Origin of the sequence: Pseudomonas syringae pv. coryli str. NCPPB 4273, assembly GCF_000972175.1 — a bacterium.
Taxonomy (GTDB): domain Bacteria; phylum Pseudomonadota; class Gammaproteobacteria; order Pseudomonadales; family Pseudomonadaceae; genus Aquipseudomonas; species Aquipseudomonas syringae.
This window is the reverse complement of the sequence record NZ_AWQP01000025.1, coordinates 115,344-158,162: the sequence shown is the minus strand read 5'-3', so window position 1 is coordinate 158,162 and position 42,819 is coordinate 115,344. Positions and strand designations below refer to the sequence as shown.

The 42,819-nt window shown below is 59.8% G+C and carries 49 protein-coding genes, 1 tRNA gene and 1 riboswitch (1 of these 51 cut by a window edge); of the genes, 33 read left to right on the top strand and 17 right to left on the bottom strand.

Features of this window, described 5'->3' with window-relative positions; genetic code table 11:
- Positions 1 to 432 precede the first annotated feature (432 nt).
- Both P406_RS13325 and P406_RS13320 read left to right on the top strand, forming a co-directional pair.
- Positions 433 to 1,431 (top strand): methyltransferase, encoded by a 999-nt coding sequence (locus tag P406_RS13325; RefSeq protein ID WP_003408670.1) that lies wholly within the window; start codon positions 433 to 435, stop codon positions 1,429 to 1,431.
- A gap of 38 nt (positions 1,432 to 1,469) precedes the next feature.
- A riboswitch (yybP-ykoY riboswitch) is annotated at positions 1,470 to 1,608 on the top strand.
- 69 nt (positions 1,609 to 1,677) lie between these two features.
- Positions 1,678 to 2,262: a TMEM165/GDT1 family protein gene (locus P406_RS13320; protein WP_003415077.1), complete on the top strand. Its 585-nt coding sequence runs from the start codon at positions 1,678 to 1,680 to the stop codon at positions 2,260 to 2,262.
- 54 nt (positions 2,263 to 2,316) lie between these two features.
- Here P406_RS13320 and P406_RS13315 read toward each other — a convergent pair whose 3' ends face one another.
- The 4 genes from P406_RS13315 to P406_RS13300 all read right to left on the bottom strand — a co-directional run bounded on the left by P406_RS13315 (position 2,317) and on the right by P406_RS13300 (position 4,419).
- Positions 2,317 to 3,135, bottom strand: a complete 819-nt coding sequence (locus tag P406_RS13315) for a M48 family metallopeptidase (RefSeq protein WP_046236431.1) — start codon at positions 3,133 to 3,135, stop codon at positions 2,317 to 2,319.
- Between the two features lie 183 nt (positions 3,136 to 3,318).
- Positions 3,319 to 3,948, bottom strand: a complete 630-nt coding sequence (locus tag P406_RS13310; RefSeq protein WP_046236430.1) for an SOS response-associated peptidase — start codon at positions 3,946 to 3,948, stop codon at positions 3,319 to 3,321.
- A 28-nt stretch (positions 3,949 to 3,976) separates the two neighbouring features.
- Positions 3,977 to 4,237 (bottom strand): putative signal transducing protein, encoded by a 261-nt coding sequence (locus tag P406_RS13305; protein ID WP_003346143.1) that lies wholly within the window; start codon positions 4,235 to 4,237, stop codon positions 3,977 to 3,979.
- On the bottom strand, positions 4,237 to 4,419 hold the full coding sequence (locus P406_RS13300; protein WP_003318204.1) for a CPXCG motif-containing cysteine-rich protein: 183 nt from the start codon (positions 4,417 to 4,419) through the stop codon (positions 4,237 to 4,239). Before P406_RS13300 ends, P406_RS13305 begins: the two co-directional genes overlap by 1 nt.
- A 103-nt stretch (positions 4,420 to 4,522) precedes the next feature.
- Between P406_RS13300 and P406_RS13295 the strand changes: the two genes are divergently transcribed.
- A complete protein-coding gene (locus P406_RS13295) occupies positions 4,523 to 5,689 on the top strand; it encodes a 1-acyl-sn-glycerol-3-phosphate acyltransferase (RefSeq protein ID WP_082100796.1) in 1,167 nt (388 codons plus the stop codon).
- A 296-nt stretch (positions 5,690 to 5,985) separates the two neighbouring features.
- Positions 5,986 to 6,192, top strand: coding sequence for a hypothetical protein (locus P406_RS13290; protein ID WP_003346138.1), 207 nt, complete (start codon positions 5,986 to 5,988; stop codon positions 6,190 to 6,192).
- 75 nt (positions 6,193 to 6,267) lie between these two features.
- Here P406_RS13290 and P406_RS13285 read toward each other — a convergent pair whose 3' ends face one another.
- Positions 6,268 to 6,849, bottom strand: a complete 582-nt coding sequence (locus tag P406_RS13285; protein WP_003408667.1) for a YajG family lipoprotein — start codon at positions 6,847 to 6,849, stop codon at positions 6,268 to 6,270.
- Positions 6,850 to 7,077: 228 nt separating this feature from the next.
- Between P406_RS13285 and P406_RS13280 the strand changes: the two genes are divergently transcribed.
- The 3 genes from P406_RS13280 (at position 7,078) to mqo (ending at position 9,541) form a co-directional block, all read left to right on the top strand.
- Positions 7,078 to 7,311, top strand: coding sequence for a hypothetical protein (locus tag P406_RS13280; protein ID WP_032697991.1), 234 nt, complete (start codon positions 7,078 to 7,080; stop codon positions 7,309 to 7,311).
- Between the two features lie 182 nt (positions 7,312 to 7,493).
- A complete protein-coding gene (locus P406_RS28905; protein ID WP_154284861.1) occupies positions 7,494 to 7,670 on the top strand; it encodes a hypothetical protein in 177 nt (58 codons plus the stop codon).
- A gap of 362 nt (positions 7,671 to 8,032) precedes the next feature.
- Complete coding sequence (mqo, locus tag P406_RS13275) at positions 8,033 to 9,541, top strand: malate dehydrogenase (quinone) (RefSeq protein WP_046236428.1); 1,509 nt, start codon at positions 8,033 to 8,035, stop codon at positions 9,539 to 9,541.
- 85 nt (positions 9,542 to 9,626) lie between these two features.
- Here mqo and P406_RS13270 read toward each other — a convergent pair whose 3' ends face one another.
- Entirely contained in the window at positions 9,627 to 10,523 is an 897-nt protein-coding gene (locus P406_RS13270) for a homocysteine S-methyltransferase family protein (protein ID WP_046236427.1), read from the bottom strand.
- Between the two features lie 110 nt (positions 10,524 to 10,633).
- Here P406_RS13270 and P406_RS13265 point away from each other — a divergent pair, with 110 nt between their 5' ends.
- Both P406_RS13265 and P406_RS13260 read left to right on the top strand, forming a co-directional pair.
- On the top strand, positions 10,634 to 11,455 hold the full coding sequence (locus P406_RS13265; protein WP_003408664.1) for an ABC transporter substrate-binding protein: 822 nt from the start codon (positions 10,634 to 10,636) through the stop codon (positions 11,453 to 11,455).
- Positions 11,452 to 12,285, top strand: a complete 834-nt coding sequence (locus P406_RS13260) for an amino acid ABC transporter permease (protein WP_046236426.1) — start codon at positions 11,452 to 11,454, stop codon at positions 12,283 to 12,285. The genes P406_RS13265 and P406_RS13260 overlap by 4 nt, the downstream gene beginning before the upstream one ends.
- A gap of 299 nt (positions 12,286 to 12,584) precedes the next feature.
- Here P406_RS13260 and P406_RS13255 read toward each other — a convergent pair whose 3' ends face one another.
- The 3 genes from P406_RS13255 to P406_RS13245 form a co-directional block, all read right to left on the bottom strand.
- The gene (locus tag P406_RS13255) at positions 12,585 to 12,872 is read right to left on the bottom strand and encodes a PA4642 family protein (protein WP_004419120.1); all 288 of its coding nucleotides are present in this window, start codon (positions 12,870 to 12,872) and stop codon (positions 12,585 to 12,587) included.
- 66 nt (positions 12,873 to 12,938) lie between these two features.
- A complete protein-coding gene (locus P406_RS13250; protein ID WP_046236425.1) occupies positions 12,939 to 13,442 on the bottom strand; it encodes a hypothetical protein in 504 nt (167 codons plus the stop codon).
- A 66-nt stretch (positions 13,443 to 13,508) separates the two neighbouring features.
- Positions 13,509 to 14,066, bottom strand: coding sequence for a hypoxanthine-guanine phosphoribosyltransferase (locus P406_RS13245; protein ID WP_003421702.1), 558 nt, complete (start codon positions 14,064 to 14,066; stop codon positions 13,509 to 13,511).
- Between the two features lie 207 nt (positions 14,067 to 14,273).
- Here P406_RS13245 and upp point away from each other — a divergent pair, with 207 nt between their 5' ends.
- Together upp and P406_RS13235 are read left to right on the top strand one after the other, a co-directional pair.
- The gene (gene upp, locus P406_RS13240; protein ID WP_003408662.1) at positions 14,274 to 14,912 is read left to right on the top strand and encodes a uracil phosphoribosyltransferase; all 639 of its coding nucleotides are present in this window, start codon (positions 14,274 to 14,276) and stop codon (positions 14,910 to 14,912) included.
- A gap of 4 nt (positions 14,913 to 14,916) precedes the next feature.
- Entirely contained in the window at positions 14,917 to 16,194 is a 1,278-nt protein-coding gene (locus P406_RS13235; RefSeq protein WP_029571743.1) for a uracil-xanthine permease family protein, read from the top strand.
- Positions 16,195 to 16,270: 76 nt separating this feature from the next.
- Here P406_RS13235 and hemH read toward each other — a convergent pair whose 3' ends face one another.
- Both hemH and P406_RS13225 read right to left on the bottom strand, forming a co-directional pair.
- The gene (gene hemH, locus P406_RS13230; protein WP_003408660.1) at positions 16,271 to 17,293 is read right to left on the bottom strand and encodes a ferrochelatase; all 1,023 of its coding nucleotides are present in this window, start codon (positions 17,291 to 17,293) and stop codon (positions 16,271 to 16,273) included.
- Between the two features lie 27 nt (positions 17,294 to 17,320).
- Entirely contained in the window at positions 17,321 to 18,223 is a 903-nt protein-coding gene (locus P406_RS13225) for a TIGR01777 family oxidoreductase (protein WP_003408659.1), read from the bottom strand.
- Positions 18,224 to 18,512: 289 nt separating this feature from the next.
- Between P406_RS13225 and P406_RS13220 the strand changes: the two genes are divergently transcribed.
- From P406_RS13220 to P406_RS13165, 12 genes are all read left to right on the top strand, one after another.
- On the top strand, positions 18,513 to 19,499 hold the full coding sequence (locus P406_RS13220) for an NAD(P)/FAD-dependent oxidoreductase (RefSeq protein WP_046236424.1): 987 nt from the start codon (positions 18,513 to 18,515) through the stop codon (positions 19,497 to 19,499).
- The gene (locus P406_RS13215; protein ID WP_003318221.1) at positions 19,496 to 19,711 is read left to right on the top strand and encodes a TIGR02450 family Trp-rich protein; all 216 of its coding nucleotides are present in this window, start codon (positions 19,496 to 19,498) and stop codon (positions 19,709 to 19,711) included. The genes P406_RS13220 and P406_RS13215 overlap by 4 nt, the downstream gene beginning before the upstream one ends.
- Positions 19,712 to 19,828: 117 nt before the next feature.
- On the top strand, positions 19,829 to 20,791 hold the full coding sequence (locus P406_RS13210) for a YbgA family protein (protein WP_046236423.1): 963 nt from the start codon (positions 19,829 to 19,831) through the stop codon (positions 20,789 to 20,791).
- Between the two features lie 3 nt (positions 20,792 to 20,794).
- Positions 20,795 to 21,697 carry a MerR family transcriptional regulator gene (locus P406_RS13205; RefSeq protein ID WP_003408656.1) on the top strand — a complete coding sequence of 301 codons (903 nt, stop codon included), beginning with the start codon at positions 20,795 to 20,797 and terminating at the stop codon, positions 21,695 to 21,697.
- Between the two features lie 9 nt (positions 21,698 to 21,706).
- Positions 21,707 to 23,155 carry a deoxyribodipyrimidine photo-lyase gene (phrB, locus tag P406_RS13200; protein WP_046236422.1) on the top strand — a complete coding sequence of 483 codons (1,449 nt, stop codon included), beginning with the start codon at positions 21,707 to 21,709 and terminating at the stop codon, positions 23,153 to 23,155.
- On the top strand, positions 23,148 to 23,570 hold the full coding sequence (locus tag P406_RS13195) for a nuclear transport factor 2 family protein (protein ID WP_046236421.1): 423 nt from the start codon (positions 23,148 to 23,150) through the stop codon (positions 23,568 to 23,570). Before phrB ends, P406_RS13195 begins: the two co-directional genes overlap by 8 nt.
- Positions 23,567 to 24,355: an SDR family NAD(P)-dependent oxidoreductase gene (locus tag P406_RS13190; protein ID WP_016567262.1), complete on the top strand. Its 789-nt coding sequence runs from the start codon at positions 23,567 to 23,569 to the stop codon at positions 24,353 to 24,355. The genes P406_RS13195 and P406_RS13190 overlap by 4 nt, the downstream gene beginning before the upstream one ends.
- Positions 24,352 to 25,599: an NAD(P)/FAD-dependent oxidoreductase gene (locus P406_RS13185; RefSeq protein WP_046236420.1), complete on the top strand. Its 1,248-nt coding sequence runs from the start codon at positions 24,352 to 24,354 to the stop codon at positions 25,597 to 25,599. The genes P406_RS13190 and P406_RS13185 overlap by 4 nt, the downstream gene beginning before the upstream one ends.
- Positions 25,596 to 26,396, top strand: a complete 801-nt coding sequence (locus tag P406_RS13180) for a DUF1365 domain-containing protein (protein ID WP_003415048.1) — start codon at positions 25,596 to 25,598, stop codon at positions 26,394 to 26,396. Before P406_RS13185 ends, P406_RS13180 begins: the two co-directional genes overlap by 4 nt.
- Entirely contained in the window at positions 26,383 to 27,651 is a 1,269-nt protein-coding gene (locus tag P406_RS13175) for an SAM-dependent methyltransferase (RefSeq protein ID WP_046236419.1), read from the top strand. The genes P406_RS13180 and P406_RS13175 overlap by 14 nt, the downstream gene beginning before the upstream one ends.
- The gene (locus P406_RS13170; RefSeq protein WP_003318232.1) at positions 27,644 to 28,153 is read left to right on the top strand and encodes a DUF2878 domain-containing protein; all 510 of its coding nucleotides are present in this window, start codon (positions 27,644 to 27,646) and stop codon (positions 28,151 to 28,153) included. Before P406_RS13175 ends, P406_RS13170 begins: the two co-directional genes overlap by 8 nt.
- Positions 28,108 to 28,467 (top strand): YkgJ family cysteine cluster protein, encoded by a 360-nt coding sequence (locus P406_RS13165; protein WP_044311962.1) that lies wholly within the window; start codon positions 28,108 to 28,110, stop codon positions 28,465 to 28,467. The genes P406_RS13170 and P406_RS13165 overlap by 46 nt, the downstream gene beginning before the upstream one ends.
- Before the next feature lie 301 nt (positions 28,468 to 28,768).
- On the opposite strand, the gene P406_RS13160 is transcribed toward P406_RS13165, so the two are convergent.
- The 6 genes from P406_RS13160 to hemA form a co-directional block, all read right to left on the bottom strand.
- Positions 28,769 to 29,287, bottom strand: coding sequence for an acyloxyacyl hydrolase (locus tag P406_RS13160; RefSeq protein ID WP_002552154.1), 519 nt, complete (start codon positions 29,285 to 29,287; stop codon positions 28,769 to 28,771).
- A gap of 118 nt (positions 29,288 to 29,405) precedes the next feature.
- Entirely contained in the window at positions 29,406 to 30,221 is an 816-nt protein-coding gene (gene murI, locus P406_RS13155) for a glutamate racemase (protein WP_046236418.1), read from the bottom strand.
- On the bottom strand, positions 30,214 to 30,984 hold the full coding sequence (locus P406_RS13150) for a molybdopterin-synthase adenylyltransferase MoeB (protein ID WP_162234440.1): 771 nt from the start codon (positions 30,982 to 30,984) through the stop codon (positions 30,214 to 30,216). The genes murI and P406_RS13150 overlap by 8 nt, the downstream gene beginning before the upstream one ends.
- A complete protein-coding gene (gene prmC / locus P406_RS13145; RefSeq protein ID WP_046236416.1) occupies positions 30,978 to 31,811 on the bottom strand; it encodes a peptide chain release factor N(5)-glutamine methyltransferase in 834 nt (277 codons plus the stop codon). Before prmC ends, P406_RS13150 begins: the two co-directional genes overlap by 7 nt.
- Complete coding sequence (gene prfA / locus P406_RS13140; protein ID WP_003408642.1) at positions 31,812 to 32,894, bottom strand: peptide chain release factor 1; 1,083 nt, start codon at positions 32,892 to 32,894, stop codon at positions 31,812 to 31,814.
- Complete coding sequence (gene hemA, locus P406_RS13135) at positions 32,891 to 34,168, bottom strand: glutamyl-tRNA reductase (RefSeq protein ID WP_003317121.1); 1,278 nt, start codon at positions 34,166 to 34,168, stop codon at positions 32,891 to 32,893. The genes prfA and hemA overlap by 4 nt, the downstream gene beginning before the upstream one ends.
- A gap of 226 nt (positions 34,169 to 34,394) precedes the next feature.
- Here hemA and P406_RS13130 point away from each other — a divergent pair, with 226 nt between their 5' ends.
- The 10 genes from P406_RS13130 to P406_RS13085 form a co-directional block, all read left to right on the top strand.
- Positions 34,395 to 36,122, top strand: a complete 1,728-nt coding sequence (locus tag P406_RS13130; RefSeq protein WP_074907579.1) for a tetratricopeptide repeat protein — start codon at positions 34,395 to 34,397, stop codon at positions 36,120 to 36,122.
- A 4-nt stretch (positions 36,123 to 36,126) separates the two neighbouring features.
- Positions 36,127 to 36,744, top strand: a complete 618-nt coding sequence (gene lolB / locus P406_RS13125) for a lipoprotein insertase outer membrane protein LolB (protein ID WP_003408639.1) — start codon at positions 36,127 to 36,129, stop codon at positions 36,742 to 36,744.
- 2 nt (positions 36,745 to 36,746) lie between these two features.
- On the top strand, positions 36,747 to 37,595 hold the full coding sequence (gene ispE / locus P406_RS13120) for a 4-(cytidine 5'-diphospho)-2-C-methyl-D-erythritol kinase (protein ID WP_046236415.1): 849 nt from the start codon (positions 36,747 to 36,749) through the stop codon (positions 37,593 to 37,595).
- Between the two features lie 37 nt (positions 37,596 to 37,632).
- Positions 37,633 to 37,707, top strand: a tRNA-Gln gene (locus tag P406_RS13115).
- Positions 37,708 to 37,752: 45 nt separating this feature from the next.
- On the top strand, positions 37,753 to 38,694 hold the full coding sequence (locus tag P406_RS13110; RefSeq protein ID WP_003317125.1) for a ribose-phosphate pyrophosphokinase: 942 nt from the start codon (positions 37,753 to 37,755) through the stop codon (positions 38,692 to 38,694).
- 124 nt (positions 38,695 to 38,818) lie between these two features.
- A complete protein-coding gene (locus P406_RS13105; RefSeq protein ID WP_003317126.1) occupies positions 38,819 to 39,433 on the top strand; it encodes a 50S ribosomal protein L25/general stress protein Ctc in 615 nt (204 codons plus the stop codon).
- Positions 39,434 to 39,597: 164 nt separating this feature from the next.
- The gene (gene pth / locus P406_RS13100) at positions 39,598 to 40,182 is read left to right on the top strand and encodes an aminoacyl-tRNA hydrolase (protein WP_003317127.1); all 585 of its coding nucleotides are present in this window, start codon (positions 39,598 to 39,600) and stop codon (positions 40,180 to 40,182) included.
- A gap of 21 nt (positions 40,183 to 40,203) precedes the next feature.
- A complete protein-coding gene (gene ychF, locus P406_RS13095; protein ID WP_003421685.1) occupies positions 40,204 to 41,304 on the top strand; it encodes a redox-regulated ATPase YchF in 1,101 nt (366 codons plus the stop codon).
- Between the two features lie 228 nt (positions 41,305 to 41,532).
- Positions 41,533 to 42,297: a serine O-acetyltransferase EpsC gene (gene epsC / locus P406_RS13090; RefSeq protein ID WP_046236414.1), complete on the top strand. Its 765-nt coding sequence runs from the start codon at positions 41,533 to 41,535 to the stop codon at positions 42,295 to 42,297.
- Between the two features lie 14 nt (positions 42,298 to 42,311).
- Positions 42,312 to 42,819 carry the 5' portion of a VOC family protein gene (locus tag P406_RS13085; protein ID WP_046236413.1) on the top strand. 383 nt of this gene lie beyond the right edge of the window, so 508 of the gene's 891 nt are visible here — the first part of the coding sequence; the start codon lies at positions 42,312 to 42,314; its stop codon lies beyond the right edge, outside the window.

Below are 42,819 nucleotides of genomic sequence, written 5' to 3'. Positions count from 1 at the left end.
GACGCTCTGCGTCCTCTTGACGACGCAGAGCGTCGAGAACTGCATTCCCACGCGGAGCGTGAGGAACGATAACCACAACTATCGTGCGGCGCTCCGTGCCCTCTTCCGACGCAGAGCGTCGAGAACTGCATTCCCACGCGGAGCGTGAGGAACGATCATCGCAACTATCGTGCGGCGCTCCGCGTCCTCTGGCGACGCAGAGCGTCGAGAACTGCATTCCCACGCAGAGCGTGAGGAACGATCATCGCAACTATCGTGCGGCGCTCTGCGTCCTCTGGCGACGCAGAGCGTCGAGTACTGCATTCCCACGCTGGGGTGAGGAACGATCATCGCAACTATCGTGCGGCGCTCCGCGTCGCATGCCGTTCCGGACGCTCCGCGTCCTCCTGGCCCATATCCTGATAGACTGCGCGCTTTTTCAGGAGCCATTCCATGGACCCGCGCAGTGAAGTGTTACTCCGTCAGGCCGAGCTGTTTCAGGGCTCGCTGTTGTTGGTCGGGCTGCCCGCCGATGACCTGCTCGGAAAACTGCCGGATGCCCGTGGATGGTGCTGGCACGCCGGTGATCAGGCGGCTCTGGACACACGTTTTGAAGGGCGCGTGGATTTCGGTGTCGAAGCGCCACAGACTGACTTCGAAGCCGCTGTGCTGTTCCTGCCCAAGGCGCGTGACCTGACCGACTACCTGCTCAATGCACTGGCCTCGCGACTGGCCGGACGCGAGCTGTTTCTGGTCGGCGAGAAACGTGGCGGCATCGAAGCGGCTGCCAAGCAACTGAGCCCTTTCGGCCGCGCGCGCAAGCTGGACAGCGCCCGCCACTGCCAGCTGTGGCAAGTCACCGTCGAGCACGCACCGCAAGCCGTCAGCCTGGAAAGCCTCGCCAGGCCCTACCAGATCGAATTGCAGGACGGCCCGCTCACCGTCGTCAGCCTGCCCGGCGTGTTCAGCCATGGCCGCCTCGACCGTGGTTCAGCCCTGTTGCTGGAAAACATCGACAAGCTGCCCAGCGGCAACCTGCTCGACTTCGGTTGCGGCGCCGGAGTGCTGGGCGCGGCGATCAAGCGTCGTTACCCGCACAACGAAGTCATCATGCTCGATGTCGATGCCTTCGCCACCGCCAGTTCACGCCTGACCCTGGCCGCCAATGGCCTGCAAGCCCAGGTGCTGACCGGTGACGGCATCGACGCAGCACCGATGGGTTTGAACACCATTCTGAGCAATCCGCCGTTCCATGTCGGCGTTCATACCGATTACATGGCAACGGAAAACTTGCTGAGAAAAGCACGCCAACATCTCAAATCAGGCGGCGAACTGCGCCTGGTGGCGAATAACTTCCTGCGTTATCAGCCGCTGATCGAAGAGCACGTCGGCCAGTGCGAAGTCAGAGCGCAGGGCAACGGTTTCAAAATCTACAGCGCCAAACGCCCCTGAAATAAGCACTTGCCGAAACGTTTTCGCGGAGGCAGAATCCGCTCCGTCCTAGGGGAGTAGTCTCCCACGAGCGCCATGCTCGTCCGGCACGTATCAACATACTTGGTCCTCAGACCATGGTACGTGCGACCCGGAATCCGCTCAGACGGATCGGTGGTTTGACAAGACCTATGACACGAACACCTTACCCGGGGCGGGGAGGTCGTACGTGTCATAGCCGTGTCGGCCCGCCCCTTAGGAAACCTGATGCTGGAATCATTCTTAGTCCCTACCGCAGTGGTCGCGCTCGCCGAAATCGGTGACAAGACGCAGTTGCTCGCGCTCATTCTCGCTGCGCGCTTTCGCAAGCCATGGCCGATCATCGCCGGCATCGTCGCCGCAACGCTGGCCAACCATGCGGCAGCCGGCGCTGTAGGTGCCTGGTTCAGCAGTTATCTGTCAGACGCAGTGCTGCACTGGATCCTCGCCGCCAGCTTTACCGCCACGGCGCTGTGGACACTGGTTCCGGACAAGATGGACGACGACGAAGCCAGCACGGCACGCAAGTTCGGCCCGTTCATGACCACGCTGATCACGTTCTTCATCGCTGAAATCGGTGACAAGACGCAGATCGCCACGGTGATGCTGGCGGCGCAGTATTCCTACCTGTGGCTGGTCATTCTGGGCACCACGGTGGGCATGCTGCTGGCCAATGTGCCGGTGGTGCTGGCGGGCAATTTCGCCGCCGAGAAGCTGCCGCTGACCCTGATCCGCCGACTGGCTGCCTGCGCGTTCTTCGTGCTGGCGCTGGTGGCTGTTTACAAGGCAATGCAAGTCAGCGGCTGGGTGTGATGCTGACCCGTAGCGTTGCGAAAACCCTCGCAACGCTACGGGCGACTCATCCACTCAGGATTTAGCGGCTTTCTGGTACAGCGGCATGACTTTCGGTATCGCAGCCTGCAACGAAGCGATGCGACTTTCCGAGGCCGGGTGAGTGCTCATGAACTCAGGCTGCGAACCACCGGAGTTCTGGGTCATCTTCTGCCACAGGGTGATCGCCGCATTCGGGTTGTAACCGGCGCGTGCGGCCAGTTCCAGACCGAGCAGATCGGCTTCGTTCTCGTTACTGCGGCTGTTGGGCAGCGTCAGGCTGTAGTTGACCACGGTATCTGCCAACGCCAGGCTGTCCTGTCCCAATCCCAGCAAGGCACCTGCGCCCTGCTTGGCCATTGAAACACCGTATGCCTTGGACATCGCTTCACGCCCGTGCTCGCGCAAGGCATGGGCGATCTCGTGGCCCATGACCGCCGCGATTTCATCGTCGGTCAGTTTGAGGGTATCGATCAGGCCGCTGTAGACAATGATCTTGCCACCAGGACCACAGTTGGCGTTCAGCTCGTCGCTCTTGATCAGGTTGACTTCCCACTGCCACTGCGCCGAATCAGCCCGCAATTTGGGCGCCTGGGCAATCAGTCGATTGGCGATTGCATGAACCCGCTTGGCATTGGCGCTGGTGGTGTCGAGCACCCCTTTGCTGGTCGCTTCGCCAACGGTCTGCTGGTAGGACTGGGCGTACATTTTGTTGACTTCATCCGTGGAGAGCATGCTGAACATGTACTGTTTGCGCTCCACACCGACCGAGTCGCCACTCGTGGTATTGACTGCCTGACACCCGCCGAGCAGCAACGCAGCGCTCAAGGCACAGAAGGCAAATGAAGGACGCATGGTGTATCTCCTTGTGTATGAAACGGTCAGTCCCGGGGCAGACCTCTGCGCCAGATACCGGCCAACTGGCATCTTGGTCTTTGACAGGGGTGGATGGTTCCCGCAGGTATGTCCAGTTTGTATCAGATGTGCTTCAACGCGGATATCGGATTTGTCCGATTCGGTGTTTTTTGCCTTGCCCGACTACCTTAGCGGCGTAAGGCACTCGGGGGCATTCAGCTTCGGATCATTGACCAGATTGGCCAAAGGCCGCTCACGCAACGCCGTCTGTGGGGCAGCCAGCAACGCTTGCAGGGTCGGCAGCGGCGTGTCGGCGGCCAGCCAGTCTTTCTGGCCCTTGGCGTCCAGAATCAACGGCCGACGCTGGGTCGCAGCCGCCTGGGTGACCACCGCGACGCTCAGGTACGTATGCCCCTGCACCGGATAGGCTTCCCAGATCGCGGCGAAAAACAGTGCGGCGCCCTCCCCCGGCGTCAGCCAGAAAGGACGCTTGCGCACCGTGCCACGCCATTCGTAGAAGCCGTTGGCGGGGAGCAGACAACGGCGATGGGTGAAGGCATCGCGAAACATCGGCTGCTCGGCTACGGTTTCGGCGCGGGCGTGGGCAGGCGTTTTCGACAGGTCGGTGAGCCAGGCCGGCGTGAGGCCCCAGCGCGCGCGCACCAGTTCGATACCGTCAGCATTTTCGGCGGCACGCATGATCAACACCCAGTCGGCTGGCGAAATATTCCATTGCGCCTGCTGATCGGCAGGAAAACCGGGCAAGGCGGCAAAGGCAGGGGTCCAGCGAAACAGGGCGTAGCGTCCACACATGGGGGCTAATCAGACTCTTTTAAGGTGCTCAGCACACCAGTACATCGGGGAAGTCGTCCGGCTCATCGCCAGACAGGGGCGAAGCGCTATTGTACGCAGTGATCAACGCTCGTGCGCGGGCGACCTGCGCATCTTCGACCTTGAGAGCCAGAAGCCCCAGCCCCGGCAGCTCGCCCATCGCCCCGAGCAGATCGCGACCGGCCAGATGCGCGTTGACACCTTCACTGGCGAGCATCGCCAGCAGCAACTCGGCCTCCATCAGGTTCTCGGGCTCGTAGATCTTCTGCATCACTCGTTCTCGCTGCGAACGTCCAGATTCCAGTCTTCGCCGTCGGTCTGCAGGTCGAAAACGATCGGGCGGCAACAGACCGGACAGTCTTCAATGTACTGTTGATCGCCGCCGGAAAGGTCCAGTACGGCTTCGACAGGTTCGCCGCAATAAGGGCAGTCGTAACTCTGTAATTCCTGCATCACGGTCTCCGGGATCAGTTATGCGTATAATTGACCCATTCTTCAGAAGGCAGTTTTAACAAATCCGTCTTCTTTTTACCCTATTCGATTCAAACAAGAGAGCATGATGGGCGAATTTGATGCCATCCGACCTTACAACGATGCAGAAGTCCCCGCCGTCTTGGCACGTCTGCTGAGCGACAAAGCCTTTCTCGCCATTCTGACCCGATTCCGCTTTCCACGCCTGGCGGGCGCATTCGGCTGGCTGCTGCAGCCCACCCTGGCGCGCAAGCTGCGCCGCGAATTTGCCGGTATCGACTCGGTCGCCACGCTGCAGGACAAGGTTGAATATTACGTCGACCACACCATCGAACGCGCCACGGACGGGGTCACCTACACCGGCGTCGAACAGCTGAAGTCCGGTTGTGCCTACCTGTTTCTGGCCAACCATCGCGATATCGTCATGGACCCGGCGTTCGTCAACTACGCCGTGTACCACGCAGGCCTGCCCACCCCGCGCATCGCGATTGGCGACAACCTGCTGCAAAAGCCATTCGTCAGCGACCTGATGCGCCTCAACAAGAGCTTCATCGTGCACCGCTCGATCATCGGGCGGCGCGAGAAAATGGCGGCTTATCAATTGCTGTCGGCGTACATCAATCACTCGATCACCCAGGACTGCCAGTCGATCTGGATCGCTCAGGCCGAAGGCCGCGCCAAGGACGGTGACGACCGTACCGAGTCGGCGATCCTCAAGATGTTCCACATGAGCCGCAAGGATGAGCCGTTTGGCGACGTGATTCGTTCGCTGAACCTGATCCCGGTGTCGATCAGCTATGAGTATGATCCGTGCGACAGCGCCAAGGCCCGCGAGCTGTACATTCGTGCGACAACCGGCGTCTACACCAAGACGCCGGGCGAAGACGACGTGAGCATTGCCCTGGGGATCACCGGCTATAAAGGCCGTGTGCATGTGAACTTCGCACCGCCGATCACCGAGCATTTCGAGGACACCAAGCAACTGGCCATAGAAATGGATCGGCAGATTCTCGGCGGCTATCGGCTGTTCCCGGTGCATTACCTGGCGTACGCGCAATGGAACGATGCCGATCCGGCGCTTGAAGTGCCGAAGGCCGAAGCGCTGTTCCCGGCGGATGAACTCGAGCGCGCCAGGGAAGAGTGGGAAACCCGCCTGGCAGGCACGCCGATCGAGCACCGCCCTTACATGATTCAGCAATACGCGACCCCGGTACGCAACCAGTACCGCGTCAAGGCAGGGCTGGCGCTTTAAGACCTGGAACGTCTATCGTGCCCATGCTGAGTATGGGTACGCCGCTCCGGGCGCTCTTCGCCCGGTCTTGAGCGCTTCAGCGCCATGACGCAGAGCGTCACCCAGGGCTTTCCCACGCGGGAGCGTGAGGAAAGACAGGTATACGGGAGAGCACGTGTAATGCCCAGGCTGCGCGTGGTCATGCGCCCTCGAAACATCCTGCACGACAATTCTGTGCCGCTGTCACCCCAGCGTCATACTTCGCCTGCATTGTGTGGCTCCTCGAGAAACGGACTTCCCTCTCTTTGGAGCTTGTCATGCTGCATGCAAAAAATCAGGATCGCCTTTATCTCATCGCCCCAAGCGATGAGCAGCAGGAGTTGATCGATGGCCTGGCCTTCAATGTTCAGGACCGCCACTGGCTGGTCTACTGCGCACTGGGCGGGCATGTTCATCATGATCTGCCGGATCTGGATCAGGATACGGGCTTGAGTTTCCTCGACTTCTACCAGCAAGCAGCCTGATACCAAACCCGGAACAGCAAAAAGCCCGGCCCCTTCAACAGGGGCCGGGCTTTTTTTATCGCGATGGTTAGAGGCTTACTGCGACAGGGTCGAACCGATGGTCGGGTCCTGGAAGACGCGGGTCAGTGCGTCGCTCAACACGTCGCTCACCAGCTTGGTGTTGGTTTCCTGATTCGGCGCCATACCGAAACGCTGGTCCAGCGATGCGGCGTAACGACCACTGTAGGTACGGCCGTTATTGCGCACGTCAGCGCGGAACGTCGAGCTGATGGTGGCTTCAGTCACGTACAGACCTTCCTTCGGCGACTGGTACTTCAGGTCTGCCAGGGTCACGGTCAACTGCGGAGCGCTGCCGCCCTGGGTCGGCGTAAAGCCCAGCAGGCGCACGGCGGCTTCAGCCTGAGCCTGAAGCTTGGGAACGATGTCGGCACCGGTGACGCTGATCGAACTGGTTTCCGGGTACATGCCACCGCGCGTGCCCAGTGTCGGGCCAGGACGGCCGTCGACGACACGAACCACCACAGGCTGCCCACGCCCTACCGCCGCCAGCTGCGCATTGAGCTTGGGCGTGGGGCTGAGTTGTTGTGGGCTGTGGGCACAGCCCACCAGGGTCAAACTGCTTACAGCAAGCAAACCGAACAAAATGCGACGCAGCATGCTCATTTCTCCATGGGCCAGACACTGAATGTGCCGCAGTATAGCGGCCTGTCACAGCCGCTAACCAGAGGCCACTGACCGTTAAGCCTCGGACATTCGCCACGCATCGGGGTTCACGCCGCAACGCAGGGCGAGATTCATGCAGCACGGTGTAATCAGGGCGTCACATCCACACGGCAGACTCGCCTCCATCGCCCAGACGCTCATTAAAGTCACAGGAGCTGCGCCATGAATCTGTTCCGGTCTCTGTTCACTGCACGTCCCCAGCATCGCCACTACGCGCGTATCGATCAGGCAGGCGTCTGCCGTGCGTTCAAACACTGCGCACAACGTCCGGCCGGCGTGGAATGGGTCGAAGTGACCGAGCAACGGCTCAGTTGGTTGAATCAGCCACTGCCCGCCAGCGCACGCATGACGCAGCGTAGCGAACGCTCAACGCGCGGCCAGTTGCTCACCGCCTGACCGGGGAGCGAATAAAAGTCATTTAAAGCGATCAATTCCTGCCATTTCATCGCTATAATCTCCCCCCGATTATAAGGACGTCTCCTGATCGGGCCTCGCAGCACTGCTAATCGCCGTATTAGCGCCTTCGTAATGCCCACAGAGAGCCGCCCACACAGGTCATTTGCGCACGAGTGTGCTCGATGAAAGGTGAAGAATGCTCGAATCCTATCGAACCTTTCTTGCCGGTCAGCGCCTCACTCTTTATGCGCCTGACCTGCCAGCGCTGTCATCGCAGCCATTTCGAGGTTTGGTTCGCGTTCCCAAAAGGACGTGAAAAACGGGTTTCACTACTTCACAAGAGTGTGGCGAGCAAATGAATAGGTACGCGTTTGTAAATGCACCATCAGCGTCTGAACCGGCTCTCTTGAACAGGACTGACCGCGACTGTGCCTCCATGACCGGAGCCTGACGCCATCGACAGGCGCCCGTTGCACAAGGGGCTCCCTGACGATGGTCGAATGGCCTCGCAGGCCTGGAAATGCGTTCATGAAGTATTGATGAACCATGACCGGGCCTGACCGGGACCTGCGCTTTGGATGCGAAAAATTGCGAAGAATCGGTCAGGCGATCCTGGCCAGGCAAACGAGGGTAGACGCTTGATTCAGCCCACGAACACCTGGCAAACAGCCTCAGGATCGTATGCCGTCAATTTGGTGCTGCAGATTTTGGAGACGCGTTAATGGCGCATAACGAAGCAGTCGATGTAGTACTGGTCGGAGCGGGCATCATGAGTGCCACTCTGGCGGTATTGCTAAAAGAGCTCGACCCCGGCATCACGCTGGAAGTCGTTGAGCTGATGGATTCCGGTGCTGCGGAGAGTTCCAACCCGTGGAACAACGCCGGCACCGGCCACGCCGGTCTGTGCGAGCTGAACTACACGCCGCCTGCGGCTGATGGCTCCATCGACATCAAGAAAGCGGTGCACATCAACACCCAGTTCGAAGTCTCGAAACAGTTCTGGGCCTACCTGGCGCGCAAGGGCACCTTTGGTTCAGCTCGCTCATTCATCAACCCGGTTCCGCACCTGAGCTTCGTACAGGGCGAAAAAGGCGTCTCGTTCCTCAAGACCCGTTTTGAAGCCATGAGCAAGCATCACGCCTTCTCTTCGATGGAATACACCGAGGACAAGGCAACGCTGGCCGAGTGGATGCCATTGATGATGCCTGGTCGGCCTGCGGACGAAAAAATTGCTGCAACGCGGATGATGAACGGCACCGACGTCAACTTTGGTGCGCTGACCAACCAACTGCTCGGCCACCTGACCAGCGCCCCAGGGACGCAGATCAAGTACCGCAGCCGGGTGACCAATCTGACCCGCAACGGCGCCGGCTGGACCGTCAGCGTCAAGGACGTGAATAGCGGCGGCACGCGTGAGATAGATGCCAAATTCGTGTTCCTCGGTGCCGGTGGCGCAGCGTTGCCGCTGTTGCAGTTGTCGGGCATCGAAGAAAGCAAAGGCTTTGGCGGCTTCCCGGTCAGCGGCCAGTGGCTGCGTTGCGACAACCCGGAAGTGGTCAAGCATCACCAGGCCAAGGTGTACAGTCAGGCCGCCGTGGGTTCGCCGCCGATGTCGGTGCCACACCTGGACACCCGCGTGGTCGATGGCAAGAAATCCCTGCTGTTCGGACCTTATGCCGGTTTCACCACCAAGTTCCTGAAACACGGCTCGTACCTCGACCTGCCGCTGTCGGTCCGCGTGGCCAACATCAAACCGATGCTGGCGGTGGCGCGCGACAACATGGACCTGACCAAGTACCTGGTCAGCGAAGTGATGCAATCGATGGAGCAACGCCTGGAATCGCTGCGCCGCTTCTATCCGGAAGCGAAAGCCGAAGACTGGCGCCTCGAAATCGCCGGTCAGCGCGTGCAGATCATCAAGAAAGACGCGAAAAAAGGCGGCGTCCTGCAATTCGGCACCGAGCTGGTGTCTGCACAGGATGGCTCGCTGGCCGCACTGCTCGGCGCTTCGCCCGGCGCTTCGGTGACTGTGTCGATCATGCTTGAACTGATCGAGCGCTGCTTCCCGGAGAAAACCCGCACGGAATGGGCGACCAAGCTCGAAGAGATTTTCCCGGCCCGGGAGAAGATCCTCGAAACCGATGCGCCGCTCTACGAGCGTATCAGCGCGCAGAACGACGAGGCGCTGGAACTGGTCGAGAAAAGCAGCCAGGAACACAGCTTCGCCTGACCCGACTGCTGCTGTGCTGTCACAAAAAGCCCCGTGAGCCTTTACCAGCCACGGGGCTTTTTATTGCGTTTATTGCAGGTGCCGGTCAGAGGCTTCTGGACAGTACGGCAATGTGCTCCGGGCCAATCCCGCAGCAGCCGCCAATGTGCGTGGCGCCGCGCTTGACCCAGTCTGCCGCCCACTGCTGATAGCCCTGCGGGTCAAGGTCTTCGCGCAGCTCGTCCAGGCCGTCGTTGGCGGTGGCGTCCTTGGGTTGCGGCGGGAAGGCGTTGGCGTACGCGCCGATGGCAATGTCGACGTTCAGCGACGTGAACACCTCACGGGCCGCATCGATTGCGCCACCGATCACCTCTGGCTGGCTGCAGTTGAACAGCAGCGTGGCGACGCCCATTGCTGCGGCAGCCCTGGCTGCATCGGCGACCGGCTCGCCTGAGCGCAGACGCGGGACCTCGTCAGTGTCCTCATCCTGCAGGGTGAACGACAGCCAGAACGGTTTACCGTCATTGGGCAGCCCGGCGCGGATGGTCTGCGCTTCGAGAATGCAGCTCTGGGTTTCGGCCAGCCACAGGTCGACATACGGCGACAGCCCGGCAACCAGTGGTTTCAGAACATCAGTCGCCTGCTCCGGCTTGTACAGATCAGGGCGATAGGAACCGAACAGCGGCGGAATGGAGCCGGCCACCCGGGCGCGTCCGCCAGACGCATCGGCCGACTCGCGCGCCAGTTGCCCGGCCAGTGCTGCCAATGCCTGACCTTCGCGGGCAAAACGCTCTTCGCCAATATGAAACGGTACGACGGCGTAGCTGTTACTGGTAATGACCTGAGCACCACTTTCGATATAAGCGGCGTGTACCGCACTCACCGCTTCCGGTGCTTCACTCAATGCCAGCGCCGACCATTCAGGCTGGCGAAACGGGGCTCCGCGACGCTGCAGCTCACGGCCCATGCCTCCATCGAGAATTACAGTTGTGCCTTGCTTCATATGTGATCTGCTTATATGTATATGAAAAAAACTCATTATGAGTCAGTCTTGTATAACGTATTTAATACGGCCCTTTCATCAAACTACAAACACTTTTTCAGGGGATATCTGTGAACTATCGCGCTCTGCTGGGCATCGGCCTGGTCACTCTGGCAGCCTCCACGCAAGTTCTGGCCGGCGCCACGCTGGATCGCGTGCAGAAAAACAAAGAGCTGGTCAACGTTCTCATGGAAAGTTACCCGCCCTTCTCTTTCCTGAATGACAAGAATGAACTGGACGGCTTCGATGTCGACGTCGCCAAGGCCGTGGCGCAGAAACTGGGCGTCAAGCTGCGCCTCGAAACACCGTCCTGGGACGTGATCGCCGCGGGCCACTGGAGTGGTCGTTATGACATCTGCGTCTGCTCGATGACACCGAGCAAGGCCCGCGCCGAAGTGTTCAACTTCCCGGTCGAGTATTACGCCTCGCCTGCGGTGATCGTGGTCAACGCCACGGATGATCGTATCCATTCGGCCAAGGACCTGAGCGGCAAGAAGGTCGGTCTGACCAGCGCCTCCAGCTATGAAAGCTACCTGAACAAGAATCTGGTCATCGATGGCGCCGAAGACAAGCCACTGCAGTACCCGTTCGAAGACGTGCAGATCGCTCCGTACGACAACGACAACGTGGCCTTTCAAGACCTCGGGCTGGGTGCTGGCAAGCGGCTGGACGCGATTCTCACCAATCTGGTGACCGCAAAACCACGCCTGGATCAGGACAAGCGCTTCAAACTGGCGGGCGAGTCGCTGTATGAAGAACCCAACTCCGTGGCCATCGAAAAAGACGATCCGGAATGGGATGCCAAGGTTCGCCAAGTCTTTGCCGAACTGAAGAGCGATGGCACCCTGAGCAAGCTGTCGCAAAAGTGGATCGGTGCTGACATCAGCAAATGACTTCCTTTCAGCCCCAGCGCCCACCCGAGCAGGCCGAACAGAGCCTGCTCAAGCGAGTTTTCGGCTTCCGCACACGGCTTTACCTGACCTGGCTGGTCATGTTCGTCCTGTTCGCCGGTTTCTTCCTGAGCTTCGATCTGAAGCTGTCGATCATCCTCGACAAATTACCGAACCTGATCGGGCTGCATCTGGCACCCAACGGCTTTCTGCAGGGCGCGGCGCTGACATTATTCGTGTCGGTGTGCTCGATCGTGGTCTCGGTGGCGCTCGGCTTTGTCACGGCGCTCGCGCGGCTTTCCAGCAGCGCGGTGGCGTTCGGCATCGCCAGCTTCTACGCCTCGTTCTTTCGCGGCACGCCATTGTTGATTCAGATCCTGCTGATCTATCTCGGTCTGCCACAACTTGGCATCGTGCCCGGAGCCATCACGGCGGGAGTGATCGCGCTGTCGCTCAACTACGGGGCGTACCTGAGCGAGATTTTCCGTGCGGGCATCATCGGCGTCTCTGCCGGGCAACGTGAAGCCGCACTGGCATTGGCGCTGCGCCCGGCGCAGATCTTCTGGCGCGTTACCCTGCCCCAGGCCATGCGCACGATCATTCCGCCGACCACCAACCAGTTCATCTCCATGCTCAAGGACTCTTCACTGATTTCAGTGATGGGCGTCTGGGAAGTGATGTTTCTGTCCCAGTCTTACGGCCGCTCCAGCTATCGATACATCGAAATGCTGACCACCGCAGCGGTGCTGTACTGGATCATGTCGATCGGGCTGGAGTTGTTGCAGTCACGACTGGAGCGGCATTACGGCAAGGCGTATCAGGCGCGCAAATAACTGCAGCGTTCGTCCTCACGCTTTGCGCTCAGTGTTATACGCAAGTCTGTTTTTGATTCTGGCCGAAGGCCGTGGGAGCGAACTTGTTCGCGAAGGGGGTCGTATAATCGCCGAAAATGCATCGACTAAAACACCGTCTTCGCGAACAAGTTCGCTCCCACGCCCTCTGGGCAGAAGCTCGGAAGCCCGTTATTCCGGGCGCTCTAGGACGTGTGTATAACGACTGAGAGCTCCGCGTGGGAATGCAGTTCCGGACGCTCTGCGTCCAGCCCTGGCAATACGGAGCCTTGGCACGATAGTCAACCGCGGGCTTTTTCGATCAGTTCGATGTACTCATCAGCATTGCGCTGATCCTTGATCAGGGCGATGAAGTCGTTGCCGTGCTCGTCCTTGCCATCGAAGTCATGGCCCGCTTCCTTGAAGAACACCAGAAAGCGTTCGAAATCGTTGATGCGCAGCCCACGGTAGGCCTTGATCAGCTTGTGCAGCGACGGCGAGGTAGCATCATACGGCTCGAAGTTGAGGAACAGTTTGATCTGCTCATCGCCGATCTCATCGCCAATCAACTGCTTCTTATCTTTACGCATTACAGGCTCCAGCAGGTCGCAGACACTTTCACGGGCGGGCAGTTTACCCTCCGGCGAGCGCCGCGCTCAACGCGCACGTGCAGAGGTGGTGTGCAGATCAGCCCAGATGTGCCCGTTGGCATAACTGAGGAACTGACAATAGACCTTCTCGTTGCGCAGCAAGTCCACCAGCACGCGGTACTGGGACAGCGGGTAATAAAGCGTCAACGTGCTCGACGGCTCATCATAGGTCGGCTTTTTAAGGCTTTTGCTATCACCGCCGTCGAAGTGCACGAGCACCTGGGAGATGGACGCACCCTTGTTCAGCGACTTGCCCTTGAGGCGCAGCGACAAGGGCGAAGTGACCGGAATCGGCTGCTGACTCGACTGCCGCTGGTTACCGGCAACGATGGTGTATTCGGTGACACGCATCAACTGTTGCTGCTCGGGCACACCTTCACGCAGGCTCAGGTCGTCAGGCGGCAGGTATTGATCGTGCATGGGGCTGGCCGATACCGGCGCAGCAGGTGCGGCAACTGCCACACCAGACAACAGCACCAACGCCACGGCGCCGGGAATCAGTAGCTTCATTGAGGGTTTCCATATAATTGCCAATCGACGACCGCCTCTGTTCGCAGAAGCGGTCGTCAGAATGCCTTACATCCCTTTGACCGCATAGATACCGGCAGCATTACGCCAGTAACCTTTGTAATCCATACCGAAGCCGAAGATATAACGATCGATGCACGGCAGACCGACATAGTCGGCTTTCAGGTCCGGACGAGCCTTGCGGTCGTGGTCCTTGTCGATCAGCACGGCAGTGTGCACAGCGCGGGCACCGGCGTGTTTGCAGAAGTCGATGATGGCGCCCAGGGTGTGACCTTCATCGAGGATGTCGTCGATGATCAGCACGTCACGGTCCATGAACGAGACTTCCGGCTTGGCTTTCCAGAACAGATCGCCGCCGGTGGTTTCGTTGCGATAACGCGTTGCGTGCAGGTAGGACGCTTCCAGCGGGAAGTTCAGGTGGGTGAGCAGCTTGCCGGAGAAAATCAGGCCGCCATTCATGACACAGAACACAACCGGATTGCGCTCGGCCAGTTCGGCGTTGATCTGCGCGCCGACGCGGGCAATGGCCGCATCCACTTCGGACTCGGTGTACAAGCAGTCAGCTTCGCGCATGACTTGACGGATATGCTCGAGATCAGCGGACATGACGCTCTCCAGGTAAGGCAGTTTGAGAAAAGCGGGCAAAGGTACGCATCCGTTCAAGCCAGAGCAAGTGATTCTGGACTAACGTTGCGAGTGTCTTGCAAAAGCCGCGAACGTCGAAGCTTCGAGACGATACTGCACGCGCTTTAAGACAGTAACAGCTGAATAGATTAACCTAGACCGATTTTTGCCCCGCTGGAGCCTTTCCCCATGCCCATTCGTGAGATCCGTCACCCACTGATCCGCCACAAGCTCGGCCTTATGCGCCGTGCCGACATCAGCACCAAGAACTTCCGTGAGCTGGCTCAGGAAGTCGGCGCGCTGCTGACCTATGAAGCCACGGCCGACCTGACCCTGGAAAGTTACGACATTCAAGGCTGGGCCGGTACGGTGTCAGTCGAGAAGATCGCGGGCAAGAAAATCACCGTCGTGCCGATTCTGCGTGCCGGTATCGGCATGCTGGACGGCGTGCTCAGCCTGATCCCGGGTGCCAAGGTCAGCGCAGTCGGCGTGGCCCGCAACGAAGAAACCCTGCAGGCGCACACCTACCTGGAAAAACTGGTCCCGGAAATCGACGAGCGTCTGGCGATGATCATCGACCCGATGCTGGCCACCGGCAGCTCGATGGTCGCCACCATCGATCTGCTGAAGAAGGCTGGCTGCAAGGAAATCCGCGCCATGGTTCTGGTCGCTGCGCCCGAAGGCATCGCGGCCGTAGAGAAGGCGCACCCGGACGTGATGATCTACACCGCTTCCGTCGACGAGCGCCTGAACGAACACGGCTACATCATTCCGGGCCTGGGCGATGCCGGTGACAAGATTTTCGGCACCAAGCAGAAGGACGCGTAACCCGATGACGCAGCAGGAGTTCAACGATCCACTGTGGCGCACGATTCTATCCGGCGCGCAAATGCTCTTCGTGGCCTTTGGCGCGCTGGTCCTGATGCCGCTGATCACCGGGCTCGATCCGAACGTGGCACTGTTCACCGCAGGCCTGGGCACGCTGCTGTTCCAGATCGTCACCGGGCGTCAGGTGCCGGTCTTTCTGGCCTCGAGCTTTGCCTTCATCACCCCGATCATCCTCGCCAAGGGCCAGTTCGGCCTGGCCGCGACCATGGGCGGCGTCATGGCGGCAGGCTTCGTCTACACGTTTCTAGGTCTGGCCGTGAAGATCAAGGGCACCGGTTTCATCGACCGCCTGCTGCCTCCGGTGGTGATCGGGCCGGTCATCATCTCGATCGGTCTGGCCATGGCGCCGATTGCAGCCAACATGGCGATGGGCAAGTCTGGCGATGGCGCGCAGTTGATTCCTTATCAGACCGCCATGCTGATTTCGATGCCGGCCTTGCTGACCACGCTGATCGTGGCGGTGTTCGGCAAAGGCATTTTCCGTCTGGTGCCGATCATCTCCGGCGTGCTGGTGGGCTTCGCGCTGTCGTTCTACTTTGGTGTGGTCGATACCAAAAAAATCGCTGACGCCGCCTGGCTGGCCTTGCCGCACTTCACTGCACCGGAATTCAACTGGCAGGCGATTCTGTTCATTGTCCCGGTCGCTCTGGCCCCTGCCATCGAGCACATCGGCGGAGTAATTGCAGTCGGCAGCGTGACCGGACGCGACTACCTGAAAAAGCCGGGCCTGCATCGCACGCTGTTCGGCGACGGCATCGCCACCACTGCTGCCGGTCTGTTCGGCGGCCCGCCCAATACCACCTACGCCGAAGTGACGGGCGCGGTGATGCTGACCAAGAATTACAACCCGCAGATCATGATCTGGGCATCGTTCTTTGCCATCACGCTGGCGTTCATTGGCAAGTTCGGGGCGCTGCTGCAGAGCATTCCGGTGCCGGTAATGGGCGGCATTCTGTGCCTGCTGTTCGGTTCGATTGCAGCGGTGGGCATGAACACCCTGATCCGCCACAAGATCGACCTGGCCGAAGCGCGCAACCTGGTGATCGTCTCGGTCACTCTGGTGTTCGGGATCGGCGGCGTATTGATCGGCACCGGCAACGGCCCGAACGATTTCGGCCTGAAAGGCATTGCCCTCTGCGCCGTGACCGCCATCGCTCTGAACCTGATCCTGCCGGGCAATGACAGCTGGAAGAACAAGCAACTGGATGATCAGTTGCCTTGACGCGCCCTTGTGGGAGTGAGCCTGTGTCCGACATGACATTCCGGACGCTCTGCGTCCGCCTTTGATGTTCGGCGCATCACAACATCAACGGCGCACGCTCGCACAGTCGGTTCAGCTCTTTCGCCCAGTTGGGATCATCGTTCAGGCAAGGGATCAGGATCAGCTCCTCTCCCCCGGCTTCCTTGAACTGCTCGGCACCGCGGTCACCGATTTCTTCCAGCGTCTCGATGCAATCAGCCACGAACGCCGGGCACATGACCAGTAGCTTCCTGACACCTTTCGCCGCCAGTTCATCCAGATGCGCTTCGGTGTAGGGTTCGATCCACTTGGCGCGTCCCAGACGTGACTGGAACGACACCGACCATTTGCCGTCAGGAATGCCCATACGCTTGGCGAACGCCGCCGCCGACTGTATGCACTGCGCGCGATAGCAGGTCGCGAGCACTTCGGCGGGTGCGGTCATGCAGCAGTCGTCCTTCAGGCAATGCTTGCCGGTCGGGTCGAGCTTGTGCAGGTGCCGCTCAGGCAGACCGTGAAAGCTCAGCAGCAAATGGTCATAAGATTGCTCCAGATGCGGCCGCACGCTTTCCACCAGCGCACTCAGGTATTCGGGCTGATCGTAGAACGGCTGCAGAACCGAGAACTGCATCTTCAACGATTTGGCGCGCACCACGCGTTTGGCTTCTTCGATGACCGTGGTCACCGTGCTATCAGCGAACTGCGGGTACAGCGGCGCCAGGGTGACCTTCTTGAAGCCCTGCTCTGCCAGCCGCGTCAGCACCGTTTCAATGGACGGCTCGCCATAACGCATGGCCAGCTCGACAGGTCCGTGCGACCACTCCTTTTTCATCGCTTGCTGCAGGCGCTTGCTCAGCACCACCAGGGGCGAACCTTCATCCCACCAGATGGACGCATAGGCGTGCGCGGACTGCTCGGGCCGCTTGATCAGAATCAGCGAGACCAACAGCCTGCGCACCGGCCATGGCAGGTCGATCACATAAGGGTCCATCAGGAACTGGTTCAGATAGCTGCGCACGTCTGCCACTTGAGTAGAAGCAGGCGAACCCAGATTGACCAGCAACAAAGCGTGATCGGTCATGCAACATCCTATTCATTTCAACAGCGTTCAGTGGCGACCCAGCAAATCCTGCAGGGCAATGTCGAGTTCGGTGTACTTGAATGTAAAACCAGCTTCCTGCAAACGCTCCGGCCGCGCACGCTGACCACCGAGCAGCAATACCGACAGCTCACCCAGCAATACCTTCAGGGCCAGCGCAGGCATGGGCATGAAGGCCGGTCGGTGCAGAATGCCGGCCAGGGACTTGGCAAACTGACGATTACGCACCGGTGAAGGCGCACAAACATTATAAGGACCCTTTGCTTCATTCAGATTCAACAGAAAATCAATTGCGGCGATTTGATCATGGATGTGAACCCACGGCATCCACTGCCTGCCATTGCCGATCGGCCCGCCCATGCCGAATTTGAAAGGGGGCAACAGACGCTGCAGAAAACCGGCACGATCGGACAGCACCAGCCCTGTGCGTATCAACACCACGCGCACACCCAGCGCCTCGGCGCGTTGCGCGGTTTCTTCCCAGGCGTTGCACAGCTGGCTGGCAAAGTCTTCCTTGGCAGGCAGCGAGGTTTCGTCGATTTCGCGCTCGCCACTGTCGCCGTACCAGCCGACTGCAGAACCGGAAATCATCAGCGCAGGCTTTTGCTCGCGAGTGCCTAGCCATTTCAGCAGTTGCTCGGTCAGGCCGACGCGACTTTCCCACAGCAACAGACGGCGCTTGCGGGTCCAGGGACGATCCGCAATGGGCGCGCCTGCCAGATTGATGATTGCATCCACCGGCTGCGTACCCAGCTCATCAAGGCTGGCAATGCCACGTACCGAGGGGCCGCACAGCTCGGCGACGTCGGCGGGTTTTCGGCTCCATACCGTCAATTCATGGCCTTGAGCAGACCAGGATCGGCAGAGCGCTCGTCCTATCAAACCAGTACCACCGGTCAGCAATATGTGCATGGCAGATAACCTCGCGTGGCGTAGGTGACAATTGGGTAGTCTTATTTTTACCAGTGACGCTGTCCGTGACGTCGGTCCGGAAAACGAAACTGTCAGCTGAACCATAGGCCACAGCAGAATGAAACGCAGCCTCCGAGGCCTTTGCCCGAGCCGCTGAACCGTTCGACCTTGCCAGTGGCAATGTGACTCAATCGCTAAATGCCAAAACCACTGCAAGTTATACCAAACAAGAAGATTGTACAGGTTTTAACTACGGCGTAGTCTGTACAGACAAGGTAACGAGGCCCCTATGACTGTCCCTATCGCAATCATCGGTACCGGTATCGCCGGACTCTCCGCAGCCCAGGCGCTGACATCCGCCGGGCATCAAGTGCACCTTTTCGACAAGAGCCGCGGCAGCGGCGGTCGTATGTCCAGCAAGCGCAGCGACGCAGGTTCGCTGGACATGGGCGCACAGTATTTCACCGCCCGTGACCGGCGCTTTGCCACCGCAGTCAAGCAGTGGCAAACCCAGGGCCACGTCGCCGAGTGGACGCCCTCGCTCTACAACTTTCATGACGGCAGGCTCAGCCCCTCACCGGACGAGCAGGTGCGCTGGGTCGGCACCCCTGGCATGAGCGCCATTACCCGGGCAATGCGCGGCGATCTGCCGGTGTCGTTCTCGTGCCGCATCACTGAAGTGTTTCGCGGCGAACAACACTGGAACCTGCTGGATGCCGACGGCGAAAGCCACGGCCCTTTCAGCCATGTGATCATCGCCACTCCTGCGCCTCAGGCCACTGCCCTGCTGGCTGCTGCGCCGAAACTGGCCAGCGTCGTGGCTGGCGTGAAGATGGACCCGACCTGGGCCGTGGCGCTGGCCTTCGAAACCCCGTTGCAGACGCCCATGCAGGGTTGTTTTGTGCAGGACAGCCCGCTGGACTGGCTGGCCCGTAACCGAAGCAAACCCGGGCGCGACGCCACGCTCGATACCTGGGTACTGCACGCCACCAGCCAGTGGAGCCAGCAGAATATCGACGCCTCCAGAGAACAGATCACCGAACAGTTGCACGGCGCGTTCGCGGAGTTGATCGACTGCACCATGCCGGCGCCGGTATTCAGCCTCGCGCATCGCTGGCTGTATGCACGACCTGCCGGCTCTCACGAATGGGGCGCCCTGTCGGACGCCGATCTGGGCATTTACGTGTGCGGCGACTGGTGCCTGTCCGGGCGTGTGGAAGGTGCCTGGCTAAGTGGCCAGGAAGCCGCGCGCCGACTGCTGGAGCATGTGCAATGAATCAGATCAACCCGCGCAAGCTGCTGCTGTCGAAATGGACAGCCGCCACCCCGCTCAACCGGGAAAAGCACTTCTTGGTCACCGAACTGTTCAAGGACGAAGAAGGCACTGTGCTGGAAGTCGAGCTGCAGGCCGTGCTGACCCAGCGCAGCGAGCGACTGCCGTGGCAAGTGCTGCAACAGGCGGATACGTGGCGGATGGGCTGGAAGTAGCTGGAATCAGCCCTTACCGCCCTCTACAAAGAATTTGACTTGTACAGTTACACCCCTATGATGAAGACAAGTTGTACAGCACGAACTATCTGTACAAGTCTTCTGTAGAGGTGACTGATGGCGGCGTCCGTAATCGAAAAACCCAAACTCGGCATCAGTGCCTGCCTGATGGGTGCAGAGGTTCGCTTCAATGGCGGACACAAGGAATCTCATCTGTGTACACAGGCGCTGAGCAAGTATTTCGATTTCGTCCAGGCGTGTCCTGAAGTCGCTATCGGCATGGGCATCCCCCGCGAGCCGATCAGGCTGGTAGGCGACGCAGAAAACCCAAAGGCGCTCGGCACGGTCAATCGTGACCTGGACGTCACCGAGGCACTGGCAGATTACGGCATACAGATGGCCGCTGAGCTGGGTGATATCTGCGGCTACATCTTCATGCAGAAATCCCCGTCCTGCGGCCTGGAGCGCGTCAAGGTCTACCGCGAAAACGGCGCCCCGGTCGATGGCGGTGGTCGCGGCATCTATGCGCAGGCCTTTTGCGAACGTCACCCCGATCTGCCCGTCGAGGAAGACGGGCGGCTCAACGATGCCGTGCTGCGCGAAAATTTCGTCACCCGCGTGTTTGCCTACGCGGCCTGGCAACAGCTGCTGAAAGGAGGCGTCACCCGGCGCGCTCTGACCGAATTCCACTCGCGTTACAAATACCAGCTGATGGCCAATGACCCAGTGCAATACAAGGCACTGGGCAAGCTGCTCGGCAGCATGGGCCGCACCGACCCGAATGAAATCGCGCCGATGTACTTCAGCCAACTGATGGCGGCCTTGAAAAAGTGCGCCACGCGCAGCACTCACACCAACGTCCTGCAACACCTGTGTGGTTATTTGAAACAAACCATTACCAGTGAGGACAAGCAGGAAATCCAGCAGGTCATCGCCCAGTATCACCAGGGCATCGTGCCGTTGATCGTGCCGCTGACGCTGCTCAAGCATCATTTTCGTCAACATCCGGACCCGTATGTGGCGCTGCAGGTGTACATGCAGCCCCACCCGGAAAACCTCAGCCTGCGCAATGCGATTTGACTCATGAATGAAACAGATACAGAGGTGCCGGGCGACTGGCTGCCGATCCGCGAGGTCGCACGGCAGACAGGCGTCAACGCCGTCACCCTGCGTGCCTGGGAGCGTCGTTACGGACTGATCGTCCCGCACCGCACCGCCAAAGGTCATCGGCTGTATTCGGACGAGCATGTGCAGCGCGTCATGAAGATTCTGACCTGGCTCAACCGTGGCGTGTCCGTCAGTCAGGTCAAGGGCCTGATCGATGACAATCGCCAGGACGCCCTGCCGCCGACCAACGACTGGGACGCATTGCGTCAGACCCTGCTGGTCGCGATCGGCGAGCTGGCCGAACGCCGGGTCGATGATGTGTTCAATCAGGCGATGTCGCTGTACCCGCCGCGCACGCTGTGTGAACAGTTGCTGCTGCCGCTGCTGGCCGAACTGGAACGGCGCTGGCAAGGCAAGTTCGGCGCACAACTGGAGCGCACGTTTTTCTACTCCTGGCTGCGCAGCAAGTTCGGCGCGCGCATCTACCACAACAACCGTCAGCTCAATGGCAGCCCGTTGCTGCTGGTCAATCAGTCCGATCTGCCGCTGGAGCCGCATCTGTGGCTCGCGGCCTGGCTGGTGAGCAGCGCCGACTGTCCGGTCGAAGTGTTTGACTGGCCGTTGCCGGTCGGCGAGCTGGCGCTGGCAGCCGAATACCTCAAGCCACGCGGCATCTTGCTGTACTCCAGCAAGTCGCTGAACGTGACCCATTTGCCCCGATTGCTGGCCAATATCACCTGCCCTGTCGTGCTGGGCGGACCAACGGTGCAGATCCATAATGCCGAGTTGCTCGTACAGGCCAAGGAGATATCTGGACTGACCCTTGCTCACGACGTACTCAGCGCTCAGATCGAGCTGGGCAAGCTCGGACTTATCTAAGGACTTCTCATGCAACTGATCTGGCTGCGCAGTGACCTGCGCGCTCAAGACAACACTGCCCTGACCGCCGCCATGGAGCGCGGTCCGACGCTGGCGGTCTACCTGCTCAGTCCTGCGCAGTGGCGCAGCCATGACGATGCCGACTGCAAGGTCGACTTCTGGCTGCGCAATCTGGTCGAGCTCGAGAAGGTGCTGGGCGCGTTGAATGTTCCCTTGCTGATCCGCGAGGCGGACACCTGGGACCAGGCGCCTGAAGTGCTGGCAAAGCTGTGCACACAGTTCAAGGTCGAGGGCCTGCACGTCAATCAGGAATACGGCATCAACGAGACCCGCCGTGACCAGGCGGTGCACAAGACGATGGAAAAAGCCGGTGTGCACTTCAGCAGCTACCTCGATCAGCTGTTATTCAAGCCCGGCAGCATCCTGACCAAGACCGGCAATTATTTTCAGGTATTCACCCAGTTCAAGAAGGTCTGCTATACCCGACTGCACGAGGCCATGCCGCACCCGGTGCGCACCCCGAAAGCGCAGCCGGCACAGTCGATAAAAAGCGATGCGGTTCCCGATCAGGTCAAGGGCTTTGCCACGCCCTCGAAAGCGTTGCGTGACCTGTGGCCGGCCGGTGAGGCGGAAGCCAGACGACGTATGGACGCCTTCGCCGACGAGCAGATCAGCTACTACAAGACCGAACGCGACTTTCCGGCCAAGCCCGGCACCAGCCAGCTGTCGGCCTACCTGGCGGCCGGGGTGATTTCACCGCGCCAGTGCCTGCACGCGGCCCTGGCCAGCAATCAGGGCGAGTTCGAGACCGGCGACGTGGGCACCGTGACCTGGATCAACGAGCTATTATGGCGAGAGTTCTATAAACACACGCTGGTCGGCTACCCGCGCGTCTCGCGTCATCGCGCCTTTCGCCCGGAAACCGAGGCGTTGAAGTGGCGCGATGCCCCTGAAGAACTGCGCGCCTGGCAAGAGGCACGGACCGGGCTGCCGATCATTGACGCAGCGATGCGCCAGTTGCTGGAAACCGGATGGATGCACAATCGGCTAAGGATGGTCGTTGCGATGTTTCTCACCAAAAACCTGCTGATCGACTGGCGTGAGGGCGAGCGCTTTTTCATGCGCCACCTGATCGACGGTGACCTGGCGTCGAACAATGGCGGCTGGCAGTGGAGTTCATCCACCGGCACCGACTCGGCGCCCTACTTCCGTATTTTCAATCCGCTGTCGCAGTCGGAACGCTTCGACCCCGAAGGCGTGTTCATCAAGCGCTGGCTGCCGGAACTGGCGGATATGAATAAAAAGCAGATTCACGACCCGTCATTGATCGGTGACCTGTTTGGCGCTGCCGACTACCCGAAACCCATCGTCGACCTGAGCAAGAGCCGCGCCCGCGCCCTGGCAGCGTTCAAGGCGCTCCCGGCTCGACAGCCGGCCGCAGGAGTCGAACATGGCTGATTTCCTGCATCGCTTCGCCGAAGGTTTTGCCGCACTGAACAAGGACAACCTTGATCAGGTTGCCGAGCTGTACAGCGAAGACGTGTCGTTCAGCGATCCGATGCACGATATCCACGGCCTTGCCGCCATGCGCCGCTACTTCGGCGAGCTATACGCCAACGTCGAGGACCTGCGTTTCGACTTCCACGCCTTCGACGAAGTGCGCCCCGGCGAGGGCTATCTGGTCTGGACCATGAGTTATTCGCATCCGCGTCTGGCCGCCGGCCGGACAATTCAGGTAGAAGGCTGTTCGCACCTGAAGTGGCGCGAAAAGGTTTATCGACACCGGGACTACTTCGATGCCGGTGCATTGCTCTACGAACATCTGCCCATCATGGGTCGAGTCATCCATTGGTTGAAGAAGAGGTTGGGATGAGCACTCCTGTTGCACGACGCATCTGGTTGACCGGGGCAAGCAGCGGCATTGGCCTGGCCTTGGCCAAAGAACTGCTCAACGCCGGTCACCGGCTCGCGCTGACCGCCCGCACGCTTGAGCCATTGCAGAACCTTGCGAACGTTTATCCCACGCAGGTGCTGCTGGTGACCGGTGACATCACCGACCCCGAGCAAGTCAAGGCGATTGCCGACGACATCGCCCAGCAATGGGGAGCCCTGGACACCGCCATCTTCAACGCCGGCACCTGCGAATACATCGATGCCCGGCAGTTTGAAGCGGCCATGGTCGAACGCGTGGTGCGTACCAACCTGCTGGCCAGCAGTTACTGCATCGAGCACGCGTTGCCGCTGCTGCGCAAAGGTCATCAGCCGCATCTGGTCGGCGTGGCCAGTGCGGTGACCTACCTGGCCCTGCCCCGCGCCGAAGCCTACGGCGCATCGAAGGCCGGCCTGCGTTATCTGCTCGAAGCGCTGCGCCTGGACCTGGCCAGCGAAAACATCGACGTGACGGTGGTCAGCCCCGGATTCGTCGACACGCCGCTGACGCAGAAAAACGATTTCCCCATGCCGATGCGCTGGCCTGTCGAAAAGGCAGCCAAGCACATCGCCAGCAAACTCGGGCGCAACAAACGCCCACTGGATATCGCCTTTCCGGCGCTGTTCATCTTCAGCATGAGCTTACTGGCCCTGCTTCCGGCACGCGCCCGACTCGCCCTCGGTAAACGCATGGCGCGCAGCGAATCGTCGAATAAGGACGCGCAATGAAGATCGCAGTCATTGGCAGCGGGATTTCTGGCCTGACCAGTGCCTACCTGCTCAACCGCGCGCATGAGGTGACCGTGTTCGAGTCTTCGGACTGGATCGGCGGGCACACTCACACGGTGGACGTGCAGGTCGAGGGCCGCGCCTACGCCATTGACACCGGTTTCATTGTCTTCAACGACTGGACCTACCCCAATTTCATTCGCCTGCTAGGCCAGCTGGGTGTCGGCTTCCAGCCTGCGGAAATGAGCTTTTCGGTGCATGATCCGCGCACTGGCGTGGAATATAACGGCAACAACCTCAACAGCCTGTTCGCCCAGCGCAGCAATCTGCTGTCGCCGCGGTTCTGGGGCATGCTGCGCGATATCCTGCGTTTCAATCGCCAATCGGTCGATGATCTGGAAAACCAGCGCATCGCGGCGGACACCACGCTGGGTGAATACTTGAAGACCGGCGGTTATGGCCAGCGCTTCATCGATCATTACATCGTGCCCATGGGCGCGGCGATCTGGTCGATGTCGCTGGCCGACATGCTCGGCTTCCCGTTGCAGTTCTTTGTGCGCTTTTTCAAGAATCACGGTCTGCTGTCGGTCACCCACCGCCCGCAATGGTGCGTGATTCAGGGCGGCTCCCGCAGTTATGTGGAACCGCTGACAGCCTCGTTCCGCGAGCGCATTCGTCTGTCGTGCCCGGTCACACGTGTCGAACGTGACAGCGAAGGTGTGACGCTGCACAGCGCCATGGGCAGCGAACGCTTCGACAAGGTGGTGTTTGCCTGCCACAGCGATCAGGCCCTGGCATTGCTGGCGCAGCCATCGAGTGCCGAGCAGTCGATTCTCGGCGCGCTGCGCTATGCCGAAAACGATGTGGTGCTGCACACCGACACGCGACTGCTGCCCAAGCGCAAACTGGCCTGGGCGAGCTGGAACTATCGCCTGGGCGGCGGCGAACAGCAGTCGGCCGCCGTCACCTATGACATGAACATTCTGCAAGGGATCGAGAGCGACACGACGTTCTGCGTCAGCCTCAACCAGACTGCGGCCATCGACCCGGCCAAAATCCTCGGCCGCTACCGCTACGCCCATCCGCAATACAGCCTCGGTGCGATCGCTGCACAGGCGCGCTGGGAGGAAATCAATGGTGTGGATAACACCTGGTACTGCGGCGCCTACTGGGCCAATGGCTTTCACGAAGACGGCGTGGTCAGCGCCCTGCGTGTCGCCCAGGCCTTTGGTGAAACGCTGTGAACAGCGCCCTCTACAGTGGCTGGATCAGCCACCGGCGGTTTGCACCGCGCGCCCATGAGTTCACCTATCGGATAGGCCTGCTCTATCTGGATCTGGATGAACAGGACAGCGTGCTGGGGCTCTCCCCACTGGCAGGCCGGGGGCGTTTTGCGCCGTTCTCGTTTCGTGAGCGCGATTATCTGCCAGAGCTGACCGGGCAAGGGCTGACGCTCATCGAGGCGGTCCGCGAGCGGGTCGGCAAAGCGTTGGGCCGCATCCCGTCGGGTCGCGTCTGCCTGCTGACCCAGGCACGCAGTTGGGGCCTGTCGTTCAACCCGGTGAGTTTTTTCTACTGCCATGAGGCCGACGGCACACTGGCCGGCATTCTGTGTGAAGTCACCAATACCCCGTGGGGCGAGCGCTACAGCTACGTGCTGCCCGCCACGGGTGAAGGCCATCAGCATTTTGCCGTGGCCAAGGCCTTTCATGTTTCACCGTTCCTGCCACGTGATCTCGAATACCGCATGAGCTTCAGCCAGCCCGCCGAACGGATCGGTGTGCACATGGCTGACTGGCAAGGCGAGTTGAAGATGTTTGACGCCACGCTCAATCTGACCCGCCAGAATCTGAACCGCAAGACGCTGCATCGCTATCTGATCGCTTATCCATGGATGACCGCGAAAACCTGTCTGGCCATTTATTGGCAGGCCATGCGCCTGTTGGTCAAACGCATACCCATCTTTTCCCATCAGGCCGCTGACGGCGAGTACCGTGCTGCCGCCGCGCAATCCAAGGACTCACTCCATGAAAAGCAGTAGCAGTAGTTTTTCTGCCAATCTGGGCACCAATGGTTTGACTGCCAACCTCCTGCGCCGAGGTGTGCTGCGGCAACTCGCAGGACTGCGCAACGGCCAGTTGGTGATTGTCGAACGGGGTGAGCGCCATGTGTTCGGCAAGAACGGCGCGCTGATTCAGGCTGAAATCCATATTCTGGACTCGGCAGCCTGGGGCATGGTCGCCAGCAACGGTTCCATCGGTGCGGGCGAGGCCTTCATTCATGGCTACTGGACGACTCCAGACCTGACGGCGGTGGTCCGGGTGTTTGTCAGCAATCTGGATGTGCTGGATGCGATGGAGGGCGGAATGGCGCGCCTGACCCGCCCGCTGATTCATGCGCTGCACTGGCTCAACCGCAACACGCGCGAAGGCTCGCAGAAAAACATCGCGGCCCACTACGACCTGGGCAACACGTTGTTCGAGCAGTTTCTCGACCCGACGATGATGTACTCATCTGCGCAGTTCCTCAGCGAAGACGACACGCTGGAACAGGCGCAGTTGAACAAACTCGAGCGCATCTGCCAGAAACTTGCCTTGAAACCCACCGATCACCTGCTGGAAATCGGCACCGGCTGGGGCAGCATGGCTATTTACGCGGCGCAGCACTACGGCTGCCAGGTGACCACCACGACCCTGTCCAAAGAACAGTTCGCCTACACCGAGCGACGGTTGATCGAACTGGGCCTGCAGGATCGCGTGACGCTGCTGCTGACCGACTACCGTGACCTGACCGGTGAGTACGACAAGCTGGTGTCCATCGAGATGATCGAAGCGGTCGGCCATCGCTTCCTGCCCACCTACTTCAAGCAATGCGCGAACCTGCTGAAAAGCAACGGCATGATGCTGCTGCAGGCGATCACCATCCGCGAGCAGCGTTACGCACAGGCCAAAAGCAATGTGGACTTCATCCAGCGTTACATTTTCCCCGGTGGCGCCCTGCCCTCGGTGGCGAAGATGCTCGACATCGTCGGCAGCGATACCGACATGAACCTGCTGCACATGGAAGATTTCGGCTTGCACTACGCGCGCACCCTACGCCTGTGGCACGACAACTTCAAAGACGCTCACGGCAAACTCGCCGAACTGGGTTACGACGAGCATTTCCTGCGCCTGTGGGAGTTTTACCTGTGTTACTGCGAAGGCGGCTTCCTGGAGCGGACCATTGGCACCGCACAACTGCTGCTCGCCAAGCCCGAAGCGCTGCGCGAACCCTTGCTTGGCCGCTTCAATGCTTAAATCCATCGCCAATGCGCTGTTGTTTCAGATCGGCTGGTTCGCCTGTGTACTGGGCGGCAACAGTTTCTGGCTGCTGATCGCTGTCGGCGTTCTGGCGGTGCATTTTCTGTGGATCAGCTCATGGGCAGCCGAAGGCCGGCTGATTCTGACCGTGACCTTGATCGGTATCGTGCTGGACAGTGCCTTGATGACACTCGGCGTTTTTGATTTCGGCACGGGCGGCTATCTCTTGCCGCTGTGGCTGGCGCTGTTGTGGGCGGTGCTGGGCACCACGCTCAATCATTGCCTGGCCTGGACAGCGAAGCCGCTATGGCGCGCAGTCGTGCTGGGCGCTATTGGCGGCCCGATGTCGTACTATGCCGGCTCGCAACTGGCACAGGTCCATCTTCCCCTCGGAGTGTGGCCAGGCATGCTGGTGCTGGGGCTGGTCTGGGCGGGTGTATTTCCCCTGCTGCAATGGCTGGCAGCCCGCGCCGCCAGACACTCGGGAGAACCGCTCTGAACGCTACACTCATTCCGCTCGCAGAGATCCACGGCGAAGAACCGGCAGTCACGTGTTCGACCTGCGCAGCCTGTTGCTGCCAACTGGAAGTGATGCTGATCACCGACACGGGCGTGCCTGAGCGTTACATCGATACCGATGAGTGGGGTGGCGAGGTCATGCTGCGTCTGGATGACGGCTGGTGCGCTGCACTGGATCGCAACACGATGATGTGCACGATCTACGAGAAACGTCCGTTGATCTGTCGTGAATTCGAAGCGGGTGCGGAAGACTGCCTGAACGAACGCAAAGGGATTGAGACGGCTTATCTTTGATTCATCACTATCGTCCCCACGCGCTGTGCTAAGCGTTAACACAAATCTGTTCTTGATTCTGGCCGAAGGCCGTAGGAGCGGACCGGGCGACGCTTCGCTTGTTCGCGAAGGCGTCAGTTCAGACGAAGTATTTTCGGTGAATATACCGGCCCTTTCGCGAACAAGTTCGCTCCTACGCCCTGCGGGCAGAAGCCTGAAAGCGCCGTCACCCGGGCTCTTCTGCGGGGGGGGGATGGTCCGGAGCGGAGCGTCACGAAATGCATGCCAACGCGGGGCGCTGGCATGAGAGGCAGCTGTTTTATCAGAACGGCATCTTGTAGTGCAGTGCGTAGCTTTCTATACCGTCGTTCGGCTCTTTGATGCCGGCGTTGGAGTAGTGGGTCGCACGGATACCGACTTCATGCCCGCCCGCGAAGCGCAGACCAAAACCGATACGGTCTTCGAAGTTGAAGGCAGAGCCGAACTTGCGGTCTTCAACCTGGGTGTTGGAGAACACCGAGACGCCGATACCGGCTTCTACGTATGGCTTGACGTTGCCGTTGCCGAATTCGTAGACCAGAACCGGGGAGAACGACAGGCTGTGGTTATCCTTGTAGTCCTTGCCATCCCAGTAGGTGTAAGCGCCATCCCAGTAGCCGGTCAAACGACCGATGTCGCTTTGCAGCCAGGTTTTATCCCAATCAAACTGCACGCCCAGACGATAAGTCATGGTCGACTCGCCGGTCTGACCGACCGAAAACTCAACACCATCAGCCTGCGCGATTGAAGCTTGCCCTGCCAAAGCGGCCGCAATCACGGCCAGGCAAAAGAGTCTCTTCATGAGAAACGTCCTAAATATATTAAATTGTACGAAAAGTGTTGGAATTCATCAGCCGCTTTTATAGAAGCCGCGGAGGCGACGTAAGTTCACCCCAAAAGCGCCTTTTTTCACGTTTTTTTTACAAACGGAAGCTTCTCACATCGCCGACGTTTTGCGACAAAAAAGGTAGGATTTTTCTGAAATTGTCCGGTATGTCACTAGACCAATACACAGTGTCTCGGGCGACACCACTGGCAAGCAGGCCGGACCGCGCCAAAAGACGCTGCAGCTGCCGCGCCACTGCGGCTCCGGTATCGATCAGAGTGACCGACTCCGGGAGCATTTCGCGCAGCAATGGCTTGAGGAACGGATAGTGCGTGCAGCCCAGAATGATCGTGTCACAGCGTGCTGCCAGTAATGGCTCGACATAGTGCTGCAGCAACTGACGGATTTGCGGACTGACCAGGTCGCCGGTTTCGATCAGCTCGACCAGCCCGGGGCACGGCTGGGTCACGACCCGTACATCGTTGGCAAAACGGTCCAGCAAGGCCGCAAAGCGGGCGCTCTGTAGCGTTCCGGTGGTCGCCAGCACACCGACAACGCCGCTGCGGGTCGCTTCGGCAGCCGGTTTGACCGCTGGCTCCATGCCGACAATCGGCCAGTCCGGGTAGCGCTGACGTATATGCGACACACCTGCTGCCGTGGCCGTGTTGCAGGCGACGACCAGCGCCTTGGCACCCTGCTCGCGGAAAAACCCGGCAATCGTCAGGCACCGCTCGATGATGAATTCGGGAGTCTTTTCGCCGTAGGGAATGTGCCCGCAGTCCGCCAGATACAACAGCGACTCGCTGGGCAACAGCTGACGGATTTCATTGAGCACCGACAGACCACCGACCCCGGAATCGAAGATTCCGACCGGCGCATCGCTGCCATGGCTCATATGCACGTCACGCATGCTCGCCCTGCACGCTGGCCGCACCGCAGACGCTGCACGCCGGGTCACGCTTGACCTTCAGTTCACGGAAACGCGTGCTCAAGGCGTCGATCAATAACAGGCGACCGACCATGGGCTCGCCAAAGCGGGCCAGCAGCTTTAACGCCTCCAGCGCCTGCAGGCTGCCAACCAGACCGACCAGCGGCCCGATGACACCCGCCTCGCTGCAGGTCAGCTCGGCTTCGCTACCATGCCCGTACAGACAATGGTAACAAGGGCTGTCCGCACGACGCGGATCGAACACCGACAACTGCCCTTCGAGCCGGATCGCCGCTCCGCTGACCAATGGCTTGCCGGCAGCGACACAGGCGGCATTGACCGCTTCGCGAGTGGCGAAATTATCCGAGCAATCCAGCACCAGATCGACAGCCTGTACCGCCGCGTCCAGTGAATCGGTATCCAGCGCTGCGCGATGAGCGACAAGGGTGATCTCGGGATTGATCGCGGTGAGCCGGGCGATGGCTGAATCCACCTTGGCCTGCCCGATACTCTGAGTGTCGTGGATAATCTGGCGTTGCAGGTTGGTCAGGTCGACGTGATCGAAATCCGCCAGATGCAGTTCGCCGACCCCTGAGGCGGCCAGATACAGAGCCACCGGCGAGCCAAGCCCGCCGACGCCCACGATCAGCGCACGACTTTGCTTGAGTCGCAGCTGGCCGTCGATATCAACGTGTTGCAGCAGAATCTGGCGACTGTAGCGCAGCAGCTCCTGGTCACTCAGCACGGCTTGCATCCGAACGTGATGCGCTCATGCTCGCCCAGATCACGACGCGTCTGGATACGCTCGAAGCCCTGGCGAATCAGCAGCTCACGCACCGCAGCCCCCTGATCGTAGCCGTGTTCCAGCAGCAGCCAGCCATCCGCATTGAGGTGTGCAGGCGCCTGTTCGATGATCGTGCGCAAGTCATCCAGCCCGTCGGAACCGGCCACCAGCGCACTGCTCGGCTCAAAACGCACGTCACCGGCCGACAGATGCGGATCGGCGTCGGAGATGTACGGCGGGTTGCTGATGATCAGGTCGAACTGTCGACCTTGCAGGCCACCGAACCAGTGACTTTCGAAGACTTCGGCGTTGTTCAGTTGCAAACGCTGCCGATTGCGTTCGGCCAAGGCGACGGCCTCTGGCACACGGTCAACCGCGGTGACCTTCCATTGCTGGCGGTCGTTGGCCAGCGCCAGCCCAATCGCGCCGGTGCCGGTGCCAAGGTCCAGCACCTGAGCAGGCGCGAAGGCAGGCACCAGTTCCAGTGCCGCCTCGACCAGCATTTCGGTCTCGGGGCGCGGGATCAACGTGTGCGGGGCGACTTCCAGATCCAGCTTCCAGAAGCCCTGCTGGCCGAGGATGTAAGCGACCGGCTCGCCCTTGCGGCGGCGTTCCATGTAGCCGGCGAATGCCACTGCGGCTTCGGTGCTGACGATGCGCTCGGGCCAGGTGTGCAGGAAACTGCGCGGTTTGCCCAGCGCTGCCGCCAGCAGCAACTCGGCATCGAGCCGTGCGGTCGGTGAATCGGGAAGCTCGGCGCTTCTGAGTACACTTGCGATGATGGTCATTTACTCACCCAGTGCCGCAAGTTGATCAGCCTGATATTCAGCGAGTAGCGGCTCTATCACTGCATCGACTCCGCCCGCCAGAACTTCATCCAGCGAATACAAAGTCAGGTTCACGCGGTGATCCGTCACTCGCCCCTGAGGGAAGTTATACGTACGTATGCGCTCGGACCGATCGCCCGAGCCGACCAGCAACTTGCGTTCGCTGGCGATGGCATTGGCCGCCGCGCTGGTCTGCTGATCATTCAGTTTGGCAGATAGCCAGGACATTGCCCGGGCTCTGTTCTTGTGCTGCGAACGCTCTTCCTGGCACTCGACGACAATACCTGACGGCAAGTGGGTGATGCGGATCGCCGAGTCAGTCTTGTTGACGTGCTGACCACCGGCGCCCGAAGAGCGATAGGTGTCGACCCGCAGGTCGGCTGGGTTGATCTCGATCGCCTGCTGCTCGTCAGGCTCCGGCAACACCGCCACCGTACACGCAGAGGTATGGATGCGGCCTTGGGATTCGGTCTCCGGAACACGCTGCACACGGTGCGCGCCGGACTCGAATTTCAGCTTGCCGTAGACGCTGTCACCCTCGACGCGCGCAATGACTTCCTTGTAGCCGCCATGCTCGCCTTCGTTTTCGGAAAGAATCTCGACCCGCCAGCCACGCCGCTCGGCGTAACGCGAATACATGCGGAACAGGTCGCCGGAGAAAATCGCCGCTTCGTCACCGCCGGTGCCCGCGCGGATTTCCAGAAACACGTTACGACCGTCATTCGGGTCCTTGGGCAACAGCATGCGCTGCAATTGCGCTTCCAGCTCGACCAGTTGCTGCCTGGTTTCGCGAACTTCTTCGACAGCCATTTCGCGCATGTCCGGATCACTGTCCTTGAGCAGCGCCTGTGCGCCCTCCAGGTCACCCTGCACCCTGAGCAACTGCGCATAGAGCGTAACGACCGGCTCCACTTCAGCGTATTCACGGGAATAGGCGCGAAAGCGTGTCTGATCGCTGATGACTTCCGCGTCGCCGAGCAGCGCGGTCAGTTCCTCGAAACGGTCGCTGAGCACATCCAGCTTATTGAGCAGTGAAGCTTTCATTGCGGGGTTTTATCCGTCGAGCCCTCACCGAGGGCAAATAGTTCCTGGGCCATGGCCAGCGCATCGACGCGGCCTTCGGCAGACAGCTTCTTGAGCTGCACGCTGGGTGCATGCAGCAATTTGTTGGTCAGGCCACGCGCCAGCTGGATCAGTACGTCCTCGGCATTGCTGCCGTTGGCCAGCATACGTTGCGCCTTGCTCAGCTCTTCGTCACGCAGCCGTTCGCTTTGCTGACGATAGGCACGCAGCACGTCGACTGCAGCCAGTTCACGCAGGCGCGACATGAAGTCCTCGGCACCCACGCTGACCAGTTGCTCGGCGGCCAGCGCCGCGCCCTGACGGCTCTTGAGATTCTCTGCCACCACTTCATGCAGGTCATCGACGCTGTACAGGTAAACATCGTCCAGCTCGCCGACTTCAGGCTCGATATCCCGCGGTACGGCGATATCGACCATGAAAATAGGTTTGTGCTTGCGCAGCTTCAGCGCACTTTCCACGGCGCCCTTGCCCAGAATCGGCAATTGGCTGGCCGTCGAGCTGATCACGATATCGCTGTTGACCAGTTCCGCCGGGATGTCCGACAGCAGCACCGCGTGCGCACCGAACTCGGCGGCAAGCATGCTGGCACGTTCCAGCGTGCGGTTGGCGACCACGATACGCTTGACGCCCAGATCATGCAGATGCCGGGCGACCAGAGTAATGGTCTCGCCTGCACCGATCAACAAGGCCTGGCTGCGTTGCAGGTCACTGAAAATCTGTTTCGCCAGGCTGACTGCGGCAAAGGCCACAGAGACCGGGTTCTCGCCGATGGCGGTGTCGGTACGCACCTGTTTGGCGGCGCTGAACGTCGCCTGGAACAGTCGACCGAGCAATGGCCCGACCGTGCCGGCTTCGCGGGCAACCGCGTAGGCGGACTTCATCTGACCGAGAATCTGCGGCTCGCCGAGCACCAGCGAATCGAGCCCCGAGGCGACACGCATCATGTGCCGCACGGCAGCGTCATCTTCGTGCACGTAAGCACTGGCGCGCAGCTCTTCAAGGCTGAGGTGATGATAATTGGCGAGCCAGGCAAGAATACTGTCCGCGCCGAGGTGCTCGTGTTCGATGTACAACTCGCTGCGGTTGCAGGTAGAAAGGATCGCAGCCTCGCGGCTTTCCGTCAGTTGGCAGAGCTGCTGCAATGCCTCGACCAGCTGTTCCGGGGTAAATGCCACACGCTCGCGAACGTCGACCGAGGCGGTCTTATGGTTGATACCGAGTGCAAGGAAGGCCATTCAGGGTCGCAGGTGGTGACGTGAAGCCGGTAATTGTCCTACTTCGATAAGCTCAGAACAACCACCACATATTATTGTCCCACTACAATCGCTCGTCGCAGACCGTGCTTTTGGGTCCGCGACACTGCAAACACACGCATTGCATCAGTTTTTCCGACGGCTGTGGGTTTTGCCAACAGCCTTGTGTCATGATGCTCCCACCGCAGGTAAGCCGCCCTTCTTATATATGAATAGATCCTCCGCGTTGTTCCTTGCTCTTGCCTTTCTAGGTGGCTGTCAGTCCATGACCCCCGCCTCGTCACAGCCTGTGCCCGCTCAAAAGGACGCCCCACCCGCGCCTGAAGCCAAGCCGCAGGTCTATGGCTCGTTCACTCAGGACACTCTGGTCAGCCTGTTGAGTGCGGAGCTGGCTGGCCAGCGCAACCGCTTCGACATCGCCCTGGACAACTACGTGACCCAGGCGATCAAGACTCAGGATCCGGGGGTCTCGGAGCGCGCTTATCAGATTGCCGAGTACATGGGTGCCGATCAGTCGGCGCTGGATACCGCACTGATCTGGGCGAGGAACGCACCGGGCAATCTTGAAGCGCAACGAGCGGCCGCCATTCAACTGGCGCGCGCCGGGCGTTACGACGACTCCCTTGTGTACATGGAGAGGGTCCTGCAAGGCCAGGGCGACACGCACTTCGATTTTCTGGCCCTGTCGGCGGCCGAAACAGATCCGGACACCCGCAATGGTCTGCTCAAGAGTTTTGACCGGCTGCTGGGCAAATACCCGAACAATGGCCAGCTGATTTTCGGCAAGGCGCTGTTGCTGCAGCAGAATGGCGATTCCGAACAGTCGCTGAAACTGCTCGAAGACAACCCGCCTAAAGAAGGCGAAATCGCGCCGATCCTGCTCCACGCCCGTCTGCTGCAAAGCATGAATCGAGGCAAGGAAGCGGTGCCCCTGCTGGAAAAAAGCATCAAGAAATACCCCGACGACAAGCGTCTGCGCCTGACCTATGCGCGCATGCTCGTCGAGCAGAACCGTATGGAAGACGCCAAGGTGCAGTTTTCTGCGCTCTTGCAGCAGTATCCGGATGATGACGAGCTGCGCTTTTCGCTGGCCCTGGTGTGCCTTGAAGCCAAGGCCTGGGACGAAGCGGCAGGCTATCTGGAAGAGCTGATCGCCCGCGGCGCGCATGTCGATTCGGCGCATTTGAATCTGGGCCGCATTCACGAAGAGCGCGATGACCCGCAAAGCGCGCTCAACGAATACGCTCAGGTAGGCCCCGGCCCGGACTTCCTGGCAGCGCAATTGCGCCAGGCCGATATTCTGGTCAGCAACGGTAACGGTGCCGAAGCCGCCAAACGGCTGTCCGAAGCCCGCGCCGAAGAGCCCGATTATGCCGTCCAGCTGTACCTGATCGAAGCCGAAACACTGACCAGCAATGATCAGCTGGATCGTGGCTGGCAGGTATTGAATCAGGCGCTCAAGCAATACCCGGACGACGCCAACCTGCTGTATACCCGCGCCATGCTGGCTGAAAAACGCAATGATCTGGCGCAGATGGAAAAAGACCTGCGGACCATCATCAAGCGCGAACCGGAAAACGCCATGGCGCTGAATGCGCTGGGCTACACCCTTTCCGATCGCACCACGCGTTATACCGAAGCCCGCGAACTGATCGAAAAAGCCCACAAGATCAGCCCTGACGATCCGGCAGTGCTCGACAGCCTTGGCTGGGTGAACTACCGCCTGGGCAATCTGGACGATGCCGAGCGCTACCTGCGTCAGGCACTCGAGCGCTTCCCCGACCACGAAGTCGCCGCCCACCTGGGCGAAGTACTCTGGGCCAAGGGCGAGCAGCGCGAAGCCAAAAAAGTCTGGGCCAAGGCCCTGGAACAACAACCCGACAGTACCGTCCTGCGCAGCACACTGCGACGCTTGACCGGATCAGAGACCCTTTGACGTTATGTTTTTGCGCCACGTATTAGTATTCAGCCTCATCGCCCTGCTCACCGGCTGCGCCGGCCTCACCTCCCGCGAAGCCGTTCAGGGCAAGGGTGACCCCGCGCAATGGCGCGAGCACAAACAACAACTGAGCAGCCTCGATGGCTGGCAGATCAACGGTAAGGTCGGTATCCGCGCGCCGAAAGACTCCGGCAGCGGCACCCTGTTCTGGCTGCAGCGCCAGGATTACTACGATATCCGCCTGTCCGGCCCGCTCGGTCGTGGCGCAGCGCGGCTGACCGGCAGGCCCGGCGCCGTGGTGCTCGAAGTCGCCAATCAGGGCCGCTACGAAGCCACCTCGCCAGAATCACTGCTGCAGGATCAACTGGGCTGGAAACTGCCCGTGTCGCACCTCGTATGGTGGGTACGCGGTCTGCCGGCACCGGACAGCAAAAGCAACGTGACACTCGATGGCGACAGCCGGCTGGCCAGCCTTGAACAGGATGGCTGGCAGGTGGAATACCTCAGCTACGTCGAGCAGAACGGCTATTGGCTGCCAGAGCGCGTCAAGCTGCACGGGCAGGACCTTGATGTCACGCTGGTCATCAAGGACTGGCAGCCTCGCAAACTGGGGCAATGAGCATGAGCACGCCACAGCTGGTTTTGCCTGCCCCGGCAAAACTCAACCTCATGCTGCACATTCTGGGACGTCGCCCTGACGGCTATCACGAGCTGCAGACGCTGTTTCAGTTTCTCGATTACGGCGACGAACTGGGTTTTAGCGTTCGCGAAGATGGCGAGATTCGCCTGCAGACCGACGTTCCCGGCGTCCCGCATGACAGCAACCTGGTCGTCAAAGCCGCCCGCGCCCTGCAAAAACAGTCCGGCTGCACACTGGGCATGGACATCTGGCTGGAAAAACGCCTGCCCATGGGTGGCGGTATCGGCGGCGGCAGTTCGGATGCGGCAACCACCCTGCTCGCCCTGAATCATTTATGGCAGCTCGGCTGGGATGAGGATCGTCTGGCGCAACTGGGGCTGACGCTGGGCGCCGATGTACCGGTTTTCGTGCGTGGACATGCCGCTTTTGCTGAGGGCGTCGGCGAAATTCTCACCCCGGTTGACCCGGAAGAACCCTGGTATTTGGTGCTCGTCCCGCAAGTATCTGTAAGTACAGCAGAAATTTTTTCAGATCCGTTGTTGACACGCGACACGCCGCCCATTAAAGTGCGCCCCGTTCCCAAGGGAAACAGTCGAAATGACTGTAAGGCGGTTGTAGAGAGGCGTTACCCAGAAGTACGTAACGCTTTGAATTTGTTAGGTAAATTTACCGAAGCAAAATTAACCGGAACTGGAAGTTGTGTGTTTGGGGCCTTCCCAAACAAAGCTGAAGCTGATAAAGTCTCGGCCCTTCTTACAGAGACCCTTACGGGGTTCGTAGCGAAAGGAAGCAACATCTCGATGTTGCATCGTAAGCTGCAAATTCTGTAGCAGGAATTGAGTGCCAGGCACTCGATTGATTCAATACAGGGGCGTCGCCAAGCGGTAAGGCAGCAGGTTTTGATCCTGCCATGCGTTGGTTCGAATCCAGCCGCCCCTGCCATTTTCTATACTCATCCAGGTTACCCTCAGCCTCTAGGTACTGCGCGTGTCCAAGATGATGGTCTTTACGGGGAATGCCAACCCCGATCTCGCTCGGCGTGTAGTACGTCAGCTGCATATCCCACTGGGTGATGTTTCTGTTGGAAAATTCTCCGACGGCGAAATCAGCACTGAGATTAATGAAAACGTCCGCGGTAAAGACGTCTTTATCATTCAGCCGACCTGCGCACCCACGAACGACAACCTGATGGAACTCGTCGTGATGGCTGATGCCTTCCGTCGCTCCTCAGCGTCCCGAATCACTGCTGTGATTCCCTACTTTGGTTATGCCCGCCAGGATCGCCGTCCGCGCTCCGCACGTGTTGCCATCAGCGCAAAAGTTGTCGCTGACATGCTGACCGTAGTGGGAATCGACCGTGTGCTCACGGTTGATCTTCATGCTGACCAGATTCAGGGCTTCTTCGACATTCCGGTAGATAACATCTACGGCTCCCCCGTTCTGGTGGATGACATCGAAGATCAGCGCTTTGAAAACCTGATGATCGTTTCCCCGGATATCGGTGGTGTCGTGCGTGCACGTGCTGTCGCCAAATCCCTGGGTGTCGATCTCGGTATCATCGACAAACGCCGTGAGAAAGCCAATCACTCCGAAGTGATGCATATCATTGGTGATGTCGAAGGGCGTACCTGCATTCTGGTCGATGACATGGTCGATACCGCCGGCACGCTGTGCCACGCGGCCAAGGCCCTGAAAGAGCATGGTGCTGCCAAGGTCTTCGCCTACTGCACACACCCTGTGCTGTCGGGTCGGGCGATCGAAAACATTGAAAATTCCGTGCTGGACGAACTGGTGGTGACCAACACCATCCCGTTGTCCGCCGCCGCTCAAGCCTGTGGCCGTATCCGCCAACTGGATATTGCCCCGGTAGTCGCCGAAGCGGTTCGCCGCATCAGCAACGAAGAATCGATCAGCGCGATGTTCCGTTAACTGACATCACGCAGACGAAAAGCGCCCCGCCCTGACATCCGGTCAGGGCGGGGCTTTTTTGCCCATACCATCCGAGCGCTGGTCGCAAACGCAACGGTGGATGTGGTTAATTTGGAGATACAACATGAACGAATTTACCCTGAATGCAGAACAGCGTTCCGACCTGGGGAAAGGTGCGAGCCGCCGCCTGCGTCGTCTCGCTAGCCTGGTTCCAGCTGTCGTCTACGGTGGCGACAAAGCCCCCGAGTCCATCAGCATGCTGGCCAAAGAAGTTGCCAAACTGCTGGAAAACGATGCGGCCTACAGCCACATCATCGAGCTGAACGTTGGTGGCAAGAAGCAAAACGTCATCATCAAGGCGCTGCAACGTCACCCGGCCAAAGGCCACGTGATGCACGCTGACTTCGTGCGCGTTATTGCCGGTCAGAAACTGACCGCAATCGTGCCGATCCACTTCCTGAACGAAGAAGCTCCGGTCAAGAAAGGCGGCGAGATCTCGCACACTACCACTGAACTGGAAGTGACCTGCCTGCCGAAAGACCTGCCTGAGTTCATCGAAGTCGATCTGGGCGCGCTGGAAGTAGGTGACAACGTTCACCTGTCCGAACTGAAAGCCCCTAAAGGCGTTGAGTTCGTCGCTTTGGCACACGGTACTGACCTGGCAATCGCCAACGTCCACGCACCGCGTATCGTCAAAGACGAAGAAGAAGGCGAAGCTGAAGAAGGCGCTGCCGAGTAATTCATTACTTGGTAACGTCGGAGTTGCTCAGGGAACATCGCGAGCGATAGCAGGCAAAGCGGGCGAGATCGCTGAGTTTACATCATGGTAAATGAGCAGTTTTCGTCCACATTGCCGCTGTCGTCAGCGGTTCAACCCTCAACTCCAAAGGAAGAGCCCCTGTCGTGACCGCCATACAACTGATCGTGGGCCTGGGAAATCCAGGCGCCGAATACGAACAGACCCGGCATAACGCAGGGGCTTTTTTTGTTGAGCGTATTGCTGCGGCGCAACGAGTCAACCTCGTTCCCGAGCGCAAATTCTTTGGCCTGACCGGGCGCTTCACGCACCAGGGTCAGGATGTTCGTCTGCTGATTCCCACCACTTACATGAACCGCAGCGGCCAGGCTGTCGCGGCACTCGCCGGCTTTTATCGTATTCCGGTCGAGTCGATTCTGGTGGCGCATGACGAACTTGACCTGCCTCCGGGCGTTGCCAAACTCAAAGTGGGCGGCGGCCATGGCGGTCATAACGGGCTGCGCGACATCATTGCGCAGCTCGGCAACCAGAACACATTTCATCGCTTGCGGCTTGGCATTGGCCACCCGGGCGATGCCAGCAAGGTATCCGGCTTTGTCCTGGGTCGAGCGCCACGCGCCGAACAGGAAAAACTGGACGCCAGTATCGACTTTGCCCTCGGCGTGCTGCCGGATATCTTCGCCGGTGAATGGAACCGGGCGATGAAAAACCTGCACAGCCAGAAGGCCTGACATCACTCGAGGGGAAACACCATGGGATTCAATTGCGGCATCGTCGGCCTGCCTAACGTCGGCAAGTCCACCCTGTTCAACGCCCTGACCAAATCTGGTATCGCGGCCGAGAACTTCCCCTTCTGCACCATCGAACCGAACAGCGGTATCGTGCCGATGCCCGATCCGCGCCTGGCGGCCCTGGCAGCCATCGTCAACCCGAAACGCATACTGCCGACCACCATGGAGTTCGTCGACATCGCCGGCCTCGTGGCAGGCGCTTCGAAGGGCGAAGGCCTGGGCAACAAGTTTCTCGCCAACATCCGCGAGACCGACGCCATCGCCCACGTGGTGCGCTGCTTTGAAGACGAGAACGTGATTCACGTTTCCAACAGCGTCGACCCCAAGCGCGACATCGAGATCATCGATCTGGAACTGATCTTCGCCGACCTCGACAGCTGCGAGAAGCAACTGCAGAAGGTCACCCGCAACGCCAAGGGCGGCGACAAGGAAGCAGTGGTCCAGAAAGGCCTGCTCGAGCAGTTGATTGCACACTTCAGCGAAGGCAAGCCTGCACGCAGCCTGATGAAGAGCATGAGCAATGACGAGAAAGCCACCATCCGTGGCTTCCACCTGCTGACCACCAAGCCGGTCATGTACATCGCCAACGTCGCCGAAGACGGTTTCGAGAACAACCCGCTGCTGGACGTGGTCCGCGCCATCGCCGAAGAAGAAGGCGCAATGCTGGTGCCGGTCTGCAACAAGATCGAAGCCGAAATCGCCGAGCTCGATGACGGCGAAGAGAAGGACATGTTCCTCGAAGCCCTGGGCCTCGAAGAACCCGGCCTGAACCGCGTGATTCGCGCTGGCTACGAAATGCTCCACCTGCAGACCTACTTCACCGCAGGCGTCGAAGAAGTCCGCGCCTGGACCGTCCGCGTCGGCGCCACCGCACCACAAGCCGCAGGCGTGATCCACACCGACTTCGAAAAAGGCTTCATCCGCGCCGAAGTGGTGGCCTATGACGACTTCATCCAGTTCAAGGGTGAGTCAGGCGCCAAGGAAGCCGGCAAGTGGCGTCTGGAAGGCAAGGAATACATCGTTAAAGACGGTGATGTGATGCATTTCCGGTTTAACGTCTGATTCGAGTACCCGATTTCAGGGGCTTCCTGAAACACTTCGAACTGCACACCTCGATAAAACCGCGCCCTGGCGCGGTTTTGTCGTTTTTGGGCTGCTTGCGAAAAACGCGCCTTGCGCCTGCTACGCTCCATTCTTGTGTTGCACTAAAAGCAACAAAGTTTTCAGTTTGTGTTTTTGCTGGCTCTTCGACGCCATGCCCATACTCCCCTACCGACACAGGAGATGGATATGAGCCCTCTTTGGCAGCGCCTTCGCGAACAGGCTCACCAGTTGAGCGAACGCAATCCGGCATTAGGCGAATACGCCAAAAGCCACCTGCTCGCCTACGAAACGTTCGAGGCTGCGCTTGCCGCAAACCTCGCGCGTCAGATTCAGGCTCAAGCCAGTAACGTAGCACTGGAGAGCTGGTTCAAGTCGATAATCGACGCCAACCCCGGTATCGCAGAAGCGGCCGCAGCCGATATAAACCACCTGGAAATCGTCAATCCGGCTTGCCCTGACCACCTCACCGCTTTTCTGACCTTCCGCGGTACCCTCGCCGTGCAGGCGTATCGCATCGCCCATGCACTCTGGGCTGACGGAGACGTGCAAAGCGCGGTGCTTGTACAGAACTGGGCGGCCAATACCTGGAGCATCGACATTCATCCTGCCGCTCGTCTGGGCCGGGCGCTGTTCGTCGATCACGGTATTGGCCTGGTCATTGGCGAGACCGCTGTAGTCGAGGATGAGGTAAGCCTGTGGCACGGCGTCACTCTGGGCAGCACACTCAGCGAGGCGGGCGACAGACATCCCAAGATACGCCGAGGCGCATTGATTTGCGCCGGTGCAACCGTTCTGGGAAACATTGAGGTGGGGGCCCGTGCAATCGTGGCGGCCAATGCGGTGGTACTCAAGCCGGTAGCCGCAGGAACCGTGGTTGCGGGCGCTCCAGCCAAGGTAGTAGGCGACGCCCCCGCAGCCCTCGCTACCTTTAACGCAAAATCCCGACGCTAACAGGAGATCCCGCCATGACAGCTACCGCGCAGTTCCCGCAGGGTATCGATCATCCTCTGGTCACGGTACGCAATCACTCCGAGGCACTGGAGCTCTATCGCAAGATGGGGTTCGCGCCCTCCCCGGTCAGCCGTCACCCTTGGGGAAGTGTCACATCCCTGATGATGTTCCCGGGTAACTTCATCGAACTGATCGGCGTCGAAGATGCCTCCAAATTCGGAACTAACGCGGTAAACGGCTTCTGTTTCGGCCGTCAGTTGGGGCAATTTCTCGACCGCGGTGAAGAAGGCATTTCGTTGGTAGCACTGCACAGCAAAGATGCCGACGCTGACCACGCCCGTATGGTGCAGGCTGGTCTCGAAAGTCAGGGGCGTATCGACTTTCGCCGCAAGATGACCTTGCCCGATGGTCGTCAGGATGAAGCGGTGGTTTCCCTAGCCTTGTTTATAGACCCTGAACTACCGGACGCCTCCAACTTTATCTGCCATCAACACAGGCCCGAGCTGATATGGGTTCCAGGCT

What these genes read in the sequence shown, in the direction of transcription:
- P406_RS28905 (WP_154284861.1), top strand. Translation starts at nt 7,494, where the DNA reads ATGAAAGGTGAAGAATGCTCGAATCCTATCGAACCTTTCTTGCCGGTC.
- hemH (WP_003408660.1), bottom strand. Translation starts at nt 17,293, where the DNA reads ATGACCGATCACGCTTTGTTGCTGGTCAATCTGGGTTCGCCTGCTTCT.
- P406_RS13205 (WP_003408656.1), top strand. Translation starts at nt 20,795, where the DNA reads ATGAATGAAACAGATACAGAGGTGCCGGGCGACTGGCTGCCGATCCGC.
- P406_RS13270 (WP_046236427.1), bottom strand. Translation starts at nt 10,523, where the DNA reads ATGAAGCAAGGCACAACTGTAATTCTCGATGGAGGCATGGGCCGTGAG.
- P406_RS13285 (WP_003408667.1), bottom strand. Translation starts at nt 6,849, where the DNA reads ATGCTGCGTCGCATTTTGTTCGGTTTGCTTGCTGTAAGCAGTTTGACC.
- P406_RS13295 (WP_082100796.1), top strand. Translation starts at nt 4,523, where the DNA reads ATGATGGGCGAATTTGATGCCATCCGACCTTACAACGATGCAGAAGTC.
- P406_RS13290 (WP_003346138.1), top strand. Translation starts at nt 5,986, where the DNA reads ATGCTGCATGCAAAAAATCAGGATCGCCTTTATCTCATCGCCCCAAGC.
- lolB (WP_003408639.1), top strand. Translation starts at nt 36,127, where the DNA reads ATGTTTTTGCGCCACGTATTAGTATTCAGCCTCATCGCCCTGCTCACC.
- P406_RS13215 (WP_003318221.1), top strand. Translation starts at nt 19,496, where the DNA reads ATGAATCAGATCAACCCGCGCAAGCTGCTGCTGTCGAAATGGACAGCC.
- P406_RS13255 (WP_004419120.1), bottom strand. Translation starts at nt 12,872, where the DNA reads ATGCGTAAAGATAAGAAGCAGTTGATTGGCGATGAGATCGGCGATGAG.
- P406_RS13315 (WP_046236431.1), bottom strand. Translation starts at nt 3,135, where the DNA reads ATGCGTCCTTCATTTGCCTTCTGTGCCTTGAGCGCTGCGTTGCTGCTC.
- P406_RS13185 (WP_046236420.1), top strand. Translation starts at nt 24,352, where the DNA reads ATGAAGATCGCAGTCATTGGCAGCGGGATTTCTGGCCTGACCAGTGCC.
- prfA (WP_003408642.1), bottom strand. Translation starts at nt 32,894, where the DNA reads ATGAAAGCTTCACTGCTCAATAAGCTGGATGTGCTCAGCGACCGTTTC.
- P406_RS13245 (WP_003421702.1), bottom strand. Translation starts at nt 14,066, where the DNA reads ATGTCCGCTGATCTCGAGCATATCCGTCAAGTCATGCGCGAAGCTGAC.
- P406_RS13250 (WP_046236425.1), bottom strand. Translation starts at nt 13,442, where the DNA reads ATGAAGCTACTGATTCCCGGCGCCGTGGCGTTGGTGCTGTTGTCTGGT.
- epsC (WP_046236414.1), top strand. Translation starts at nt 41,533, where the DNA reads ATGAGCCCTCTTTGGCAGCGCCTTCGCGAACAGGCTCACCAGTTGAGC.
- upp (WP_003408662.1), top strand. Translation starts at nt 14,274, where the DNA reads ATGCCCATTCGTGAGATCCGTCACCCACTGATCCGCCACAAGCTCGGC.
- phrB (WP_046236422.1), top strand. Translation starts at nt 21,707, where the DNA reads ATGCAACTGATCTGGCTGCGCAGTGACCTGCGCGCTCAAGACAACACT.
- hemA (WP_003317121.1), bottom strand. Translation starts at nt 34,168, where the DNA reads ATGGCCTTCCTTGCACTCGGTATCAACCATAAGACCGCCTCGGTCGAC.
- P406_RS13320 (WP_003415077.1), top strand. Translation starts at nt 1,678, where the DNA reads ATGCTGGAATCATTCTTAGTCCCTACCGCAGTGGTCGCGCTCGCCGAA.
- P406_RS13165 (WP_044311962.1), top strand. Translation starts at nt 28,108, where the DNA reads ATGGCTGGCAGCCCGCGCCGCCAGACACTCGGGAGAACCGCTCTGAAC.
- P406_RS13325 (WP_003408670.1), top strand. Translation starts at nt 433, where the DNA reads ATGGACCCGCGCAGTGAAGTGTTACTCCGTCAGGCCGAGCTGTTTCAG.
- P406_RS13195 (WP_046236421.1), top strand. Translation starts at nt 23,148, where the DNA reads ATGGCTGATTTCCTGCATCGCTTCGCCGAAGGTTTTGCCGCACTGAAC.
- ispE (WP_046236415.1), top strand. Translation starts at nt 36,747, where the DNA reads ATGAGCACGCCACAGCTGGTTTTGCCTGCCCCGGCAAAACTCAACCTC.
- prmC (WP_046236416.1), bottom strand. Translation starts at nt 31,811, where the DNA reads ATGACCATCATCGCAAGTGTACTCAGAAGCGCCGAGCTTCCCGATTCA.
- P406_RS13220 (WP_046236424.1), top strand. Translation starts at nt 18,513, where the DNA reads ATGACTGTCCCTATCGCAATCATCGGTACCGGTATCGCCGGACTCTCC.
- murI (WP_046236418.1), bottom strand. Translation starts at nt 30,221, where the DNA reads ATGCGTGACGTGCATATGAGCCATGGCAGCGATGCGCCGGTCGGAATC.
- P406_RS13190 (WP_016567262.1), top strand. Translation starts at nt 23,567, where the DNA reads ATGAGCACTCCTGTTGCACGACGCATCTGGTTGACCGGGGCAAGCAGC.
- P406_RS13210 (WP_046236423.1), top strand. Translation starts at nt 19,829, where the DNA reads ATGGCGGCGTCCGTAATCGAAAAACCCAAACTCGGCATCAGTGCCTGC.
- P406_RS13105 (WP_003317126.1), top strand. Translation starts at nt 38,819, where the DNA reads ATGAACGAATTTACCCTGAATGCAGAACAGCGTTCCGACCTGGGGAAA.
- ychF (WP_003421685.1), top strand. Translation starts at nt 40,204, where the DNA reads ATGGGATTCAATTGCGGCATCGTCGGCCTGCCTAACGTCGGCAAGTCC.
- P406_RS13300 (WP_003318204.1), bottom strand. Translation starts at nt 4,419, where the DNA reads ATGCAGGAATTACAGAGTTACGACTGCCCTTATTGCGGCGAACCTGTC.
- P406_RS13305 (WP_003346143.1), bottom strand. Translation starts at nt 4,237, where the DNA reads ATGCAGAAGATCTACGAGCCCGAGAACCTGATGGAGGCCGAGTTGCTG.
- P406_RS13170 (WP_003318232.1), top strand. Translation starts at nt 27,644, where the DNA reads ATGCTTAAATCCATCGCCAATGCGCTGTTGTTTCAGATCGGCTGGTTC.
- P406_RS13280 (WP_032697991.1), top strand. Translation starts at nt 7,078, where the DNA reads ATGAATCTGTTCCGGTCTCTGTTCACTGCACGTCCCCAGCATCGCCAC.
- P406_RS13260 (WP_046236426.1), top strand. Translation starts at nt 11,452, where the DNA reads ATGACTTCCTTTCAGCCCCAGCGCCCACCCGAGCAGGCCGAACAGAGC.
- mqo (WP_046236428.1), top strand. Translation starts at nt 8,033, where the DNA reads ATGGCGCATAACGAAGCAGTCGATGTAGTACTGGTCGGAGCGGGCATC.
- P406_RS13175 (WP_046236419.1), top strand. Translation starts at nt 26,383, where the DNA reads ATGAAAAGCAGTAGCAGTAGTTTTTCTGCCAATCTGGGCACCAATGGT.
- P406_RS13130 (WP_074907579.1), top strand. Translation starts at nt 34,395, where the DNA reads ATGAATAGATCCTCCGCGTTGTTCCTTGCTCTTGCCTTTCTAGGTGGC.
- P406_RS13225 (WP_003408659.1), bottom strand. Translation starts at nt 18,223, where the DNA reads ATGCACATATTGCTGACCGGTGGTACTGGTTTGATAGGACGAGCGCTC.
- P406_RS13235 (WP_029571743.1), top strand. Translation starts at nt 14,917, where the DNA reads ATGACGCAGCAGGAGTTCAACGATCCACTGTGGCGCACGATTCTATCC.
- P406_RS13310 (WP_046236430.1), bottom strand. Translation starts at nt 3,948, where the DNA reads ATGTGTGGACGCTACGCCCTGTTTCGCTGGACCCCTGCCTTTGCCGCC.
- P406_RS13160 (WP_002552154.1), bottom strand. Translation starts at nt 29,287, where the DNA reads ATGAAGAGACTCTTTTGCCTGGCCGTGATTGCGGCCGCTTTGGCAGGG.